Below are 46,418 nucleotides of genomic sequence, written 5' to 3' on the forward strand. Positions count from 1 at the left end.
GCAGGGCGGTGGCGAGAACGAAGCGGTCGCCGGCCGCTCGGGTGGAGACCGCCGGGCGTCCCACCCGGCCGGAGACCTTTGTAGGCAGGGAAGACGAGCTGAACTCCCTGCGGACAGCGGTGTCCGGTCTCCAGTCCGGACGTGGCGGCGTCGTCTGGCTAGAAGGCGAGCCCGGCATCGGCAAGACGGCGTTGCTGGCCGAAGCCTTTTCCGGGCCGCCGGGTTCCGAAGCGGTTCTACACTGGGCCACCGCGCAGGAGCTGGACAGTGGGACTCCGGGCCAGTTCGTCCGCGACTGCCTCGCCGTGGTCGGCGAGCCGCCTGCCTCCGGCCCGCGCCGGGACGACGCGGTCCGGGACATCGACCGGCTGGTCGAGATCGTGGCCGGGCTGGCCGCGGACAGCCCGGTGGTTTTCGTCGCCGACGACTTCCAGTGGGCGGACGATACGAGTGCAGGAGCCTGGTGGCGGCTCGCTCGGTTGTGCGATCGGCTGCCCCTGCTGCTCATCGCAGTGAGCAGGCCGCTACCCCGCAGCGCGACGGTCGAGCGGGTCCGGGTGCGTGTGGCCCGCACTGGCCGGGTCATCTCCCTGACGCCGATGCGCGAAACGGAGATCCTCCACCTCGCCGAGCAACGGGCCGGCACACGGCTGAGTAGAGGACTGCGCGGCGAGCTGGACGACGGGGGCGGGAACCCGCGCTACCTGCTGGAAATCATCGGCAGTCACCTGGCCACCTCGTGGGGGATCGCCGTCCGCGGTGGCGCTCTGGACGTGCCGCCGCAGGTGGTCGTCCGGATCGGCGACCACCTGTCCTTCCTGACCGCTCAGACCCGCTCGATGTTGCAGTGGGCCAGCCTGATCGGCAGCGAGTTCGGTTTTACGCACCTCGCGGCGACCGCTGAGCAGGACCCTGTGGGGTTGACAAGTTCGGTGGAGGAGGCACTGGCGTCGGGCATCCTCGTCAACGACGGTGAGCTGCTGCGATTCCGGCACGAAGTCGTCCGGCAGGCGTTGTATCACCAGGTTCCCGGTTCGGTCCGGTCCTGGCTGCACCGGAACTTCGCCCAGACGCTGGTCACCGTCGGGGCGTCGCCGGGGTTTGTCGCCGAGCAGCTGGCGGCGACTTCAATTGCGATGGACTCCTGGGCCCGGAGCTGGCTGGCTGACCACATCGGGGACATCGCGGCCGAGAAACCCGGTCTGGCGATCGAGTTGCTCCGCCGGGCCATCGGCTCGGCGCCCCGGGAGCAGGAACAGAGCGAGAAGTACTCCGCTGTGCTTACCCGCCTGCTCTTCTGGATGGGCCGGGACGTGGATGTCGAAGCCCGGTCGATCCTGGCCAGGACCACGGACCCGGAGCTCGTCGGAGAAATGCGGTGGATCCTCGCGTACCTGCAGTTCCGCCGGGGCCAGTTCGACGGAGCGGAGCTCGAGTCGAGGCGAACGCTCGCGGACCCGCGGGTTGGCGCGCCATGGCGGGAGCGCCACGAGCGGCTGCTGGCCGCCTTGCCGGGCGAGCACCTGTGGGGCGACGAGCTATCGCGGGACGTGAACGACGTGACGCTGCTGGACGACGTCGGTCGGGTCGCCGTGGCCGCCGGAACCGCCTCCTGGCAGATGGCCGTCCGGCAGGCGTTGCCGGCAGGGGTCCTAGTCGCACAGGCCGTGGAGCGGTACTGGACTGTGGACAGCCACGGAGCCCAGCGGGAACTGGACGCGCTCACTGACGTCGAACCACGGCTTACCTCCTACGCCCAGCGCCGCCTGGGTGTGCTGATCCACAGCCTGGCCGCGCTGATCGCCGCGGACCGGGACGACCTGAGAACCGCCGAGCTGAGGCTACGTGAGGCAGCCGAGTGCGCCGTTCCGATGGGCAGCGGCGCGCCCGGTAGCGAATTCCTGCTCGTGGCGAAATCGGAGCTGGCCGAGCTGCGCGGCAGGCCGGCTGAAGCGATGGAAGCACTTCTCCGGCTCGCCGAGACAGATGCTCCGTTGTCGGCCCGGCGGCTGTGGCTGCCGCGCCTGGCGCGGTTCGCACTTCGACTGGGTGACGGGCGGCGTCTCGAACAGGTGCAGCGTGCGGCCGAAGCCGAACCGGCGGAACCGCACGGTGAACGGTATCTGCGGCAGTACTGCGAGGTCTTCGCCAGCGGCGATCCCGGCGCCATGCTCGAACTGGCCCGGCTGCTGGCTGACAACCATGTCGCCACTCAGCTAGGTCTCCGCGCGTTCGAGGACGCGGCCTGGCTGTTCGCCCGCGCCGGGCGAACAGCGGAGGCGCTCGATGTGTCGCGGGCGGCAAGGTTGCGGTACGGGCAGGTGGGATCTGTCTGGGGGATCCGGCGGGTGGACGAGGCGACCCGGTTCCTCGTTCAGCCGCCCCGGCAATGCGTCAACGCGCTGTAAGGACGGGGTGGAATGACCGACAGCGGCGCTGGTCTGCGGATCCAGGTGTTGGGCTCAGTTCGGGTGTGGTGTGGGGAGACCGAGCTCGAGCCCGGCCCGACGCGGCAGCGGGCCGTGCTGGCCGTGCTCGCGTCCCGCGCCGGGCATCCGGTGACACGGACGGAGCTGGTGTCCGCGCTGTGGGGTTCGCAGCCACCGGCGACCGCCGCCGGCAGCATCCACACCTACGTCTCGGGCCTGCGCCGGGCCCTCGAACCCGGGCGCGGGCGGGGGGACGCCAGCATGGTGCTGAGCAGCGGGACCGCCGGGTACACGTTGCTCGTCGAGCCGGCAGAGGTCGACGCGCTGGCCTTCGAACGGCTGATCGCCCGCGCGCGGAAAGAGCAGCCGGACATGGCGGTGGCGTCGCTCGACGAGGCGCTCGCCCTATGGCGGGGGGAGCCGTTGTCCGGCCTGCCTGGTCCGTTCGCCGAGGAGGAGCGGACGCGGCTGGACAGGTTGCGGCTCACCGCCTTTGAACGGCGGGCCGAAGCCATGCTGGCGATGGGGGAGCACACCGAGGTGATCGCGGAACTGGCCACGCTCACCACGGAATTCCCGTTGCATGAGGGCTTCCGTGAAGCGCAGATGATCGCCCTCCACCGCAGCGGCCAGCACCACGAGGCGCTCGCGGTGTTCCGGGAGGTGCGGGCCACGCTGGTCGCGGAGCTCGGCGTCGAGCCGGGAGCCGCGCTGCAGCGACTGCACGCCCGGATCCTGGCCCGTGACCCTGGGCTGGACCATCAGCCCGCCAAGCCCGAGCCGGACCTGCTCTCGGTGCTGCCTGCGCAGGTCGCACGGCGGTTCGAGACCGGTGCGCATCCTGCGTTCGTCGGCCGGACGGCGGAGCTCAAACGGCTGCGCGAGCTGATCGACCAGGTCTGCGAAGGACGCGGGGGTGTCGCATGGCTCGAAGGGGTCCCGGGCATCGGCAAGACTGAGCTGCTGGTCCGCGCCCTGGCCGACGTATTCGACCGGGGCTACCAGGTCGGCTGGGCGACCGCGGCGGAGCTGTCCAGCCGGATTCCCCTGGAGGTGGCGTTCACCTGCCTCGGGATGGGCGAGCCCCGGGGTGGGCCGCAGCCGGCGGGCCGGTTCGATGAGGAGGCGCCGACGAGCATCTGGGGTGATCGCGACCCCGCCGCGGCCTCGGTGTCCCGCCTGCTGGCACTGGTGGACGAGCTGTGCGGGCGGGCTCCGCTGGTCCTGGTCTTCGACGACATCCAATGGGCCGACGAAGCCAGCGTGCTGCTGTGGCAACGCCTCACCTCGGCAACGAGGCAGTCGCCGTTGCTGCTCATTGCGGCTGCGCGGCCGGTCCCCCGGCCCCCGCACCTCGCCAGGCTGCGGCGGGCCATCGGGGACCGGAACGGGGAGATCATCGACCTGGGCCTGTTGACGAGCGCCGAAGCCGTCGAACTGCAGGAGACTCTTGTCGGTGCCAAGGTCGGCCCTCGGCTGCGGGAGCTGGTGGCCCACACCACCGGCAACCCGCTGTACCTCGCCGAGCTCACCGGGACGATGCTGCGCGAGCACGCGCTGACCACCACGGCCGGCGTCGCCGACATCGAGGAGTCGGTGGTCTACACCGCGCCGCGCTCTTTGATGGAGACGATCGGCAGGCACCTCGGCGTGCTGTCCGCCAAGACGAGCGAGACCCTGCGCTGGGCCTCGGTGCTCGGCACGGAATTCACCGCGACCGACGTGGCGGCCGTGACCGGGCGGCGGCCGCTCGATCTGCTGGCGATCTTCGAAGAAGGCCTGGCCGCGAACCAGATCGTCGATGCGGGCACCCACCTCGCTTTTCAGCATCCGCTGTTCCGCCAGGCCTTCTACGACGGCATCCCGCCGGACGACCGGGCGGCTCGCCACCGGTGGGCCGCCGAGGCGATCGCCGGCGCCGGAGCGCCGGTGAGCCGGATCGCCGAGCAGCTGGCCGCGACCGACGTCGCCGGTCCGTGGGTCATGGGATGGCTCGCCGAAAACCACGAAGCCCTTTCGAACCGAGCCCCGCTCATCGCCGTGGACCTGCTGCTCCGGGCGTTCGACGTGTGCCCCGCCGAGGATCCACGCCGTGAAGTCATCGCGGCCGCACTGGTCAAGGTGCAGTTCCGGCTGGGTCAGCGGCCCGAGGAGCTGGCCCGGCTCCTGTCGTCGACGGCGGCCGATCCAGCCCGGGCCGCGGAGATGCGGCAGCTGTTCGCGGCGATGCGCTACCGCCGCGGCGACCCCGCCGGGGCCGTCGAAGCGCTCGGTGACGCGGTCGACGATCCCGGCGTCCCCGAGCTCTGGCGCCGTCGGCACCGGCATCTGCTGGCGAACTTCCGTCGCGGTGACCTCGCCGATCTCGACCGTGTCGAAGCCGCCGGACGGCAGGCCTTGGTCGAGGCGGGCGGTGACGAGTACCTTACTGCGCACGCGTTGCAGACCCTGTGGCTGACCGCCTCCGTGAAGCGGGATCACGAAGCGGCCCTCGACCATGTCGACAATGCCATCACTGTGCTGAGCACCGTCGAATCACTGGTCGACCTCAAGCTGGACCTGCTCGACAACCGGGTGTTCACCCTGCAGAACCTCGACCGGCTCGCCGAGGCGGGCGGATCCCTCAACACGGCCCGCCGGATCGCCGACGCCCACGGCCTGGCCAACCACCTGCAGGTGTCGGCGGCGGTGCACAGCTACTGGATGGGCAAGTGGGACGACGCGCTCGTGGAAGTGGACCTGGTGGCCGAAGACGGCCCGGCCATCACGTTCTTCGGCCTGCGCGAACCCCCAGCCGCGGCCCTGCTGCTGCACGGGGTCGCCGCCCTGATCTGTGGCCAGCGTGGGAACACCGTCCGCGCCGCGGCCGAACTCGAAGCCATCGACGACTATCCGTCGACGACGCAGGCTGAACGCGAGGCCGTCGACTTCCTGCTTTTCGCCCAGTCGCTGAGTGTCCTGCAGCGTGGAGACACCGGAAAAGCCCTGGAAGTACTCGATCCCATTCTGAACCCGGAGTTCTCCCCGATGATGCTCCGGCACCAGTGGCTGCCGTCGATCGTGCAGCTGGCGCTGGAGGCCGGCGACGACGACCGCGCGATGCGCGCGGTGCGGATCTGCGACGAGGAAGCGGCGAAGGAACGCGTGGCGGCCCGTGCCGCGGTCGCCGCCGGCTGGTGTCACGGACTGGTCGGGCGCGACCCCGGGCTCGTGCTGTCCGCCGCCACCCACTACCGGCGGGCCGGCCGGCTCGTCGAACTCGGGAAGGCGCTCGAAGACGCCTCGATGCTCCTGGCCGGCCTGAACCGCGACGAAGAGGCACGTACGGCGTTCGAAGAGATGATCGCTGTGTACACGAAACTGTCCGCCGAATGGAACTTGCGCCGTGCCGAGGCGCGCTTCGCGCGGTACGGCACAGCCGAGCGACTTGCGGCCGAGCTGGTGAGACCGGAGAGCAACGGGAAGGCACTGTCCACATTGGAGGCCGAAATCGCGCGGCTGGTCGCCGACGGCCACTCGAACGCGACGATCGCGGATCGGGTCGGCCTGTCCCGCCGGCTGGTCCAGGCGCACGTCAGCCGGGTCTTGGACAAGCTCGACGCCGTTTCGCGGGACGGCATCTCGAAGGAGTTTCAGCAGCCGTCGTAGTGATGGTTGAGTGCCCACAGCCTGCCGGCCAGCTGCACCAGCGCGCGCATCCGATCCAGATGGTGGTGGGCGCAGTGGTGGTGGACGAGCGGAGCGCCGCCGAGACCTCCCAGGGACGACAGGGCCCGGACCCGCGCGTCCCCGGCGGCCTTCCCGGCCTCGCAGCCACTGAAGACCAGTGACAGCGCGACCGCAGTGACGCCGAGCGCGGTGCGCGCTGCGTGGATACGCGTGTGTTTCATCCGGCTCCTTGGCTAGTGTTCGTCGCTCCACGATTTCAGGGCGCCAGCGCGCCTGTCCTGATCGCGTAGGAGATCGCGTGCGGCCTGTTCACCAGTCCCAGCCGCTTGATCGCCCCGTACAACGTGGTCCGGATGGTCCCTTCGGAAAACTGGAGCTTCGAGGCGATCTCGTCCGTGCGGAAGCCCTCGGCCAGGAGCCTGATGACGTCGATTTCACGCATCAGCAGGCCGGAGAGCGTGAGGCCGTGCGGGTGGAGCACTTCCTCGCGCAGGGCGGTCGTCTGCCTCAGGAACGCCGCCTGCAGTGGCCGGGGCAGCCGAGCCGCGCCGGTGGCCGCCCCGAGCACGGTCGACAGGAGCTCCGCTCCCGCCGCGTACTTCTTGGGCAGAATGCTCACCACACCGCACTGGACGGCGAACATCAGATCGTTCTCGTTGAACCGATCGGTGACGAGCACGGATTTGGTCCGGTGTTTCCGGGCCGAGCTTGCGCGCAGCTGGCGAACCCGGTCCAGCTGGGCCCCGGCGACCACGTCTTCGGCGAGCACGACGACTTCGGCCTTCGCCCACTCGGCGTCGGCGAGGACCGTCACGTCTCGCGAGGCGGCCAGTAGGGCCGAGACCCCGGCGCGCGTGATCGGGTCCGAGCCGCTGACCAAGACCTTGACCGGCTGCACGGCATTCTCCTCTCGGACGGGGGTGACCTGACCTGACTCAGCCTGCCGCGGCGGTCTTCACGCCGTCTCCACGACGTGTCCACGGCAGGAAGAGTGCCCGGAGAGACGGCCCGTGGGGACGGGTTCGTGAGGGAAACCCAGAGACCCTGCCCCGGAAGCCGTCTCGCCTCGCCCGGCGACGACGTGGGTAGGCGAGCCTGGGAAGCGCCGAGAGGAGGGCAAGACCATGTCGTTGCTGGACAGGCTGCGCACCCGTACGTCGACCGCGTCCGAGGTGGCGGTGAGCGAATCCGGGGCCGCGTTGGTGTTCCACGCACCGGCGGGGATGACCGCCGAAGCCAGGTCGCTGGCCGCGTCCGCGGCGCCTGAGGCAGGTCACGACCTGGTCGTCGCGGACCTGCCCGAGGGCTCACCGAGCTCGACCTGGGCTGCCTTCGCGGCGAAGGTGCCAGACAGCGACCGGGCCATCCGACTGGTCGTGACCGGGCCCTTCCGGCAGTCCGGCTGGTCGATGGGGGAGTGGCTGTCGGGGCATCTCGGCCGGACGGTGGTCGCTTCCGAAGGGCCCGTGCTCGCCGCCGCCAACGGCGGCCTGTTCGTGCAGGCGCACCGGAGCGGCGGGTGGTGCAGGTTCGCACCGGGGCAGGCCCCGGCGCGGGAGGGCAGCCGCCACCCGCGCCCGGGCTGGGAGTCACAGGCCGTCGCGACAGTGGTCCCGATCGGGTCGGACAGTGGTGCGGAGCCGCTGCCGGCCGGGGTGTGGCTGCGGGCCGACGGCGACCCGCGGTGGCTTGCGGTGAGCCGAGCGAGGCTGACCCGCACCCTGCTGTGCCGTCCGGACGTACTGACCGTGGTTCTCAACGGTCAGCACATGCCGGAGCTGGACCTCGCCGGTGTCGGTCGCTTCTGGGCCCGGCTGCCCGCGGATGTCCGGGCCCGGGCGTGCTTCGTGCACTACGGCCCGGTGCGCCTGTCTGGCGGGACGTCGCTGGGCCGGGTGCTGGCTGACCTGCTCGGCGAGGAGGTCCGGCTCTACGCCGGCGTACCCGCCGGGACCGCGGATGCCCCCCAGGTCTTCACGATCCGGCCGGACGGGTCGCACGGCTGGAACACTTTCGTTCAGCTCTTCGGCTACCGGCCGGGCCGGTTCGGCGCACCGGATCGGCTCGCTCACCGCGCCCCCGTCCCGGGGCTGCCGGAAATCGCCCCCGGGGTCTACCGGTACGCCCCGGACGTCGTTCTCGAGGTGGTGCCGGCCGGGCTCTGGGTCCGCCCCGCCGAGACGCCCGGGGATCCGGAAGGCGTCCGTGGCCTCCCACCGGACACGAAGGAGCCGCGCCTGTTCTACGGCGCGGGCGGTTCGGCACCCGCGTCCCGGATGCTTGGGCTGGCCCAGGAGGTGCGCGAGCGTCTCGACTACCAGACCCGGCTCGCGACGGGACTCCGGCCCGTCGGCGCCCAGGCCGGACACCGGGAACTCCCACGGGAGGTCGGCGCGTCACCGGAGCCGGGAGCCGCCGATCACGCATCTGAGGTGACGGCGCGGCTTTCCGTGCCGTCGCTCCCTTCTCTGGGGCGGCTCCTCGGCACCGAAGCTTTCGTCCTCCCGTCGAGAGCGGCCCCGAAGATGGCCGCCACAAAGGCGGCCCCGAAAGTGGCGGCCGTGCGGGCAGAGATCGCCGAGCCGGTTCCCGCGGACCGGCCGGGCGAGCGAGCCCAGCCGGTACCGGACGAGGGCGCGGCCGCGATCCCGGGCACTGACCTGAGCGCCGATCGAGCCTGGCTGCGGGAGGCGTGGCGATCCGCGTTCGACACCGAGGCCGGTTCGATGATGGACATCCTGGCCCGTCATCCCCGGCTCGCTGGGGAGTCACCGGTCGAGGACGCGCTGGCCGACCTGGTGGCGGCACGCCTCTACCTCGCCGGGCGCACCACGGACCTCGACCGGGCTCTCCGTACCGGTCCGGCCGGCCCGGACGTGCGGCTGGGCCGGTGCGTGGCGGCGGGGCTCGGCCGGCTGCCGTCGCACCACGGGAGCACCACGACCACGCTCGCCCCGACACCCTGGCAGTGGGAGTTCTGCCGGGCGCACCCCGTGCTCGCCGAATGGGGCTTTCTCAACGTCCTGACCGAGCCCGGCGCCGGCGAGGGAGACACCGATTTGCTCATCTGGTCGGCGACCGGGCGGCTGACCGGGGTGCTGGAATCCGGCGAGGGGCCCGGCCGGGTCGTCTTCCTGCCGGGAACCCGGTTCAAGGTCCTCGCCACGGCCGAGCCCTCGCCCGATGCTCGCGGCCGGATCTTCCTGCGGGAGCTGCCCACGCGGGAGATCGACGCCGAGGGGCGGGCGATCGCCAACCGGGTTTCGGTCGACCGGCTCGCGGAGGCCAAGCTTCGGCAGGCGGCGGATAAAGCAGACAAAGCGGGTGAACCCGGCGGAGCGGTCCCGGCCGTCCTGGCCGCCAAGCTGGGCTTGCTCCCGGGTGTGGTGAGCCCCCGATGACTGCGCCATCCGTGCCGCCGGAGCCCTCTGAGCCCGAGCTGGCTGAGCCGGCCAACGAAGGCAATGTCCTGCTCCTGCTCGATTCCGCCTGGGTAGCCGCCGAAGACGCGCAGGAAGCGCCGATCGAAGTCGTTCTCGGTGCTCTGCTGATGACCGGCGAAGGGGAACCGGTGCGGTTCGTCCCGAATCCGGACTACCGGCCGAGTTCGCCGGATTCCCCGCTGGATCCGCTGGACGGGGCGCTGCGGCGGTTGGGTCGGGGGGAAGGTGAGCCCGAGCACCTCGCCGGTGCCCTCCGGTACTCCACCCTCACGATCGCGGTGGACGAGCAGGGGATCGTGCTCGTCGAACCCGCGCCGGACGGGGTTTCCGTCGTCCTGATCGCCAGCTCGCCCGGCCACGAGAACCACGCGAAGGCCGCCGGCTGGCGCGAGGTGACCCTGGCGGAACTGGCCACCGCGCTGCCCGCGACCGGGGTGGACGTGCTGATCAATCCCGCTTCGCCGGTGTCGATGCGGTTCTACGCCGACACGATCCGGGACGTCGTGCGGCTGGAGGGCGATGAGAGGATCAGGCCCGCCCGTTCAGCTCGCCGTTGAGCACGGCCGTCGCCAGCTCGATCCGGGAGCGGTGCCCGGAGCGGGTGAAAAGCCGGCTCAGCCGGCCTTCGATGCTCTTTTCACTGGCCCGCAACGCCGTCGCGAGCTGCTTGTTGGTCAGTCCGTCGGCCGCCAGCAGGGCCAGCAGCCGCTCGTTCTCGATCACCGTGTCCGTCCGGCCGCGCACCGCCACGGAACGTTCGCGCATGAGGTTCCGCAGCCAGGCCCTGGCCAGCAGGGCATCGAGACCGCCCAGCAGCTCGTACGCCTCGGTCAGTGACTCCGGTTCCGCGGCGCCGTGCCGGACGAGCCGTTCCAGCACCACGGCCAGTTCGAGTGGCTGGGCCCGTCGGCGAGCCAGTTCCAAGCACTCCCGAGCGGCGCTTCGGTCCCGGTCGACCGTCGCCCGCACCAGGGACGTGTGGAGCACGACGCGGGCGGTGGGCATGGTGGCGGTGAGCTCGGTGAGGGCGTCGAGCGCCGACCGCGCGACCGCGTGGTCCCCGCGTTCGAGGGCGAGGTCCGCCAGCTCCGTCCAGCACAGTTCCGCCCCAGCGACCAGGCCGCGCCCGGTGGTGGTCCGCACCGTCTCCGCCAGCGTGGCCGCAGCTCGCGCGTGGTCGCCGAGCGCCCGGTCGAGCTGGGCTTCCGCGATGTCGATGAGGTGGGTGAAGACGCAGGTCCGTGCCCTGGCCAGGCGGAGCAGCTCGCGTGCGCTGGTCAGCCGGCCCTGGAGGACCAGGACCGTGATCGTCGCGTGCACCATGCCGGCGTGGCCCGGGTCATGGCGGTGCTGTTCGACCGCCATGCTGCGACGGGTCAGGTCGACCGCCTGCCAGGGCCGGCCACGAAGGGCCGCCAGCGCGGCCTGGGCGTGCAAGGGTAGATCATCCGGGGTGAGGTGCTCGGCCGACAGCAGGTCCTCGGCCCGGTCCGGATCCCCGATCACGAGCAGGGCGGTCAGGTGCGAGCGGAGCTGGTCCAGCCGGTGACGTGACGTGCCGCGCAGGAGCCACCGCGCACGCGCGGCCAGGCTCGCCTCGAACCGGTCGAGGCGACCGCCCCAAAGATCGGCCAGTGCCGCGAGCAGCTCACCGTGCATGGCCGACGTCGGGTTGCCCGACCGCCACAGTTCGGCCCCTGCGGCGAGCAGGTCCCGCGCCGTCGTCCACCGATCGAGCAGCGCGGTAGCGGTCGCCCGGGTGATGACGTGGTGCTCGTCGCGCCCGGCCCAGCTCCGCTGGGCCCCGGCCAGCGCGTGCAAGGCGGCCACCTCGCCGAGGCAGTACATCGCCTGCACGGCGATGAGCTGAACCTCTTGGGTGGCGTCGGGGGCGAGCTGGTCGGCGTAGTCGCCGAGCAGGGCGCGAGCGCCACGAAGGCTGCTTTCGTGGTCGCCGTGCAGATGACAGCTCGCGGTGTGCAGCAACAGGACCATCGCGCGCTGAGGCCGGTCCACGGCGAGCTCGGTGGCCGCGGCCAGCCAGCGCAGGACCAGCCCGAACCGCTCCGGCCGCGCCGCGGCGGCCCGGGTGAGCAGCTCACCCAGGGCCCGTTCCCGGTCCACCAGAGCGCCGGCGTTCGCGATCTGGTTGGTCAGGTGGTCGTCGGCCGAGCAGCGGGCCGCGCCTGACCACACCGCGGACACCGCCGCCGCCGCGAGCGTCTGGCGTTCCAGCGGTCCCAGACTCACCTCCAGCGCGGTGGCCACGAGTGGGATGGAGAACCGCCACGTACCGCCCCGCCGGCCGCGGTGAAGGATGCCGGACGCACGAAGTGAGTCCAGTGCTTCGAGCACGTCCCGGGGTGGCAGGTTCAGGGTCTTCGAGACCAGCCGGGGAACCGCGGAGCCCAGTGGCGAGAACACGGCCACGGCCTTCGCGACCGAATACGTGGTGGGCCCCAGTTCGCGGATCCGGCGCACGAACCGGCCGGCTTCCGGCCGATCGGCCGGGTATCCGCCGGGGGCGAGGTACGCCCGCCGGTCGACGACCTGGGCGCGTCCCTCGCGCCGGAGCGTTCCGATGGCGTCCCGGACCGCGGCGGGCACTCCGCGGCTGACCGAGTACACCTGCTCGACGAGCGCGGGTTCGGGCGAAGCCTGGAGAACGACGGCAACTTCGCGGGCCACCTCCCGGCGCGGCCAGGGCGACAGCCGGAACGACCGGGCCAGGCCCTCCTCGCGCAGGGCCCGAAGGGTGGCGGGGAATTCGGCGGCCGCGGTGCGCGCGGGAACCCGTGCCGTGCAGACACACCGGATCCGGGTACCGGCCAGCCGCCGGACCAGCGCGGCCAGCACCGCGAGCGAATCCGGGTCGATCCACTGGGCGTCGTCGACGAGGAGAACGGTCTCGCCGCCGCCGTGCAGGAGCGGAGCGGCAACCGCGGCGGCCGCCCGGCGGGCGACGCGGGGATCGTGACTGGCTCCGTGGACCGGGCGGATGGGCGTCCACGGCCACGGCGAACCGTCGATACCGGGCAGGGCGAGCAGCGGGTGCCGCCCGGCGGGATCCGCCTGGTCCGAGGTGCTCAGGCCAGCCGGGTCGCTCGCGGTCCCGAACCGAGCGGGCACCGGTTCGCCATCGGAGGTGAACCGCATTCCCCACACCGTCGCCCCGCGGCGGGTGAAAAGAGCGGCGAGGTCGGTGAGCAGCGTCGTCCGCCCTGTGCCGGCGAGGCCGGTGGCCAGCACGAGCGGGGTCGTGACCGCTCCGATCGCCTCGAGCACCGAAACCCCCTCGCGGTAGTGACGTCCGGCCGGACGTCACTGGAGCATGATCCGGCCCGGGTGCCCGGGTACGAGAACTTCCCCTAGTACTAAAGAGAACTGCTCGAAGAGCCGCTATCGATTGGGGAGCCGCCAAGCGCACGGGCGCAAGAGATGACCGGCCGACCGCCACCACTGACGGCTCGGCCGGCCGCCCGGCACCGTCCCGGCACTCGCAGGAGGGGGGACTGGAGTGACGGAACTCGTCTGAGGTCAAGGATCCAGGCGTTGTCCGGCCGGGAGCCCGTCGAGGAGCCGTTCTTCAGCCGGGTCTGCCCCAACGGCCCTCCGTCCGGCGTGGGCCACTACCACGCCGGACGCCGTCCGGTCCATCCGGTGTCGGAGTATTTCGTGCACGGTCTGCTGCTGGTTCGCCTTCCGGTGCCGCTTCGGCTCGGTCCGGTCGTTAACGTCGTGACCAAGTGACGGCATCGGGGTAGGAGGGGAGTCCACATGGGACGGCAGCGTGCTGACCTGGCCAGCCGGCGTGCAGTTCTCGACGCCTTGCGGTGGAACGGGAAGCGCGCCGAACTCGTCGTCGTGCGCGCTGGGCGCGGTGGGGGCAAGTCCACGGTGGCCGCGAAGGCGGCCCGGGAACTGACGCAGGCCGGAGTGGGGGTGCTCGAAGTCGCGGGTGCCGGTCCACGCGTGGAATGGGATCTGTTCGGTGTCCACCCGGTATTGGCGGCGGTCCGCGAAAGCTTCGAGCTGATCGACGCCGACCCCCGGCTGGCCGAGGCCATCGACCTGGTGAACCGGCTGTGCACGGCCGAAAGCTACGCCTCCCCGGCGCGGAAGACCGGCTTGCTCACGGCACTGGTGACCCTGTTCGGCCGGCTCGGCTCCGGACGGCCGCTCGCGGTGCTGATCGACGACGCCGACCGGATCCCGCGGCCGGTCCCTCTGCTCGCAGCCGTCCGGCGCGCCGGCCACCACGTCGTCGCGACCGTCACCGGCGGCCCCGACCGCGACGAAACGCGGGAACTCTGCGCTTTCGCCGATCGCGTGGCCGACCTGCCACCCCTCCCGGCCGAGGAAAGCGAACAGCTGCTGAGGCAGATCGTGACCGTGCCGCTGGACGAACGCACCCGCGAGGCACTGCGGGATGCGCTGGGCGGGTGGTACGGCAATCCGGGGACCCTGGTGGCGACGGTGGCCGAATTGCTGCGGCAAGAACGCCTGGCGGTCGCGGGCGGGCGGTGGTGCTTGCGTGACCCCGGCCGCGCCATCGCCCTGCCCGCTGGCCACCTGCTGACCGCCGCGGTGGCGCGGCACGGCAAGCCCGCGGCGAACGCTGTCCTCCTCGCCGCGAGTGAGGCGGGCCTGACGGCCGGAGACGTCCCGGTGCTCGCCGAGGCGATGGGCGGCACGGTAGCGGAATACGGGACGGTGGTGGACCGGCTCGTCGCTGACGGCATTCTCCGGGACACCGGAACCGGGCGCCTGAACTGCTGTTGTACCGCGCTGGCGACCGCCGTGGCCGAGCGGGCCGGGGCGGCCGCGATCGAAGGCATGCACGCGGCGATCGCCGGCCGGAGCACGGCCACGGACTCCGTTGCGGCCGCTCACATCGCAGCGGCCGGGCGGTCCCTGCCAGCCCGGCCCGAGCTGGCTGGGCCGGTGCGGGAGGCCGCGCTCCGGGTGGCATCGGAGGACCGGAACCGGCTGGTCACCTACCGCTACGCCGCCTGGTGGCACGGCGGCGACGGCGTGGACGGCGGCCGCCTGCGGTCCGAAGTGGTCAGCGCGCTCGTCCACACGGGAGACTACGAGCGGCTCGGCGGGTTCGTGGCCGAAGCCGTGCGCCGGGCGAATGCTGTCGTGGCCGTCGGCGAGCGAGCCGGCCTGGCCGTGGCGGCCGCGCTCGCCGCCGTGCACACCGGCCGGCCGGTCGAGGAGCCGGTGCGGAAGGCCTTGGCGTACGGCGATGCCGCCATCCGCGCGCTCGCGCTCGCCGACCGGTGGCTCGCTGGAGCGCCGGTCGGTCCGGAGGAGATCGCGGCGGCGTTCGCGCCACGGGCCCGCGACCGTGCCATGGGTCGGGTGCGCAGGGAGCGGCGATCCGGGGCGAGTGCGGCGGAGGCGCTCGCGTACCGGGATCCGGTGCCGGTCCTCCGCTCCGCTCTCGGGCCGGAGTACCACGTGCCCACGGCGGGCTTCCTGGCCCACCAGCACCGGGTGGTCGACGGGTACACCAGTGGCGACTGGTCCGGCGCGCTCAGCGCCGCCCGCGAACTGGAGCTCACCCCCGGCGCGAGCGAGCATGCGCTGGCGTGCGCGCGCCTGCTCGCGGCCGAGATGTGCGGCCGGCGCGGAGAAATCCGCCAGGCGAACGCGTGGCTCGACGCGGCGGGGCCAACGGTGTTCCCGGCGACGCGAGCGTGGGTCGCGACCGGGCTGCGGTATCTCGACGGTGACGCCGAAGGCGCACTCGCAGAAGGCTGGCGCTGGTACGGCTCATGTCCGGAGACCGCCGACGAGCCCGGCCTGGCCAGGCTGCTGATCCGGCTGGCCTCGATCGCGGTGGAAAGCGACCGCCGCCTGCCGGCCGGCCGCGCCCTGGCCGAGATCGACCACCACGCGACCGGGCGGCCGGGCCGGTTCACCGAAGCGGCGTTGCTGGTGCGTGGACTGGTCGACGACGACGTGACTGCGTTGCGTGCGGCGGAACGACACGTCCGGAGCAGGGGAGACCGGCCCGACCTCGTGGCGCTCCGACGGCACCTGAACAGGCTCGAAGGTCGGCCGTGGCCGGCCGAAGCGCACGAACCGGCACGTCCGGCGAGGGTCACCCGGCCCATCACCAAGGTGAAACGGCCGGACGACGGCGAGGGGAGCGAGGCACCCCGGAACGCACGCTTCACCGGGCTGTCGCCGGTCGAGCGCCGGATCCTCGACCTGATCCGGCACGACAAGACAAACCGCCAGATCGCGCTCGACTTGCGGGTCAGTGCCAAGACGGTGGAGAAGCACCTGACGAGGTTGTTCGCGAAGGCGGGCTGCCGGACCCGGCACGGCCTGGCCATGTCCGGACTGGGCGCCGGGCCGGAGTCGATCGGCGCATGAGCAGGTGGTGCGCCGGCGCGGGAATCACCGGCGCACCGGCACAAGTCGGCTGGGAGGCCAGGGAACGTGACTGACAACGTGGTGCTGGTGTCCCAGTCACCCGGCAACCGGTACCGCACCATCGGGCAGGCGCTCGCGGAAGCGGTCGAAGGGGCGACGATTCTCGTGGCTCCCGGCCGGTACGCCGAAAACCTGATCGTGACCAGGGCGGTCACGATCGCCGCGGAGAACGGTCCCGGCACGGTTCAGGTCGTGGCCGAGACCGGTGCTGCTGTCGTGTCCAACGCCGGATCGGCGGCGCTGTCGGGCCTGACGGTGCTCGCGGCCGACGCCGACAGCCCGGCGGTGCTCGTCGTCCACGGCCAGCTGGAGCTCACCGAATGCGACCTGAGCGCCACGAGCTGGGTCACCGTGTTCGTCCGCGACCAGGGCAACGTGCTGATGCGCGAGTGCGAGATCCGCAATTCCGCCGGCGCGGGCGTCGTGACCACTTCCCCGGCCGGCGGGGTGCTCGACGCCTGCCGGCTGACCGAGCTCGGGACCTCCGGCATCGTCGTCGCCGACGACGGAGCCCTGCTGGTCCGGTTCTGCACCGTCAGCGATGTGGGCGGCAACGGGATCTGCCTCAACGGCCGCGGCAGGCTCACCGTCGAGGACACCGTCGTCTCCGGCACGGAAAAGCCGGCGGTGGCCGTGGAACAGCAGGCGACGATGGTCGCTTCGCGGCTGCGCGTCAGCGACGCCGGCGCGATCGGGTTCTACCTGGCGACGACCGAGCGCGTGGTGCTCGAAGACTGCTCGGTGGCGAGGGCGGGCGCCGAAGGGGTGTTCGTCGCTGAGGGCTGTGCCCCGGTGCTGCGCGACTGCTCCGTTAGTGGTGCGCGATCGAGCGGGCTGCACCTGGCCGGCCGGGCCGCGGGAACGGTGTCCGGGTGCACGGTGTCCGATGTGGACGGTACCGGGGTGACCGTGACCGACCGCGGTGTCACCGAGTTCGATCAGCTCACGGTGTCCGGCTGCACCACCGGGGTGCGGGTCGAGGCGAACGCCGACCCGCTGTTCCGGCGGCTCCGGGTGCTCGGCTCCGACGGGGCGGCCATCGAAATCGACGGCGGTGCCCGCGGTACGGCCGAAAACGTCGAGATCGACGGCGCGGGCGGCCCAGGACTGGTCGTCACCGGTGAGGCCCGTCCCTCGTTCACCGGGCTGAGCGTGAGCCGGACCGCCGCGGCGGGGGTCAGCGTCGTCGGAGCGGCCCTGGCGCTGACCGACGGCGCCATCGACCGGGCCGGGGCGGCCGGCGTGCACGCCGGTGCCGGGGCGGACGTCTCGCTGACCCGGTGCCGGGTGCAGCGCAGCACGAGTGCCGGGTGCCAGTTCGACGAAGGGGCGTCAGGCTCGGTGACCGAGTCCGAGTTCTCCGGCGGGGCCGCCGACGGGATCCGGCTGGACACGGGTGAATCCGTGAAGATCGCGAATTGCACGGTGCGCGACAACCACGGCAGCGGAGTGCGACAGACCAGGCCGGAGGCCGACATCGTCGTGCTCGACCTGATCACGAGCAACAACCTCATGCCCGACGCCTTCGGTACCGCCGCGAGCGCGCCGTCGCCCGAACCCGCGCGGCCGCAGCTGCGGCCGGAGCGAGCCTCCGACCCGCTGGTCGAGCTCCAGGGCCTGGTCGGGTTAGCCGGGGTGAAGAATGAGGTCACCTCGCTGGTCAACCTCAACAAGATGGCCAAACGTCGGCAGGATGCAGGCCTCTCGGCTCCGCCGATGGCGCGGCACCTGGTCTTCGCCGGCGCTCCCGGCACGGGTAAGACCACTGTCGCGCGCCTCTACGGTCAGATCCTGGCTCAGCTGGGCGTGCTGCGGAAGGGGCACCTCATCGAAGTGGCCAGGGCGGATCTGGTCGCGCAGATCATCGGCGGCACGGCGATCAAGACCACCGAGGCCTTCACCACCGCACTCGGCGGGGTGCTGTTCGTCGACGAGGCGTACACGCTCAGCAGCGGTGGTGGAGGCAGCGGGCCCGATTTCGGCCGGGAAGCGATCGACACGCTGGTCAAATTGATGGAGGACCATCGCGACGACGTCGTCGTGATCGCCGCCGGCTATTCCGCCGAGATGAGCCGGTTCCTCGAAGCCAACCCCGGGATGGAGTCCCGCTTCAGCCGCACCATCGAGTTCGCCAACTACACGGCGGAAGAGCTGGTGACGATCGTGCGCACGCAGTGCGCGCGCCACGACTACCGCCTCGACGAGGAACTGGGTGAGGTGCTGCAGGACTACTTCGAGCGAATCCCGAAGGACGGCACCTTCGGCAACGGGCGGACGGCCCGCCGGGTGTTCGAGAGCATGACGGACTGCCAGGCGTCGAGGCTCGCGATGGCCACGACGGTCAGCCCGGCCGACCTGACCCTGCTCACGGTCAAGGATCTGCAGCTCAAGGCGTGACGAGCGGGAGCATCGGTGAGCATGGGCGCCGCGGACGGCAGGAGTGAAGATGAGTGGGGATGCGACAGGGCCGGCCGGCACGTCGCTGCTCGCCGGGCGGGTCGGCGCGCACGTGCTGATCCACGCCCGCGACGAGCCGCGGGAAGGGGACGGTTTCCTGGCGAAGCTGCCCGGCGGTGGCTCGGGCGAGCTGTTCGTGCTGCTCTCCCGGGCCGCCCGCGAGAGCGGCTCGGTCGTGGCGGCACTGCCCGGACTGCTGCGCCTCTACGGTGACGCCAAGTCGTTCTGGATCGGCTTGCCCGGGCTCGCCGCGGCGCCCGAGCGGGCGGCCTGGCTGGCCGGGAAGCTCGGCCGGGACGTGTTCGCCCCGGACGGCGGGTTCTCGACCAGGCCGGGAGCCGTCGCGTTCGCTGGGCACGGCATGGGCGGCACCGGCTGGTGGCGGTTCTCGCCGGATGTCCCGGCGGTGCTCGCCGGAGCCCGGTTCCCGGCCCCGGAGTGGGAACACCTCTGTCCCGCTCGGCCGATCTCGGCCGGACCGGTGGTGGTCGAGCCGGTGCCGGCCGGAGTCCTCGTGCGGCGGGCGGCGGAGGCACCGGCGAGCACCCTGCACCCCGCGTTCGCCGTGCCGGCCGACGCGCGGTTTCCTCAGATCGTCGTCGGGCCGGGCGAGGTGGCGCCGCCGCCGTCCGCGGTGGCCGAGATGCTGAACCGGCTGCGGGACGCCCGTCCGTCGCTCGTCGTGCTGGCTCCCGATGCCGCCGAGCACACTTGGCTGGCCGAGCTGGCCCTGCGCACCCGGCAGGAGTTCCGGGTCCGGCCGGCCGGCCGCTACCAGCCGTTCCCGGCCCTGCTCAGCCAGGCCGCCGATGGGGGTGACCAGCACGTGCTAGAGACCGCCGCGCCACCACCCGGGTGGGTGGCCGCGGGGCCGCGCAGCTACCGGCAGGGCCAGGGCGCCGCGGCTGTCTTCGCCGACGTGGTGCCGTCGGGCCTGGTGCTCCGCCGGGCGGACGGGAGGCTCGCGGCCGAAATCGGCCCGTTCGACCCGGCGGCCTGGAGCCTGTGCCTCGGCAGCCCGGGAGAAGTCGTCGGCCTCGCCCTGCTCGTCGCCGCCGATCGCCTGCTGAGCGGGCTCGACGCCCACCGCCGGGCCACGGTGCGGGTCCGGGTGGCCGGTGAACTCGACCCGGAGGCCGCCACGGCACTCGAGTGGCTGGCCGCGCAGCACCCGCCGGCAGCTCCCCGGCCGGTGCGAACCACGCCCGCGCCGAACCGTCCGGCGGTGACGGCGGGAAATCCGGCCCCGCTCGCGGTGGCGACGACGGCGTCACCCGCGGTGGTGCCGAAGCCGCCGCCTGCGGCGGTGCCGAAGCCGCCGCCTGCGGCGGTGCCGAACCCGCCGCCTGCGGCGGTGCCGAACCCGCCGCCTGCGGCGGTGCCGAATGCGCCGCGCGCTCCTCGTCCCGCTGTCGCGGCAATGGATCCTTCGTCCGCGTCGGCAAGGCCGGTCACCGCCCGGCCCGGGGCACCCGTCGTCACGGTCGCCGAACCCCGGCGGCGGCCGGCGGAAGACGTCCCCGCCGAGGCGCCCGCGGCCGAGCCGGAGCCGCCCCGGGAGCCCGCCGGTCCGGAGCCGGTCGGGGAGGCTGCCGAACCACCGGAAACGGCCGGACCGGCCGTGCGCGAGCCGGAACCGGCGGTACCCGGGCCGGTCGAGGACGGCGGGCCGGTCGTGCCCATGGTCCTGAAGGACCGCGCCAGCACGGCCGCCGAGCAGAACCGCTTCACCTCCGGAGCGGGTGAAGCGTTCAACCAGGCGCTCGCAACCGTGAACGCCGCGCTGGCCGCGTGGCCGTCGATGCGCCAGCAGGGCAGCACGTCCGGGGCGAAGGCCGACTACGTCGCCGTGTGCCTCTACCTCGGGTCTGGAGAGGCCGGCGGAGCCGACCTGAACGACGCCGTCCGGGCCGGGCGCAAGGGCGGGGTGGACGGCCAGATTCCCTGTCTCGTCTCGGGTCTGCGCCGGCTGCCGACCCATCGCCGCGCCGTGCTGCGGCAAGGCCGGGTCGACGACTCTCCCGAATACGGCGCGGCTCCGGGTTCACTGCTGGTCGAACCCGGATTTCTCAGCGCCAGCATGGAACTCGACGTGACCCTGCCGGGTGCCGACCTCGACGTGCTGATCTGGCCGGCGACGGCCCGGCGCACTTCCGAGCTGGTCGTCAGCCGCCCGATCAGCGAAACGATCTTCGCCGCCGGAGCGCGGTTCAAGGCACTCGCCGTACGCACCGGTGAGGCGAGCGGTGACGAGGAAGAGGAGGACGGCGTGATCGCGCCGAGGACCGCGGCGTTGTTCCGCGAACTGGCCCCCGACGAGGAGGTGACGGCCGAGCTGACCGAACGCGACCGCCACGTGCTCGAGAAGCTCGACCGGGTGCTGGCCCGGCGGCGGAAAGCCGAGCTGCGCGTGGTGGACGATCCCGGCATCGTCTCTCGCCTCACCGGTTCGATGCTGGAGTTCCGGGCCGAGGCGGGGCAGCCGGCCGTGGCGGTGTTCCGATGAAGGGCGCGCGGTGGTCCGGAACGACGGGTGCCGTGGTGCTGGCCGGGCTGCTTGCCGCCCCGCCGGCTTGGGCCCAGGGACCGGTGGCGTCGTTGCCGGGCGACCAGACCGCCTGCCTGGGACCACCGCAGGGGACCGAACCCGGGACCCCCTGGGCGCAGCAGCTGCTCGCCCCGGAGCGTGCCTGGCCGCTGACCAAGGGCGGCGGGATCACGGTGGCCGTGGTCGACACGGGGGTGGACGCCCAAATCCCCCAATTGGCGGGGCGTGTGCAGCCGGGACTTGACATCACGACGAGTGCCCGTGGCCGCGCTGACAACGACTGCTACGGGCACGGCACGTTCCTCGCCGGGATCATCGCGGCCGCGACCGTGCCCGGTACCGGCTTCGCCGGGGTAGCGCCGGACGTGTCGATCCTCCCGATCCGCTGCGCGACGGGCGTCGCGAAGAACGGCGCCGGCGCGCTCACGCCCGCGGCCATGGCGCAGGGGATCCGCGAGGCCGTCGACGCCGGGGCGCAGGTCGTCAACATGTCGGCGAGCACCACGACGGCCGACGCCGCGCTCGCCGTCGCCGTCCAGTACGCGGCCGAGCACGACGTGGTCGTCGTGGCGTCCGCGGCGAACAGCGCTCAGAAGGGCGATCCGGTGACCTTCCCCGCGTCCTACCCGTCGGTGATCGCGGTGGGTGCGGTCGATCCGGCCGGGGTCCGGGCGGACTTCTCCCAGACCGGGCGGTTCCTTTCGCTGGTGGCGCCCGGTGTGGACGTGACGAGCGTCGGGCCCGGCGGTCCCGGGCACTGGCTCGGCAGCGGGACCAGCTATGCGGCCCCCTTCGTGGCGGGTGTGGCCGCGCTCGTGCGGGCCTACCGGCCCGGGCTGAGCGCGGCGCAGGTGAAGCACCGGCTGGAGGCCACCGCCAACCATCCGGCCGCCGCGCTGCCCGATCCCGGGCTCGGCTGGGGAGTGGTGAACCCGCTGGCCGCGGTCACCACCGTGCTGCCGGAGGAGACAAGCGGCGGCCAGGCCGCCGTCATCGCCCCACCACCCGCCCGGCTGCCCGAGGTCAAGGCGCCGGACGAGCAGGGGCCGGTGCTGGCCATCATGGCCGTTTTCCTGGTAGCCGTCTTCAGTTTCGCGTTGGTGAGGATTTCCCGGTTGACCGCCGCCGCCCGACGGCGCTCGTGGCGGCCTGCTCGGGTGGCGGAGGTCGTTTCCCCGGCTGCTCGGGACGACTGAGCGGCCACCCCTGGGAGCCGGTGGTCGCCGCCGCGGCGGCGACCACCGGCTCCGTCGTCACTCCGTAGCGGCGTCGGGCGCGGGGACCAGTGGGGTCTGGACCAGACGCACCGACCGGCGGCGGTTGACGAACTGAGCCCGCCCCGGCGGCAGGACCCTCGGCTTGAGGTTCCCGAGGAACGCCCCCTCCGACTTCGGGCACGACAGCAGCATCGCCGGCGTGCCGAGTTCCCACATCCGCCGGATCACGGGATTCATCATCGACCGGCTCGCCCCCGCCGTGCTGCGGGCGATAATCAGGTGCACTCCGATGTCGGCGGCCTGCGGCAGCAGGGGGAGCAACGGCTGCAGCGGGTCGCCGCTGCCCTCGGCGAGCTGGAAGTCGTCAATGACGACGTAAAGCCGGCCGCCCTGCCACCAGTCTCGCTTGGGCAGCCGAGCGGGACTGATCTCCGGACCGGGAATGCGTTTCGCGATCGCCTGGGCCGCCCCGGCGATGGACTTCGCAAGCGCCTCCGCGCCGACCGCGTATTCGAGCTGGTGCTCCGGCGGGATGGAGTCGTGCAGCTCGCGCTGGAAGTCACCGAACATGACCCGGGCCTCGTCCGGGCTGTGGTGCGCGGCGATCGACCGGGCGATGTGCCGCAACAGGTTGGTCTTGCCCGTCTCGGCGTCACCGTAGATCAGCAGGTGGGGGGTGGCGTCGAAGTCGTGCCACTGCGGGCCGAGCTCGACGTCCTCGATCCCCAGCGTCATCCGCAGCTCGGACGACGGCGAAGGCGCGAACGGCCGGGGCAGGTCCCGCACCGTCAGCTGGTGCGGGAGAAGCCGCACCTTCGGCGCCACGGGGGCACCGGGCATCGCCAGCGCCTCGGCCAGCTCCACCGTCGCGTCGGCGAGGTCGTAGGTACCGGGGTAGCCGTCGATGCGGGGCAGCGCGGCGAGGAAGTGCAGCTGGTCCGGCGTGATCCCCCGGCCGGGGATCGACGGCACGGTCGCGGCGAACCGGCTGTTGACCTCCGAGTCCACCGGATCGCCGAGCTTCAGCTCGAACCGGGTGCCCAGCACGTCCCGCAGCCACGGGCGCATCTCCGACCACCGGTTGGACGCGATGACGAGGTGGATGCCGAAGGTCAGGCCCCGGGCCGCCAGCTCGGTGAACCGCTCTTCGACCTCCTCGAAGTCCTGCCGGATCGTGTACCACCCGTCGACTACGAGGAACACGTCGCCGTAGGGGTCGAGGTCCTTGTACCGCCCCTGGGCGCGAGCCCGGCGGTAGCTCGCCATCGAGTCGACGTTGTGCTCGGCGAACAACGCCTCCCGCCGCGCCATGAGGGTGGTCACCTCCAGGACCGTCCGGGTCACCCGGTCACGGTCCAGGCGATTCGCGATGCTGCCGACGTGGGGCAGCGCAGCCAGCGCGGTCAACGTGCCACCGAAGTCGAGGCAGTAGAACTGCACCTCCTCGGCGGTGTGGGTCAGCGCGAGCCCGGCGATGAGCGTGCGCAGCATGGTGCTCTTGCCGCTCTGCGGCCCGCCGACCACTGCGACGTTTCCCTTGGCACCGGCCAGATCAGCGGTCAGCAGTTCCCGTCGTTGCTGGGCGGGCAGGTCGATCAGGCCGAGCGGGACCGTCAGGTTCGCGGTGTGCAGCTCGCCGACCGGGCGCGGGCCCAGACCCGGGTGGTCCACGAGGGGTGGGAGGAGCTGGTCGAGGGTGGCCGGTTCCTTCAGCGGAGGCAGCCACACCTGGTGCGCCCGCGGGCCGACGTCACGAAGCCGCTCGATGAGCACGTCGAGCATGGTCAGCGTGCCGTCGTTCGATTCCGGCTCCACCGGTTCCGGTTCCGGCTCGGCCGTCGCCGCCGGCGGTTCGACGTACCGGGTGCCGAACGGCACGACGTGCTGCTCGACCGAGGTGGTTGCCCGCGGACGCCGTTTCGCCCGGTACGGCGCGGACGAGTAGGCGCCCTTGAACCGCACCAGTGTTTGTGTGTCCGGGCGCAGGTAGCCGTTGCCGGGGCTGTTCGGCAGCTCGTAGGCGTCCGGCACGCCGATCACGCTGCGGCTCTCCATCGCCGAAAAGGTGCGGAGACCGATGCGGTAGGACAGGTGCGTCTCCACCTTGTGGATGCGGCCCTCGTCGAGCCGCTGGGAGGCGAGCAGCAGGTGCACGCCGAGGCTGCGCCCCAGCCGGCCGATCATCGCGAAGACGTCGATGAACTCCGGCTTGCTGGACAGCATCTCGCTGAACTCGTCGACGACGATGAACAGCGCGGGCATCGGTTCCAGCGGAACGCCCTGCGCTCGCGCGGCTTCGTAGTCGCGCCGCGACGCGTAGTTGCCCGCAGCGCGCAGGTGCTCCTGACGCCGGTTCATCTCCCCGGTGAGGGCGTCCTGCATCCGGTCGACGAGCTCGATCTCGTCCACCAGGTTGGTGATCACCGCGGATGTGTGGGGCAGCTGGTCGAACCCGAGGAAGGCCGCACCGCCCTTGAAGTCGACCAGCACGAAGTTGAGGTCCTCCGACGAGTGCGTCGTGGCCAGCGCCAGCACCAAGGTGCGCAGCAGCTCGCTCTTGCCGGAACCGGTCGCGCCGACGCACAAGCCGTGCGGTCCCATGCCGTCTTCCGCCGCTTCCTTGATGTCCAGCTCCAGCGGGACACCGGAACCGGAGATCCCGATCGGCACGCGCAGCCGCCGCTTGCTGCTCATCCGCTCGCGCCGGTACTTCGCCGGCTCAAAGGTCGCGACGTCACCGAGACCGAGCAGCGCGCCGAGATCGTAGTCGGCGGCCATCGGCTCCTGCTCGTCCGAACCCGCGTCGCCCACGCGGAAGCGCGCCATCGTCCTGGCCAGTGCTGCGGCGGAGATCTCGCTGAGCCGATCGGGCCGGCACAGCGGTTTCGCCTGCGGCTTGCCGAGCCGGTCGAAGGAAACCGTCCGGGCTTCCTGCTCGTCGACCTCCAGGAACAACGCGCCGTTGCGGTGCTGCCAGGGCAGCGAACCGGAGACGTCGAGGACCACGGCGTTGCGGTAGCCCTCGTCGGCGGCCCGGTGGTCGGCGGGAACGCGGACCCCGTCGAGCACGACGATCACGAAGGGTTCCGACCCGGTGATCGGCGTGTCCGCTTCGAAGCGGGGGCGCCCGGTGAAGGCCGGGCCGCCGAGCAGCAGCTCGGCTTCCGCGATCCCGTTCGTGGCCAGGCGACGGGCGCCGGCCGCGTCGCGGCTGTCCTGGTCCTGGTTGTGCGGCAGCCACTTCAGCCAGTCCCACCGGTCCATGTGCTCGTCGGACGCACAGACGGCGATGCGCGCGTCGCCCGGTCCGTGCGCGGTGGCGAACTGGCCGAGTATCGCGCGGACCATGCCCAGGACGGACTCGTCGTCGCCGCTGAACTGGATCTGCCCGAAGCCGCGCAGGTACACCGCGATGGGCGCGGCCGGCAGTGTGGTGTAGGCGCGGAGGAACCTCCGCAGTGCATGCGCCGACAGCGGTTCGAGGTCTTCGATCGGTTTGGTGTCGGGCGGGGAGAGCTTCAGCGTCGAACGCTGGGTGCCCTGCCCGATCCGGACCTCACCGAAGTCGTCGTGGGCCGGCCGCCGCTCCCACAGCCGGTAGCCCAGCGCGATGGACCAGAGCGCGTGCGGATCGGGGTGCACCCAGCGGGCCGCACGCTGCTGCGCGGCCAGCGAGGAACGGACCCGCTCGCGCAGCTGCGCGAGGTAGCGGATGTAGTCGCGCCGGTGTCCGTGCAGCTTCTGCTTGTGGGTGACCGAACTGCGTACCAGCTGGGTGATGAGCATCCCGATCGTCGACAGGACCATCATCCCGCCGCCGATGTAGGACATCGGCCCCGAGCCCGGCCGGACGAACATCATGACCATGGCCATGGAGCCGAGCCCCATCGGGGCGTACATCAAGACGGAACTGATGCCACCGCCGGTGTCTTCGGGTACGGCCGGTGGTTCCTGGATCTCGATTTCCGACGCGGGCGCGGCCGGTTTCGGGCGGCGTGACCGCCGGGCGAACATGATCGTGCTCAAGGTGCTCCTCCGGTGAGTGGACCTCCCCTACTTCGGTACCGGAGCCGCGAAGCCCGGCCGAGTAGGTCTCACTTGTCTAGATTCAGGTGGGGACCCGGTCCCTCGCCTTGGCAGGAAGGACCCGAACACCTGATGGAAGAGCAAACACAGCATCGCACAACCACCTCGGTAAGGCTACGGTTCGTTCTCGGGAAAAAAGCGACGGACGTGGCACTGCCCGCCGAGGTCCCGCTGGCCGAGCTGCTGCCCGCGATCCTGCCCCAGTTCGGTGCCGAGTGGATCGAACAGGGCGCGGACCACGAAGGGTGGGTGGCCCAGCGGATCGGGGAGGAGCCGCTGGTGGAGGACCGCACTCTGGCCGAGCTCAACCTGCTCGACGGCGAGACCGTCCACTTGCGACCGCGGGCCGACCGGCTCGCCGCGATAGACTACGACGACCTGGTCGACGGCGTCGGGGAACAGGTGCGCGAGCATCCGTCGGGCTGGAACGCCGAGCACAGCAGGCGGGCGTTCCGGGTCGCCGCCGCGGTGGCGCTGGTGGCGGGGGTGGCCGTGGTGCCAGGCGCCGGTCCGGTGCCGGGGCAGTCGGTCCTTTCCGGACTCGTCGCCCTCATGCTGATCGCCGGCAGTGCCCTGGTCGCCCGGGGTGCGGGCAAGCCCCAGATCGCCACCATCATGGCCGGTGCCGGTGTCTGCTACGCCGCCGAGTGCGGGGTGCTCCTGGTCGAGGTGCTCGATCCCGCCGCGTCGTCGATGGTGCGTTTGTCGGGTGGGGCGGCGGGGGCGCTGCTGGCCCTGGCCGCCGGACTCGTCGCCGTCGCCGACGCCGCCCTGCTCTTCACCGGCGCCACGGTGTTCGTGCTGTTGCTCGTCCTGACCGGGCTGATCGGCTCGGTGACCTCGGCTACACCGCCGCAGTCGGCCGCCATCGTGCTCGTCGTGTCCCTCATCATGGGGGTTTTCGCGCCGGCCACCGCGTTCCGGCTCTCCGGGCTCACCCTGCCGATGCTGCCGGGCGGCCCGCAGGAACTAAGCGAGGACATCGACCCGGTGCCGCACCGGATCGTCGTCGAGCGGGGTGCGGCGACGATGGCCTATTCGACGGCCCTGCACGTCGGGCTCGGCCTCGGGCAGCTGGTCCTGCTGCCGCAGCTGGTCTACGGCGGGTACGGCTGGTCGATGGTGCTGTCTCTGGTCATCGCTTTCCTGCTGTGCCTGCGATCCCGGCACCAAGCCGGCACGGTGCAGCGCTGGTCGCTGCTGGTCCCGGCCGCTGTCGTGGTGCTCGCGAATCTCCTGCACATCGGGCCGGAGCAGACCGGCTTCGGCCGGATCGCCGTCGTCTTCGCGCCCGTGCTCGTCGCCGCCGCGTTGCTGTTGCTGCTCGGTGAACGTCTGCCGGGGCGGCGGATGCGGCCCTACTGGGGACGCGCGATCGAGATCCTCGAGTCGCTGACCGCGGTCGCGGTCATTCCCCTGCTCCTCCAGATGCTGCACGTGTACGAGCTGATGCGCGGGCTGGCCGGCTGATGCAGTCACGCAAGGACCAGGTCCAGGCCTACTTCTTCGTCGTCGGACGGCTGGCCGCCGCAGTCACGCACGGACGGCCGGATGTGCTGCAGCCGCCGAACAAGCGGACCAATTCCGGTGTCGTCCTGGGTTTCATGCTGGCCGCCGTGCTCGCCGGTATCTTCGGCGTTTACGGCCTCTTCGTTCCGGGTGGGGACAACACCTGGCGGAGTCAGGGGGCCATCGTGATGGACGAGTCGACCGGTGCCCGATACGTCTACCTCGACGGGCAGCTCCGCCCGGTGCTGAACTACTCGTCGGCCAGACTGGCGTCCGGGAACGCCGGTGGCGGAAGCGTCATCTCGGTCTCGCGCAACTCGCTCAAGGACGCGCCGATCGGCCAGCCGATCGGCATTCCCGGAGCGCCGGATGCGCTGCCCGACAGCGGGAAGCTCGCCGGCAGCGCCTGGACCGAATGCGTCCAGCCTGACGGGACGGTGACGCTGCTGCTCGGCGGGGAGGCGGGCAAGCCGCACGTTCCCGCCGCGCAGGGCATGCTGGTCGCCACGCCCGACGGCGGCGTCTACCTGGTGTGGCAGGGCAAGCGGTACCGCGTCGGCGAGCGCACAGTTCTCGAAACTCTCGGCTACGGCGCCGCGCGGCCGGTCTCCGTCGTGTCAAGCTGGCTCAACCCAATTCTCTCCGGTCCGGACATCACGCTGCCGCGGGTGCCGGGCGCCGGCGCGCCGGGGCCGGTGATCGACGGCAGGCCGAGCAGGGTCGGGCAGGTATACAAGATTCACAACGCCGCGCTCGGCTTCGACCAGCTCTACCTCGTCGGCTCCGACGGGGTCAGCTCCCTCAGCCGGACGGGCGCGGCTCTCGTGCTGGCCGGTCCGGCAGCTAAGGACGCCTACGGTGACGCGGAGGTGCGGCCCATCGAAGCGGGGCCGGGAGCTTTGTCAGGGGTACCGGTTTCCACCGGCCCCGACTTTGCCGCCGGACTGCCGGCGGACCCACCGCGGATCGTCACGCCCACCCAGGCCGACTCCCCGTGTGTCAGCTTCGTTCCGTCCGAACACGGCGAGATGAGCGCCACGGTCGAGTTCCGGTCCGCGAGCCAGGTCGCGGCGATGTCGGTGCCGGCCGCGGCTCACCGAGCCGGCGAGACAGCCGACCGGGTGGGGGTGCCGGCAGGGGCGGGGGTGCTGGCCAAGGAGCTTTCCGCGCCGGGGGCCGCGCCGGGAACCTTGTACCTCGTCACCGAGGTCGGTACCCGGTTCCCCCTCGCCGACGCGGGCGTCGCCGGCGCACTCGGCTACTCCGCGTCGTCGGCGGTGCAGGTTCCCCGAGAATTGCTCGACCTGCTGCCGGCCGGGCCGGTGCTGAGCACGTCGGGTGCGGTACAACCGCAATCGCCGCAGATCGTCAAGACGTCCGGCTCATGAGGGGACCTCCTCGTGTCCCGCTCCACGGCGGCAATTGCACCCAAAGAAGTTTCGGCAAAATTATCGTGAGAATGTGGCCGACCGGCTTGGTTGTTCCGGGAGACCGCGCAAGTGACACCCCAAGAGCAGGAGACCGCAAGTGGCACACTCTACACAGCTCAACGTCGCGACCATTGAGCGGCAGGCTGCCAAGCACGACGAGACCGCGCAAAACATCAGTTCCCAGCTCGACCAGCTCAAGCAGCAGGTCGAGGCCACGCTGGCGGCGAGCACGAGCGGTGCGACCCGGGCGCTCAGCACGACCTGTGACAACTGGATCGAATCCGTTCGCAAGTCCGTGCTCGCGCACCTGCAGACCATGGCCGAGAACATCCGCCGCGAGAGCAAGAACCAGGGTGCCACCGACGAGGCCAGCACGCAGGCGCTGATGAACCTGCCCATGGAGACCGGAAATTTCCTCGGCGTCTGAGCACTCTTCCGTTCACTGATAAACTGTTTGAAGGGATTTATATCATGGCCGGCGACACCATCACTTACGACTACGGCGTCATCGAAGAGTGTGTTTTGATGATGACCAAGAAGGCCGGAGAGATCGAAGCGCAGACCGACGGTCTTCGCGACGATGTCAAGCTGATCATGGCGGATTGGCAGGGCGCGACTGCGGAGCGCTATGACCAGGTCGCCATGGATCTGCACAACGACCTTCAGCAGAACAAGGCCAATCTCGACAATCTGAACAAGACGCTGCAGCACGCGGCCGAGGAAATGCAGCAGCAGGACCGTGCCAGTGCCGGACAGGTCGGCTAGTTGCGGTGTGTGGGGTGCCTGTTCCGAGGTGGAGCAAGTGCCCCACACCATCGCGGCACGACCGGTCATACGGAAGGAGTTTCTCATGTCCACAACTTTTGACGCGAATGGAATCAAGGAGTCGGCGAAGAAGATCGGCGCGATCATGGACAACATGGACGCGTTCACCGCGCTGAAGCCGAACTGGCCGAACGCGGGTCACTTCGACCTGGCCCAGTGGCTGGAGCGGGTGGTCGACGACCGCCGCAACGCGATCGTCGCGCACGCCGAGCACTTCAAGCTGGCGCTGGGTGAAATGCAGACGACCCTGACGAAGATCGCGACCGACTTCGAGAACGCCGACGGAGACAACGCGGCCAAGATCAAGAGCAGCGTCGACGACCTGAAGACCCACGTCTCGGACGGCATCACCTCGATGGACAAGAACACCGAGGAACAGCAGCACAACTTCACCGGCGACTCGAAGCCCAACGACGGTGACGGTTACAACGACAACTTGACCACGAACACCTGACAGTCGCTGTCGCGGCTCCGACCCGCGCTCAATTCCACTTGACGAGGAAATGCAGTCATGCCTGATTCGACTTATGACGGCCAGCTGGTCGGCGTGTACAATTCATCCGCGCCCGCGTTCCTGGCCGGCCAGTACAAGTCTTATGGTGATCTTGCGAAGGCTGTCGCGGACCTCATCTACACCGCAGACAAGGGCGGTGGTGTGGAAGCGGGTCTGAGCAGCAACAAGGGTGCCGAAGCCTGGTACGTGCTCGGCCTCGCCATCGCGGACGCGACCAAGAGGCTCGGTGAGATCAACACCCAGTTCGCGGCCGAGATCAAGGCGATGAAGGACCACCTCACGGGTGACGCCGGCGACGCGTTCGCCAAGTACGCGACGGACTTGCTGAACAGGAGTGAGGAGGTCTTCACCACGCTCGACGGCAAGGCCTACGGTACGACGGTCGGCAACGTCGGACACGCCGTCCAGGCCTACGCGGCCGCCTGGTGGGATCTAGTTCAGAAGTACGACGACCACCGGGCTGGCCAGGAGCGGCGCATCAAGGACCAGGGAATCGCCGGGATCAAGTCGCTCGCTGACCTGTCGAACGACCTGTACGCGTCCGACATGCAGAACCTCATCAACAAGATCGCGGACGCGACCGCGGGCGAAATCACCAAGCTCGACGCGAAGGTCAAGGATGACCTTCTTCGCGATCTCCAGAACCTGACGACCGGGTTGGCGAACCAGTACAACGCCCGGGGGCAGGACATGGTCCCGATTCGCATCATCGGTGAGAAGCCCAAGGAGAGCTCCGGGGCCGGCCGTGGCAAGTCCGGCGACGGCAAGGATTCGGGTCACGGCAAGGATTCTGGCGACGGCAAGGATTCGGGACACAGCAAGGATTCTGGCGACGGCAAGGGCTCGGGTCACGGTAAAGATTCCGGTGACAGTAAAGACTCGGGTAGCGGTAACGATTCTGGTGACAGCAAAGACTCGGGTGACGGCAAGGACTCGGGAAGCGGCTCCGGGGGAGCCGCCGATGTCGGAAACGCCGTCGACAAGGCGCTGGGAAAGATCAAGGGCGGCGGCGACTCCGGTTCGGGGAGTTCCGGTGGCACCGGCAACGACGGCAAGTCGGGTCAGGAAACCCCGCAGATGCAAAAGCTGCTGCCGATGACCGACGCCCAGAAGAAGGCGGGCGAAGCCGCGGCCCAGGCCGGTCAGCAGGCCGCCGACGCCATCAAGGGCCTGAGCGGTGGCGCCACGCCGGACGAGGCTGGGGCGACGGGCGGGACGCCCGGAACCGAGTCCGCGGGGTCGGGGGCTTCCCCGACCCAGAGCAGCGGGCCGGTCCCCGTCAGCGGGAAGGCACCCGGCGGACAGGACCTTGCCGCCAAGCAAGCCGCCGACAAGGCGAAGAAAGCGCTCGCCGGGATCGCGGGGTTGGACGACCCCGAAGCCGGGGATGGCGCGTCGGGTGGAGGTGGGGCAGCTCCTGGTGCGGGCGGTGGATCACTGGACACTCCGGAGGCGAAGAAGGCACTCTCCGACGCCCACGACGCGACGGGCAAGGCGCTCGACGACCTGATCGGCAAGACGGACGATCCGGCCGCCAAGCAGGCACTGGAACACGCGAAGGACGCCGCCAAGCAGGCCATCGACGGTCTGTCCGGCCTGGGTGACGGTGACGGGAAACCCGGCGACGGGTCACCGGGCCAGGACGGCGCACCCTCGACGACGTCCGATGGGCCCGGCCAGGGGAAGGACGGCAAGGTCGCCCTGGACCGCCAGCCCGCGCTCGACGATGCCCAGAAGCAGAAGGTGCACGAAGCGCAGACCGCGGTCGACAAGGCGCTCGACGACTTGATCGGGAACTGCGACGACCCCAGCCGGCACAACGCGCTCGAACTCGCGAAGAGCGCCGCCGACGAAGCGCTCACGAACCTGGTCGACCCGGCACACGCCGAGAGAGATCACGAGGCGCTTCTGCCCATGTCGGCGCAGGACTTCCTCACTCCGGAGAGCGCCAGGGTGGACGCCTTCCCGGCTCACGCCGGGGTCGACGCGGACAAGCTGGGCGCGCTGACGGCGGTTACGCCAGGAGGCGGGCCGGGCGGCGGGGGCACGGGGATCTCCGGTCTCGACGGTCTCACGGCCACGGAAGCGGGCGGAGGTGGAGCCGGTGCCGCGGCGAGCGTCCCGGCCCAGTTCGACACCGACACGTCGGCTTCGATGCAGCGGGGTGGCGGGGTCCCGTTCCAGCAGGGGACGACGACGCCGGGCGTCCAGACGTCGCTTGGTGCGGTGACACCCGGACAGGCGGGGGCCATGGGATCCGGCATGCCGATGGGCGGTATGGGCGGTATGGGCGGCATGGGTGCCGCGGGCGGCGACCAGAACAAGGAGCGTGAACCCCAGGTGTGGCTGCAGGCCGGGAACAGCGCCTGGGACGACGACGAGTCCGGCACGCCGCCGTCGCAGGTACTGGGCAGGAGCTGATCGGTGATCGAGCCCGATCCCGTCCCGCGGGGCTTCGATCCCGCGCTGGAGGCACTGGATCGCCATCAGCTGGAACAGCTGATCAGCGAGGTGAGCCCGGAGGTCTTCTACCTCCGGGCCGCCGCCTTCGACAACGCCGTCGCGCGGCTGACGGTCGTCCGGGACGACCTGAGGCACGAGTCCCGGCGATTGTCCGATCACTGGGACGGCGAGGTCGCGGACGGGTTCCAGGACGCCGCGCGGAGCCTGGCGGATCGGCTGGACCTCGTGCTGGACGCGATGTCGGTCCCGGGCTACGGCCAGGCCATGAACAACGCTGGGGACGCGCTCGCCCTGGCTCAGCAACGGCTCCGGGCCGGCGGTGACCCGCCGGCCCAGCCCGGTGCGGTGCCGGTGGATCCGGCCGCCGCGGAGCAGAGCGGTCAGCGGAGCGCGCTCCAGATCCTGCGTGATCTCTGCACCGCCTACTACGACGTCGGCCGGAGCATCGTCCCGATGCCGGAGGCGGGCGCCGGGCGCGGTCCCGGTGCAGGCGACGTCGCCGGCACCGGGCCGGGTGAAGATCGCGGTGCCGGTGAGAACGTCGAGCACGTCGGCCCGACGGCCGTGCCGGCCGGGCACCCGGAGGGCTTCTGGGCACCGAACGCGTTCGGTGCCGGTGTGTTCGGTCCCGGCGCGATCGATGGCGGCGCCCTGGGATTCGCGCGTCCAGGCGGCTCTGCCGCCGGTTCCGCCGCGGTCGCCGGTGCGGCGGACGAGATGCGCGGGATGCAGGGGGCCGCCTCGGCGGCTCAGCCGGTCTCGGCGCCGTCGGACGTGGGGACGGAAAGCCTCGAGCCGATGCCGGTGTGGGGCTCGCCCGCGGTGCTCGGCAGGCCCGGCGGCTCGCCGGTGCGACGGTCGAAGAAGCTCGACGAGAGGGCCGCGAAAGGCGTGGACGCGAAAGGCGTGGACGCGAACGAAGTTGTCGCGAACTCCGTGGACGCCGGTGCGGCCGATCAGACCTCGCGAGGCGAGCGCCCGGTGACGGTCTCCGTGCCATCGGGTGGCACCGCGCAGGTCATGTCGACCGAGGCGGCCGGTCCGGTCGCGCACGTTCCTCCGGTGGGCAGTGCCGCCTCGGCTGGAGCGACCGCGCAGGCCACGGCGAGCGGTCCGGCCGCGCAGGTCGCACCGGCGGCCGGGACCGCCCGAGCCCACGTCGCGACCCCGCCGCCGCAGGCGGTGCCGGAGCGAGCCGCCGTCTCCGCGATCCCGGTGGCGGAAAACGTGGCCGCGTCGGCCACGGCCAAACAGCAGGTTGCGGCGATGTCGCCGCTGCCGGAGACCGGCCCGGCGGCTTCTTCCGCGCTCCACCCCCGCCTGGCCGAAGGGGCCGCGGCGTCCGGCGGTGCCGTCCCGCCGGTGCGGCCACTGGCGGATCTGACCGCCACCCAGTTCTCGGGCGGATCGCCGGGGCCGATCGGCGCGGGAATACCGGTCGACGGGAGCGGCGCGAGGCAGGCGGCGGGCATGCAGCCGGCCGGCCCGATGATGTTCGGCGGGCTGCCCGGTCACCACCAAGACGGCGAGCGGGTGCCGGAAGTGTCGGCCGGTCCGGGACCGGGCGTCTGGGACTTCGGCGACGGGATCGCGCCCGTGCTGGGGCGGGTCCCGGCACGGACCGAGGCTTCCCGCGCCGACTCGGGCGGTCCGGCGGTGCCGCTGAAGCAGGAGGACCTCAAGCGGCGCCTGGAGGAGGAAATCCTCGGCCGGGTACGAAAGCGGGAACTGACTGATGACTGACCTACGGCCCCCGCCGGTGCCCTACGCCTCTGTGCCCGAGCGGATCCAGGTCGGCGAGCTGGACCTCCACCTCGACGGTTGCCGGGCCTTCGTCGGCGGTGTGTCGCTGGCGCTGTCCCGCAAGGAGTTCGACATCCTCTTCAGCCTCGCTCGGGCTCGGGGCAAGGTCTGCAGCCGCAGGCAGCTGCAGGCCGAAGTGTGGGGGGACGGCGGACGGGTGGGCAGCCGCAGCCTGGACTTCCACATCCGCTCGCTCCGCGTGAAACTGGGCAACCCCGGCGCTATCGTCACGGTCTGGTCGATCGGGTACAAGATCGGTACGGCGGGCTGAGCCGGGCGGCGGACGCGGCGGCTCGTGCACCGGTTGACGGGATCGCGAGCAGCAGCACCACCGCGCCGCAGCCGACGATCACCCACCAGGCCGCGTTCTCGGCATCGGCGGCGATCAGCGCGCCGACGAGCGCGACGCCGAGCGCCGAGCCGACCTGCCTGCCGGAGGCGGCCATCGCGACCGCGGCCCCGGCCCGGGACCGGGGAAGCCCCGCGACCGCGATGGTGGTGATCGGCGGATTCACGAAGGCGAAACCGGCGCCGAAGAGGACGAACGCGACGAGCAGCAGCCAAGCTCATCGTGGCCGGGTGGTCCGCTTATCCGCGGCATCTCGACTTCCCGGCGTTCCGCGAGATCGCCGACGAGGTCGGAGCGCGCTTGCTGGTGGACATGGCGCACTTCGCCGGCCTGGTCGCGGCCGGGATGCAGCCCAATCCCGTGCCGTACGCCGACGTGGTGACCACGACGACCCACAAGACACTCGGGGGCCCGCGGGGCGGTTTGGTGTTGTGCCGCCAGGAATTCGCCTCCGCCGTGGACACCGGGGTGTTCCCCGGCCAGCAAGCCGCTCCGCTGGCGTACACCATCGCGGCCAAGGCGGTGGCGTTCAAGATCGCGGCGAGCCCGGAGTGCCAGGACGTCCAACGCCGGACCGTGGCGGGCGCCAAGATCGTCGCCGAACGGTTGATGCGGCTCGACGCGTCGGGCGCCGGCATCCGGGTTCTCAGCGGCGGCACGGATGTCCACCTGCTGCTGGTGGACCTGCGCGAGGCCGGAGTCACCGGCAAGCAGGCCGAAGACCTGCTCGGGGAAATCGGGATTTCGGTGAACCGCAACGTGGTGCCGTCCGACTCCCGGCCCCCGCTCGTCACCTCGGGGCTGCGCATCGGCACCGCGGCCCTGGCCACCCGGGGTTTCCACGAAGCGGATTTCGAGGCGGTCGCCGACGTCATCGTCGAGGCGCTCGCCGCTCCGGCCGACCTCAGGACGCGGGCCGCGCTGCGGGATCGGGTCACCGCGTTGGCCGGAAAGTACCCACTTTATTCCTTTTGCCGACGACGAATCGCCGATTCACACGGTCGCCGACGGAGAACCTCCGTTACTCGGAGGTCAGTAGTCCGCCTTGACAGTAACCATCAGGTCGCATTTAGCGTGAGCTCATGAAGAAAGCAATGACAAGAAACCGAGCACGTCTCTTTCTGGCGCCGGTGCTGGCCCTGTCCGCGACGGCCGCGCTCTCGGCCGGTTCCGTGGCGTCGTCGTACGAGGTCACCACGCCGGACGGCTCTCCGGCGCCGGGGAACTACCGCATCGCCGACCCGAGGATTCAGGCCCGGCTGGACCTGAACGCGGGCCAGACGCCGGAAAACCTCGCGGTGGAACCGGACGGCAGCACCGACGTCAGCTTCGCCAAGAGCCGCCAGGTCGCGCACATCGCGAAGGACGGTTCGGTCCGGGTGCTGGCCACCCTGCCCCGCCCCGCCGGCGATGACCACGCTCCGGGGACGGGATACCCGGCCACCACCGGAATCGCCCGGTCCGCGGACGGCACGCTGTACGTCAACTACAACGCCGGTGACGCGGGACTCACCGGACTGTGGCGGCTGCGCCCGGGCCGGGCGGCCGAGCGCGTCGTCGCGCTGACGGCCGGCAGCCTGCCCAACGGACTCGTCGTCGACGAACGGAGCGGACAGGTCTACATCAGCGACTCCAAGCTCGAAACCGTCTGGCGCGCGCCGCTGACCGGCGGGACGGCCCAGAAGTGGGTGACGGACCCGCTTCTCGCGCCGGTGTCGAACTTCGGGGCCAACGGCCTCAAGCTGCACGACGGCGCGCTGTGGGTGTCGAACTTCGACCAGGGGCTGGTATTGCGCGTCCCGGTCACCTCCCGCGGTACCGCGGGCGCCTTGGCGGTCCGGGCACGCGACCTGCCCGGCGTCGACGACTTCGCGTTCACCGGCGCCGGCGACGAGCTGCTGGCCACGCTCAACCCGGCCAACCAGGTGGATCTGGTCCGTGCGGACGGTTTCCACACGGCGGTGCTCACGTCCGTCGACGGGCTGCAGAGCCCTTCGGCCATCGCGCTGCAGGGCCGGAACGTGTACGTGACCGACACGGCGTTCTTCACCAACACGGGCCCGAACATCCTGGTCGGCCGGCTGGTCCCCGGTACCGGGGGGACCTACTCGATCGGAACGGGTCTTTCGCCTCGGGAGCGGGCCAACGCCGAGGCGGCGGTCGCCGTGTTCGACGGTCTGCTCAACCAGCACACGGTTCGCGCGACCGTCGAGCGCTACCTCGACGCGCGGTCGTTCGTCCAGCACAACCCGGACGGTCCCGACGGTCGTGACGCCGTCATCACCACGCTCGAGCCGGTGGTGCGGAAGTTCCCGGACGCCTCGCTCGACCTCACCAGGATCGTCGCGCAGGGGGACCTCGTGGTCACGCAGGGACTCTTCAAGCTGAGCCCCGACGACCGGGGGACGGTCGAAGAGGACACCTTGCGGTTCGACGACGCCGGCAAGGTCGTCGAACACTGGGACGTCAAGCAGGCGGTGGCCGAAACCAGCGCCAACGGACATCCGCAGGTGTAGCGGATTTTCCGAAATCGAGAGAAAGAAGCAAGATGAGCCTGAAGTTGTCCGCGATGGCCGTGGCGATCGCCGCGGTGACCGCGTTGACCGGGATCGCGTGCGCCAGCCCTCCGACTCCGGGCGTCTACATCGCGCTGGGCGACTCGTATTCGGCGGGTGTGGGGACACAGGAGAACAACAACGACGCTTGTCAGCGAACCCCGGCGTCATACCCGGCTTTGTGGGAACTGGCGCATTCCGGGACTCGATCCACCTCGGTCGCGTGCACCGGTGCCACGACCGTCGACGTGCTCGACAACCAGATCGGCGCGGTGACGTCCGCGACCACCCTGGTGACCGTGACCGTGGGAGGTGACGACGCGGGCTTCAGCGACGTGATGACCGTCTGCGTGCTGCAAGGTACGGCAGCCTGCCAGGCTGCCGTCGACCAGGCGTCGACCTTCATCTCCCAGAGCCTGCCCGCGCGACTGGCCGATCTCTACTCCGCGATCCGGGAAGCGGCTCCGGAGGCGAAGGTCGTGGTGCTGGGATACCCTCGGCTGTTCGAGTCGACCGATCCTTGCGCCGGCGCACCGGATCGTGATTCGCGAGTGGCTTTGAACCGTGGAGCCGACGCGCTCGACGAAGTGACGGCCGCAGCGGCGGCCCGCGCCGGCTTCACCTTCGCCGACGTGCGGGACGAGTTCGCCGGTCACGGGATCTGCACGACCGGCACGCCGTGGATCCAGGGCGTCGTGAACCCCTTGTCGAACTCGTTCCACCCGTTGGCGGCCGGATACGCGCAGGGGTACCTGCCCGTGTTGACCGCTGCCGCAGCCTGAGTGGTGAGGGAAAAGTGAAGAGAGGATCTGTTTCCGTGTGGGCGGTCATGACCGGCGCGCGGCTGCTGCTCAGGTTGCCGGAGCCGGTGCAGCGGGCGATCGCCGGTCGCCCGATCGAAGTCGACGGGCGCAGGCTCGCGCTCACCGCGCAAGTCCTCATACGGGTGGCGAAGCTGGCGCCGTTCGACGTGCCCCATCGCGGCGGCAGCATCGGCAAAGTGCGTCGTGAGCTGGACCAGGCGGGGCTGCTCGCCGGGGCAACGGCCGGAGCGGAGGTCAAGACTCGTGACGTGGTCGTTCCCGGGCCCGGCGGTCCACTCCGGACCAGGATCTACGAGCCTGACGGTTTCACGGCCCCGGCGCCGTCACTGGTGTACTTCCACGGCGGGGGTTTTGTTCTCGGGAGCATCGACACCCACGACGGAGCTTGCCGTATCCTCGCGAAGGAATCCGGGGTTCAAGTCATCTCCGTGAACTACCGGCTGGCTCCCGAGCACCCGTTCCCCGCCGCGCCGCAGGACGCCGTCGCCGCCTTCCGGTACGTCGCCGAGCACGCCGGAGAATTCGGCGTGGATCGGGCTCGGCTCGCGGTCGGGGGTGACAGCAGCGGTGCCAACCTCGCGGCTGTGGTCAGCCACGCCGCGACCCGGGGTGAAGGTCCGCTCCCCGCTTTCACACTGCTGATCGCGCCGGCCACGGACGCGGTCGGCGGGTCACCGTCGCACCGGAAGTTCGCCTCGGGCTTCCGGCTCGACCGGGACGAGTGGCAGTGGTACCGCACCAGCTACATCACCGATCCCGCGGAATACACCGATCCGCGGGCGTCGGTGCTCCACGACGACAGCGTGGGCGGCTTGCCTCCGACCTACGTCGCGACTTGTGGGTTCGACCTCCTCCGTGACGAAGGCGAGGCTTACGCGAAGAAGCTCGAGGACGCCGGGGTACCGGTGATCTTCCGGTGCCACGGCGGGCAGCTGCACGGCTACGTCAACCGCGCGGGCTTCGATCCCGACGCCTTGTCGGCTCTCGTCCACGACGCGGGAGTACTTCGCGCCGGCCTGCGCCTGTCGGCCCCGGTCACGACCGAAATCGGACCGGCCCGGTGAGTCCAACCGGCCTCTTCTCGGACGGCCGGACGGCCTATCAGGGCGTCACGCTCGTCGACGTGACGGGAGGACCGTCCCGTTCGGACATGACCATCGTCGTGGACGGCGGAAAGTTCGTGGCCGTCGCACCGAGCGCCGAGATCACGCCCGGCCGTGGTGCCCGGGTGGTCGACGTCGCCGGGCGGTACGTCATTCCGGGGCTCGTCGATTCCCACCAGAACATCGCGACACCCCCGGACCGCGCGACCGCCGAAGCGGTACTGCGGCGACAGGTCCACAGTGGAGTGACGGTGATCCGCAGCATGGCCGACGACCTGCGCCAGGTCGGCGACCTGGCGCGGGCGACGCTGGTCGGGGAGATCGCCGGGCCGGACATCGTCTACGCGGCCCTGATGGCCGGCCCGGAGTTCTTCGTGGATCCGCGTACGATTGCCGTCTCACAAGGGGAAATCCCCGGTTCCGTGCCGTGGATGCAGGCCATTACGCCGGAAACCGACCTGTCGCTGGCGGTCGCGATGGCGCGGGGCACCGGTGCCCGGGCGATCAAGCTCTACGCCGACCTGCCCGCCGAAACGGTGACCGCGATCGTGGCCGAAGCGCATCGTCAAGGTGTTCTTGTCTGGGCGCACACGGCGGTGTTCCCGGCCATGCCCCGCGACGTCGTCGCGGCCGGCGTCGACGTGGTGTCCCACGTCGGCATGTTCGCCTACGCGGGTTCCGCGCACAGCCCGACCAGCTACGCGGACAAGAAACCGATCGGCGCAGCCGAACTGGAAGGTGCACTGGACCCGCAGATCGACGCCCTGGTCCGGCAGATGAGCCGCCAGGGCACGATCTTGGACGCCACCGCGAACCTCTACCGGCGCCGCGACGATGCGCGCGACCGAAACGACGGCCGCCCGTCGGAGGCGGCGTTCGCCGCGCGACTGGTACAGGAGGCTCACCGCGCGGGGACCGAGATCTCGGCCGGGACCGACTACGAAACCGGCCCGGACGACCCGTTCCCGGCCCTGTACCAGGAGCTGGAGTTCCTGGTGAAGGAATGCGGCCTGACGCCCGGTGAGGTCCTCCGGTCCGCGACGCTCGTCGGCGCGCGGGCCGCCGGCGCGGGCGACTCGCGAGGATCGATCGAAGTGGGAAAGATCGCCGGCTTCGTCGTCCTCGCCGAGGATCCGCTCGAAGACGTGAGCAATCTTCGTAGCGCATGAAGACATAATGCATGAGTTTCTCAAGCATTATGAGGGGGTCGGATCGGGTGGCCGGGCAAGGTAGGACCTCGGCAAGTGTGCGTCCACAGTGGAATATCGGGACGATAGAAGACCGATGGGCGATGCTGTGTCGGGGAGAACGGTCATCGCCCATCGGTCTTGCAGGACTTCGACACCACTCCTGGAGTGCCTCGGTCACCTCGAAATTAAAACGACCATGAGCACGCCGTCCCGCTGTCGGCGGCGGCGGTGTCCCTTCGTCGGCCGAATGTGCTCGAAGGACCTCGGCGGTGCTGCTGCGTTCTGCTAATGACCTTTGCGCACCGGGTAGTCGGTGTAGCCGAGGGCGTCGCCCCCGTAGAACGTGGCCGGATCGGGCTCGTTCAACGGCGCCGTATCGAGCAGGCGCTCGACGAGATCGGGGTTCGCCAGCGCGAGCCGCGCGATGGTGACCAGGTCGGCTAGGCCGTTGTCCAGGTCGGCGACCCTGGTGGTGAGGTCGGCACCCGCCCGGTTCACGACCAGGGTGCCCGGCCAGGCCCGCCGGATCTTGCGCAGCAGGGGCTCGTCGTCCCCGGCCTGGACCAGTTCCAGGTACGCCAGGCCGAGCGGGGCGAGGGCCCGGACCAGAGCCGGGTAGACCTGCTCGACGTCGTCTTCGAAGGTGCCGTTGTGGGGGATCCCCGGGGTGATCCGGATGGCGGTGCGGTCGGCACCGATCTCGTCGGCGATCGCGGCCGCGACCTCGACGGCGAACCGGATGCGGTTCTCGACCGATCCTCCGTAGCGATCGGTGCGCCGGTTGGCGCCGGTGGCGAGGAACTGCTGCACCAGGAACCCGTAACCGCCGCGGATTTCGACGCCGTCCGCGCCGGCCCGGATCGCGGCGGCGGCGGCCTTCCGGAAGTCCTGGACCGTGGCGGCGACCTCGTCGGTGGTGAGTGCGCGGGGCTCCGAGATCGGCTGGTGGCCCTCGGCCGTCGGCATCTCCGCCTCCGGCCGGATGGCGGACGGCGCGAGCGGCTGCCGGCCGTGCGGCGTGTTCGACGGGTGGGCGACCCGCCCGGCGTGCATGAGCTGGACGAAGATCCGTCCGCCCGCGCGGTGCACCGCATCGGTGACGTGGCGCCACCCGTCGACCTGCGCGTCGGTGTGGATCCCCGGAGTGAGCGGGTATCCCTGTCCGTCAGCCGACGGCTGGGTCGCTTCGGAGACGATCAGCCCGATCGAGGCGCGCTGGGCGTAGTACTCGGCGTTCAGCGCGGTCGGAACGCCTTCGGGAGTGGACCGGTTGCGGGTCATCGGGGACATCACGAGCCGGTTCGGCACGTGCATACCGCCGATGTCGGCGGGCCTGAACAAAGAGGAAATGGTCACCGGTTTGGCTTTCCGTCGGAATTTCGGGCCCGTTCATCGCCCGCGGACGCCACTATGAGAAAGCGGATCCGGTTACCCGCAAGAGAACCCTGGTGACGAAGAGAAGAATTGCGCACCACGGAGAAAGTGGGGAACTCGGAGGTAACCCTGGCAGTCCGACCATACACCGGTAAGATACTGCCATGACTCGACACCGGATGGTGGTTGTCCTGCTCGAGGACGTCCTGCCGCTCGACTACGCGATCCCGGTCCACGTGTTCGGCCGGGAGGCGTCGGAGGCCTACAACCTCGTGACGGTGACGGTCGGTGGCGGTGCGGTGCCCGTGGCCGGCGGGACCAAGGTGGTTCCGGACGGCGGGCTGGAGCTGCTGCGCCGGGCCGACACGATCGTCGTGCCGGGCTACGCCGACGCGGTGGATCGTGAACTGCCCGGTTCGCTCGTGCGGGCCCTGGCGGGGGCGCATCGGCGGGGTGTCCGGATGGTGTCCATCTGCTCCGGCGCGTTCGCCCTGGCGCGGGCCGGGGTGCTCGACGGCCTGACCGTGACGACCCACTGGTCGTTGTGCGCGGACCTGGCCGAGCGGTTCCCCGCGGTCACGGTCGACCAGTCGGTCCTCGTGGCCGGCACCGGGTCGGTGCTCACCTCCGGGGGTGTCACCGCTGGGGTCGATCTGTGCCTGCACCTGCTGAACGTCGATCTGGGAGCGGCGGTCGCGCGGCACGTCGCGCGGCGGATCGTGATGGCGCCGCGTCCGGCGGACGGTCAGCAGCAGTTCGTGGAGAAGTCGATCGTCCCACCGGGTGACGACGTCATCGCCCGTGCCCAGCAGTGGATGATCGTGTCGCTGGAGCAGAACTTGTCGGTGAAGGATGTCGCCACCCGGTTCGCCATGTCGGAGCGGACCTTCCACCGGCGTTTCCGGGAGAAGATCGGCCTTCCGCCGTTGGCCTGGCTGCGCGACCAGCGCATCGCCCGGGCCAAGGAGCTCCTGGAGAGCTCGGAGCTCTCCGTCGAGGACATCGCGCGGCGGGTCGGTTTCGGCACGGCGACCAACCTGCGGGTGCAGTTCCGGCGCGCGACGAACGTCTCGCCCCGCGAGCACCGGAAGTCCTTCACCTTCGACCGCGTCTGACGGCGGCCGGGTGGCGGGAACGTTTCGATAGTCGGCAGGACTGCCACTATCCGCGCGGTGCCGCCGGAGGCGAGACTCGGTGCTGTACCGATCCGACCTCAGGAGAGCGAACCCATGAACCAGCCGACCGTCGTCCTCGTCCACGGCGCCCTGACCGATGCTTCGGTGTGGCGCCGGGTTTCCGTGCGCTTGCAGGACGCGGGTCATGCCGTCATCGCGCCGTCGCTGCCCATGCGTGACTTCGACGGTGACGTCGCCTACCTCAAGCAGTTCCTCGGCACCCTCGACGGCCCGCTCGTGGTCGCGGCGCATTCCTACGCCGGGTCGGTGATTTCGGCTCCGGACGCCTTGACCCAGGAGGTCCGATCGCTGGTGTTCGTCACCGCGTTCCAGCAGGACGCTGGCGAGACGGCGGGCGCGCTCAACGGGAAGTTCCCGGGCAGCCTGCTCATCCCGGACAACCTGGTGGTGCGGGAGTACCCCGGTGGCGCGGAGATCTACCTCCGGCCGGACAAGTTCGGCGAGGTCTACGCCGGTGACGCCAGTGAGCGTGACCAGAAGATCCTCGCCGCCGCCCAGAAGCCGTTCAACCCGGTCACCCTGGAAGGCAGCTTCGCGAAGGCCGCCACCTGGCACACCCTGCCGTCGTGGGCGGTGGTGTCCACTCAGGACAGCTCCATTCCCACCGAGACCCAGCGGTGGATGGCCGAGCGAGCCGGCTCCACCGTGGTGGAGGTCGACTCCACCCACGCCGTTCCGCTGGTGCACCCCGATGTGGTGGCCGAAGCCATCCTCGGCGCGGCGAACTGAGCACCGTGATCGGCTCTTGCTTCCCCGGGGGGAACAAGAGCCGATCACGGTTGTTGCTTTCCCGTCGTCACGAAGAGCGGCGGCTGAATTCTTACCCGCAATTCCGGAGCGTGATCGACGGCCTGCGTGTCCACTATGTACACCAGCGGGCCGGCGCCCTGCCGGTGCTGGTCCTGCACGGGCGGCCCGGCTCGTTCGTGCAGCTGCTCGATCTGCTCCCGCTGCTCGCCGCCCCGCCGAGCACGGAGGAGCGCCGGCCGACGCGTTCGACGTCGTGGTCGGATCACTGCCCGGGCTCGGGTTCTCGGAGGCGTCCGCGAATCCCGGGATGACCGAAACGCGCCACGGATCACGCCACGCCGGGACACGCTGTGGTTCGCCTGCGCGAGCCGCATCGGGTGTCCGGCCGCTTCGTGCAGGACCTCCTCCTGGAAGAAGGCGACGAACAGACCCCGCTTTCGCTAGTTGAGGAACATCGAGGTCAGTTGCTTGTCCCAGCCGGGCGGTGCCACCCAGCGCCGGCCCGGCGCAAGGCGAACGCTGTCACCCCGGTCGAAGCCGTCCTTGTAGAGCCAGAGTTCTTTGTCACTCGCGTTGACCACGGCCGAAGCGCGGTTGTCGTAACTCGGCGCCAGCCAGAAGATCCCGACGGCGGGCTTGCTCCAGAACTGACCGCTGAAATCGGCGTTGTCGTAGAGACAGACCCAATCCGCACCGCCGGGGACGCAGGGCTCGGCGGCCGCTGCCGCCGAAGCGGTGGACAGCGTCAGCGATCCACTCGCCACGAACGCGAGGGAAAGTGCGAGAACCGAACGTCGAAGTGCGCGATACATCGACCCTCCGAAAATTTCGACGCGAACCGGAATTCCATGTTGCCTTCGATTCTGGATATCTTTTGATTTATAGCACGAGACATCGGGTTACCGGCAAGGTGGGCAACTTCCCTCGGGGAACCACGTGTGCCACCGGCACGTTCCCGGACGACGCGAGCGGGCTCCGGTGGTAGCGGTGTGGAGAAAAGCCTGCTGCGGGCGCAAACTGGCGGCATGTCCGACGATCTCGGCCGAACTCTCGACGCGGTGGGCCCTCGCCTGCGCGCGATCCGCAGGCAGCGGCACATGACACTTGGCCAGATCGCGAAGCTGACCGGGATGTCGGTCAGTACGCTGTCGCGCATCGAGTCGGGTCAGCGCCGACCGACACTGGAAGTGCTGCTGCCGCTCGCGAGGGCTTACCGCCTTCCACTCGACGACCTGGTCGGGGCGCCCGCGAGCGGGGACCCCCGGATCCATCCGCGGCCGGTCACGCGGGAGGGTGTCGTCTGGGTGCCTCTGTCCCGCGAACCGGGCGGCCTCAACGCCTTCAAGCAGCTGTTGCCAGTGGCCGAGGAGCGACCGGGCAGCCTGGAACAGCAGGTGCACGAAGGTCACGAATGGCTGTACGTGCTGACCGGGAAGCTTCGGCTTGCGCTCGGCGACCAGGATTTCGAGCTGAACGCGGGGGAGGCGGCCGAGTTCGACACCCGAATCCCGCACGCGATCGCGAATGCCGGAGAGCGTGCGGCGGAGATCCTGATCATCTTCGGTCAGCACGGGGAACGGCCCCACCTGCGCGCCCGTTCGCGCTAGCGGCGCATTTCGGACCGGCCACGCACGACCGGTGACGACGGATGTGGTTGGCCGGAATGTATCGCTTGATGTCGCTCACGCCACTCACGGCCGCGCGTTCTTGGTGGGCGCGCGCGGGGGCGTGGCCGCGTGGCCGGCTTCGCACGTCATCGGTTGCCGCGGCGGTTTCGGCGTGGCTCACGGTGAGCACCCACCCGGACGGAAGACCCTGCTGCCGCCTTGGGGCTTCGGGGCGCTGGTGGTGGTCTCCGCCGGTGTCGGTGTGCTGACTGCGCGGTGCGAGTTCGTGACCGGTTTTGTTTGCGGTTTCGGCAAGGTCCTTTGCCGGTGGAACTGTGTCGCGCGGAGTATGGGCAGGTGATCGGCGCGAAGCGGTCGCGTCTAGGTCGCTGACGATGGAGGCTGTCATGACGGGGAAAGACCAAGTCAGGAACCTGATCATTGTCGGGTCGGGTCCTGCCGGATACACCGCTGCCGTTTATGCGGCGCGGGCCCAGCTGGAACCGCTGGTGTTCGAGGGCACGCAGTTCGGCGGCGCGCTGATGACGACGACCGAGGTCGAGAACTTCCCGGGGTTCCGCGACGGGATCATGGGTCCGGACCTGATGGAGGAGATGCGCAAGCAGG

The 46,418-nt window shown here is 70.7% G+C and carries 32 protein-coding genes and 2 pseudogenes (1 of these 34 cut by a window edge); 26 read left to right on the forward strand and 8 right to left on the reverse strand.

Annotation, left to right across the window (positions count from 1 at the left end; all coding sequences use genetic code 11):
* Positions 1-2,408 carry the 3' portion of a BTAD domain-containing putative transcriptional regulator gene (locus tag ACLJQF_RS22515; RefSeq protein WP_410611336.1) on the forward strand. 760 nt of this gene lie to the left of the window's left edge, so the window shows 2,408 of its 3,168 coding nt (coding positions 761-3,168); its start codon lies beyond the left edge, outside the window; its stop codon occupies positions 2,406-2,408.
* A 12-nt stretch (positions 2,409-2,420) separates the two neighbouring features.
* Positions 2,421-6,077, forward strand: a complete 3,657-nt coding sequence (locus ACLJQF_RS22520) for a BTAD domain-containing putative transcriptional regulator (protein ID WP_410611337.1) — start codon at positions 2,421-2,423, stop codon at positions 6,075-6,077.
* On the opposite strand, the gene ACLJQF_RS22525 is transcribed toward ACLJQF_RS22520, so the two are convergent.
* Positions 6,062-6,319 (reverse strand): hypothetical protein, encoded by a 258-nt coding sequence (locus ACLJQF_RS22525; RefSeq protein WP_410611338.1) that lies wholly within the window; start codon positions 6,317-6,319, stop codon positions 6,062-6,064. The two genes, ACLJQF_RS22520 and ACLJQF_RS22525, sit on opposite strands and share 16 nt — an antisense overlap.
* Positions 6,320-6,354: 35 nt before the next feature.
* Complete coding sequence (locus ACLJQF_RS22530; RefSeq protein WP_410611340.1) at positions 6,355-6,996, reverse strand: response regulator transcription factor; 642 nt, start codon at positions 6,994-6,996, stop codon at positions 6,355-6,357.
* A gap of 226 nt (positions 6,997-7,222) precedes the next feature.
* On the opposite strand from ACLJQF_RS22530, the gene ACLJQF_RS22535 reads away from it, so the two are divergent.
* Both ACLJQF_RS22535 and ACLJQF_RS22540 read left to right on the forward strand, forming a co-directional pair.
* The gene (locus ACLJQF_RS22535) at positions 7,223-9,499 is read left to right on the forward strand and encodes a hypothetical protein (RefSeq protein WP_410611341.1); all 2,277 of its coding nucleotides are present in this window, start codon (positions 7,223-7,225) and stop codon (positions 9,497-9,499) included.
* Positions 9,496-10,098 (forward strand): type VII secretion system-associated protein, encoded by a 603-nt coding sequence (locus tag ACLJQF_RS22540; protein WP_410611342.1) that lies wholly within the window; start codon positions 9,496-9,498, stop codon positions 10,096-10,098. The genes ACLJQF_RS22535 and ACLJQF_RS22540 overlap by 4 nt, the downstream gene beginning before the upstream one ends.
* Here ACLJQF_RS22540 and ACLJQF_RS22545 read toward each other — a convergent pair.
* The gene (locus ACLJQF_RS22545; RefSeq protein ID WP_410611344.1) at positions 10,070-12,826 is read right to left on the reverse strand and encodes an AAA family ATPase; all 2,757 of its coding nucleotides are present in this window, start codon (positions 12,824-12,826) and stop codon (positions 10,070-10,072) included. The two genes, ACLJQF_RS22540 and ACLJQF_RS22545, sit on opposite strands and share 29 nt — an antisense overlap.
* Before the next feature lie 492 nt (positions 12,827-13,318).
* Here ACLJQF_RS22545 and ACLJQF_RS22550 point away from each other — a divergent pair, with 492 nt between their 5' ends.
* The 4 genes from ACLJQF_RS22550 to mycP all read left to right on the forward strand — a co-directional run bounded on the left by ACLJQF_RS22550 (position 13,319) and on the right by mycP (position 22,192).
* Positions 13,319-15,931, forward strand: coding sequence for a LuxR C-terminal-related transcriptional regulator (locus ACLJQF_RS22550; protein WP_410611346.1), 2,613 nt, complete (start codon positions 13,319-13,321; stop codon positions 15,929-15,931).
* A gap of 66 nt (positions 15,932-15,997) precedes the next feature.
* Positions 15,998-18,388 (forward strand): right-handed parallel beta-helix repeat-containing protein, encoded by a 2,391-nt coding sequence (locus ACLJQF_RS22555; protein WP_410611347.1) that lies wholly within the window; start codon positions 15,998-16,000, stop codon positions 18,386-18,388.
* Positions 18,389-18,437: 49 nt separating this feature from the next.
* Positions 18,438-20,954, forward strand: a complete 2,517-nt coding sequence (locus ACLJQF_RS22560) for a hypothetical protein (RefSeq protein ID WP_410611348.1) — start codon at positions 18,438-18,440, stop codon at positions 20,952-20,954.
* On the forward strand, positions 20,951-22,192 hold the full coding sequence (gene mycP / locus ACLJQF_RS22565) for a type VII secretion-associated serine protease mycosin (protein WP_410611349.1): 1,242 nt from the start codon (positions 20,951-20,953) through the stop codon (positions 22,190-22,192). The genes ACLJQF_RS22560 and mycP overlap by 4 nt, the downstream gene beginning before the upstream one ends.
* A gap of 57 nt (positions 22,193-22,249) precedes the next feature.
* Here the strand turns inward: mycP and eccCa are convergent, their stop codons facing one another.
* Complete coding sequence (gene eccCa / locus ACLJQF_RS22570) at positions 22,250-26,239, reverse strand: type VII secretion protein EccCa (RefSeq protein WP_410611351.1); 3,990 nt, start codon at positions 26,237-26,239, stop codon at positions 22,250-22,252.
* 132 nt (positions 26,240-26,371) lie between these two features.
* Here eccCa and eccD point away from each other — a divergent pair, with 132 nt between their 5' ends.
* The 8 genes from eccD to ACLJQF_RS22610 all read left to right on the forward strand — a co-directional run bounded on the left by eccD (position 26,372) and on the right by ACLJQF_RS22610 (position 35,114).
* Positions 26,372-27,769 (forward strand): type VII secretion integral membrane protein EccD, encoded by a 1,398-nt coding sequence (gene eccD, locus ACLJQF_RS22575; RefSeq protein ID WP_410611353.1) that lies wholly within the window; start codon positions 26,372-26,374, stop codon positions 27,767-27,769.
* Positions 27,769-29,196 carry a type VII secretion protein EccB gene (eccB, locus tag ACLJQF_RS22580; protein ID WP_410611354.1) on the forward strand — a complete coding sequence of 476 codons (1,428 nt, stop codon included), beginning with the start codon at positions 27,769-27,771 and terminating at the stop codon, positions 29,194-29,196. The genes eccD and eccB overlap by 1 nt, the downstream gene beginning before the upstream one ends.
* A gap of 139 nt (positions 29,197-29,335) precedes the next feature.
* Complete coding sequence (locus tag ACLJQF_RS22585) at positions 29,336-29,665, forward strand: hypothetical protein (RefSeq protein ID WP_410611355.1); 330 nt, start codon at positions 29,336-29,338, stop codon at positions 29,663-29,665.
* Positions 29,666-29,709: 44 nt separating this feature from the next.
* Positions 29,710-30,003, forward strand: a complete 294-nt coding sequence (locus tag ACLJQF_RS22590) for a WXG100 family type VII secretion target (RefSeq protein WP_410611357.1) — start codon at positions 29,710-29,712, stop codon at positions 30,001-30,003.
* Between the two features lie 85 nt (positions 30,004-30,088).
* Positions 30,089-30,517 carry a hypothetical protein gene (locus ACLJQF_RS22595; RefSeq protein WP_410611358.1) on the forward strand — a complete coding sequence of 143 codons (429 nt, stop codon included), beginning with the start codon at positions 30,089-30,091 and terminating at the stop codon, positions 30,515-30,517.
* Between the two features lie 57 nt (positions 30,518-30,574).
* The gene (locus tag ACLJQF_RS22600; protein ID WP_410611360.1) at positions 30,575-32,998 is read left to right on the forward strand and encodes a hypothetical protein; all 2,424 of its coding nucleotides are present in this window, start codon (positions 30,575-30,577) and stop codon (positions 32,996-32,998) included.
* Between the two features lie 3 nt (positions 32,999-33,001).
* Positions 33,002-34,783, forward strand: a complete 1,782-nt coding sequence (locus ACLJQF_RS22605) for a hypothetical protein (protein WP_410611361.1) — start codon at positions 33,002-33,004, stop codon at positions 34,781-34,783.
* Positions 34,776-35,114, forward strand: a complete 339-nt coding sequence (locus tag ACLJQF_RS22610; RefSeq protein WP_410611363.1) for a winged helix-turn-helix domain-containing protein — start codon at positions 34,776-34,778, stop codon at positions 35,112-35,114. Before ACLJQF_RS22605 ends, ACLJQF_RS22610 begins: the two co-directional genes overlap by 8 nt.
* Here ACLJQF_RS22610 and ACLJQF_RS22615 read toward each other — a convergent pair.
* Positions 35,071-35,358, reverse strand: coding sequence for a hypothetical protein (locus ACLJQF_RS22615; RefSeq protein ID WP_410611364.1), 288 nt, complete (start codon positions 35,356-35,358; stop codon positions 35,071-35,073). The two genes, ACLJQF_RS22610 and ACLJQF_RS22615, sit on opposite strands and share 44 nt — an antisense overlap.
* 32 nt (positions 35,359-35,390) lie before the next feature.
* Between ACLJQF_RS22615 and glyA the strand changes: the two are divergent.
* The 5 genes and pseudogenes from glyA to ACLJQF_RS22640 all read left to right on the forward strand — a co-directional run.
* Positions 35,391-36,161 (forward strand): annotated as a pseudogene (gene glyA / locus ACLJQF_RS22620) (serine hydroxymethyltransferase); the annotation flags it as partial.
* Between the two features lie 125 nt (positions 36,162-36,286).
* A complete protein-coding gene (locus ACLJQF_RS22625) occupies positions 36,287-37,708 on the forward strand; it encodes an ester cyclase (RefSeq protein WP_410611365.1) in 1,422 nt (473 codons plus the stop codon).
* A gap of 32 nt (positions 37,709-37,740) precedes the next feature.
* Positions 37,741-38,529 (forward strand): SGNH/GDSL hydrolase family protein, encoded by a 789-nt coding sequence (locus tag ACLJQF_RS22630; protein ID WP_410611367.1) that lies wholly within the window; start codon positions 37,741-37,743, stop codon positions 38,527-38,529.
* A 14-nt stretch (positions 38,530-38,543) separates the two neighbouring features.
* Positions 38,544-39,635: an alpha/beta hydrolase gene (locus ACLJQF_RS22635; protein ID WP_410611369.1), complete on the forward strand. Its 1,092-nt coding sequence runs from the start codon at positions 38,544-38,546 to the stop codon at positions 39,633-39,635.
* A gap of 86 nt (positions 39,636-39,721) precedes the next feature.
* Positions 39,722-40,843: an amidohydrolase family protein gene (locus ACLJQF_RS22640; protein ID WP_410611371.1), complete on the forward strand. Its 1,122-nt coding sequence runs from the start codon at positions 39,722-39,724 to the stop codon at positions 40,841-40,843.
* A 306-nt stretch (positions 40,844-41,149) separates the two neighbouring features.
* On the opposite strand, the gene ACLJQF_RS22645 is transcribed toward ACLJQF_RS22640, so the two are convergent.
* Complete coding sequence (locus ACLJQF_RS22645; protein ID WP_410611372.1) at positions 41,150-42,205, reverse strand: alkene reductase; 1,056 nt, start codon at positions 42,203-42,205, stop codon at positions 41,150-41,152.
* A gap of 197 nt (positions 42,206-42,402) precedes the next feature.
* On the opposite strand from ACLJQF_RS22645, the gene ACLJQF_RS22650 reads away from it, so the two are divergent.
* The 3 genes from ACLJQF_RS22650 (at position 42,403) to ACLJQF_RS22660 (ending at position 44,495) form a co-directional block, all read left to right on the forward strand.
* Complete coding sequence (locus tag ACLJQF_RS22650; RefSeq protein ID WP_410611373.1) at positions 42,403-43,353, forward strand: GlxA family transcriptional regulator; 951 nt, start codon at positions 42,403-42,405, stop codon at positions 43,351-43,353.
* Positions 43,354-43,467: 114 nt separating this feature from the next.
* Positions 43,468-44,163 carry an alpha/beta fold hydrolase gene (locus ACLJQF_RS22655; RefSeq protein ID WP_410611374.1) on the forward strand — a complete coding sequence of 232 codons (696 nt, stop codon included), beginning with the start codon at positions 43,468-43,470 and terminating at the stop codon, positions 44,161-44,163.
* Between the two features lie 5 nt (positions 44,164-44,168).
* Positions 44,169-44,495: an epoxide hydrolase N-terminal domain-containing protein gene (locus tag ACLJQF_RS22660; protein WP_410611375.1), complete on the forward strand. Its 327-nt coding sequence runs from the start codon at positions 44,169-44,171 to the stop codon at positions 44,493-44,495.
* Between the two features lie 15 nt (positions 44,496-44,510).
* On the opposite strand, the pseudogene ACLJQF_RS22665 reads toward ACLJQF_RS22660, so the two are convergent.
* Positions 44,511-44,612 (reverse strand): annotated as a pseudogene (locus tag ACLJQF_RS22665) (dTDP-4-dehydrorhamnose 3,5-epimerase); the annotation flags it as partial.
* 12 nt (positions 44,613-44,624) lie between these two features.
* Positions 44,625-44,948 (reverse strand): peptidase inhibitor family I36 protein, encoded by a 324-nt coding sequence (locus ACLJQF_RS22670; RefSeq protein ID WP_410611376.1) that lies wholly within the window; start codon positions 44,946-44,948, stop codon positions 44,625-44,627.
* A gap of 261 nt (positions 44,949-45,209) precedes the next feature.
* On the opposite strand from ACLJQF_RS22670, the gene ACLJQF_RS22675 reads away from it, so the two are divergent.
* Together ACLJQF_RS22675 and ACLJQF_RS22680 are read left to right on the forward strand one after the other, a co-directional pair.
* Complete coding sequence (locus ACLJQF_RS22675; RefSeq protein ID WP_410611378.1) at positions 45,210-45,791, forward strand: helix-turn-helix domain-containing protein; 582 nt, start codon at positions 45,210-45,212, stop codon at positions 45,789-45,791.
* A 407-nt stretch (positions 45,792-46,198) separates the two neighbouring features.
* Positions 46,199-46,418, forward strand: a 220-nt coding sequence (locus ACLJQF_RS22680; RefSeq protein WP_410611379.1) for an NAD(P)/FAD-dependent oxidoreductase, incomplete at its 3' end; no start/stop codon positions are given.

The organism is Amycolatopsis sp. lyj-109 (assembly GCF_046548995.1).
Lineage (GTDB): Bacteria > Actinomycetota > Actinomycetes > Mycobacteriales > Pseudonocardiaceae > Amycolatopsis.

Coding starts and splice junctions, on each gene's coding strand:
- ACLJQF_RS22520 (WP_410611337.1), top strand. CDS start 2,421: ATGACCGACAGCGGCGCTGGTCTGCGGATCCAGGTGTTGGGCTCAGTT.
- ACLJQF_RS22525 (WP_410611338.1), bottom strand. CDS start 6,319: ATGAAACACACGCGTATCCACGCAGCGCGCACCGCGCTCGGCGTCACT.
- ACLJQF_RS22535 (WP_410611341.1), top strand. CDS start 7,223: ATGTCGTTGCTGGACAGGCTGCGCACCCGTACGTCGACCGCGTCCGAG.
- ACLJQF_RS22540 (WP_410611342.1), top strand. CDS start 9,496: ATGACTGCGCCATCCGTGCCGCCGGAGCCCTCTGAGCCCGAGCTGGCT.
- ACLJQF_RS22550 (WP_410611346.1), top strand. CDS start 13,319: ATGGGACGGCAGCGTGCTGACCTGGCCAGCCGGCGTGCAGTTCTCGAC.
- ACLJQF_RS22560 (WP_410611348.1), top strand. CDS start 18,438: ATGAGTGGGGATGCGACAGGGCCGGCCGGCACGTCGCTGCTCGCCGGG.
- mycP (WP_410611349.1), top strand. CDS start 20,951: ATGAAGGGCGCGCGGTGGTCCGGAACGACGGGTGCCGTGGTGCTGGCC.
- eccD (WP_410611353.1), top strand. CDS start 26,372: ATGGAAGAGCAAACACAGCATCGCACAACCACCTCGGTAAGGCTACGG.
- eccB (WP_410611354.1), top strand. CDS start 27,769: ATGCAGTCACGCAAGGACCAGGTCCAGGCCTACTTCTTCGTCGTCGGA.
- ACLJQF_RS22590 (WP_410611357.1), top strand. CDS start 29,710: ATGGCCGGCGACACCATCACTTACGACTACGGCGTCATCGAAGAGTGT.
- ACLJQF_RS22595 (WP_410611358.1), top strand. CDS start 30,089: ATGTCCACAACTTTTGACGCGAATGGAATCAAGGAGTCGGCGAAGAAG.
- ACLJQF_RS22600 (WP_410611360.1), top strand. CDS start 30,575: ATGCCTGATTCGACTTATGACGGCCAGCTGGTCGGCGTGTACAATTCA.
- ACLJQF_RS22610 (WP_410611363.1), top strand. CDS start 34,776: ATGACTGACCTACGGCCCCCGCCGGTGCCCTACGCCTCTGTGCCCGAG.
- ACLJQF_RS22625 (WP_410611365.1), top strand. CDS start 36,287: ATGACAAGAAACCGAGCACGTCTCTTTCTGGCGCCGGTGCTGGCCCTG.
- ACLJQF_RS22630 (WP_410611367.1), top strand. CDS start 37,741: ATGAGCCTGAAGTTGTCCGCGATGGCCGTGGCGATCGCCGCGGTGACC.
- ACLJQF_RS22640 (WP_410611371.1), top strand. CDS start 39,722: ATGACCATCGTCGTGGACGGCGGAAAGTTCGTGGCCGTCGCACCGAGC.
- ACLJQF_RS22650 (WP_410611373.1), top strand. CDS start 42,403: ATGACTCGACACCGGATGGTGGTTGTCCTGCTCGAGGACGTCCTGCCG.
- ACLJQF_RS22655 (WP_410611374.1), top strand. CDS start 43,468: ATGAACCAGCCGACCGTCGTCCTCGTCCACGGCGCCCTGACCGATGCT.
- ACLJQF_RS22675 (WP_410611378.1), top strand. CDS start 45,210: ATGTCCGACGATCTCGGCCGAACTCTCGACGCGGTGGGCCCTCGCCTG.